The sequence below is a fragment of the Microbacterium sp. B35-04 genome (assembly GCF_010634885.1).
Lineage (GTDB): Bacteria > Actinomycetota > Actinomycetes > Actinomycetales > Microbacteriaceae > Microbacterium.
The window spans coordinates 1-43,988 of record NZ_MWLP01000017.1 but is presented as its reverse complement, the minus strand read 5'-3'; the positions used below and the strand labels follow the sequence as shown (position 1 = coordinate 43,988).

34 protein-coding genes and 1 tRNA gene are annotated in these 43,988 nt (G+C 71.3%); 15 read left to right on the top strand and 20 right to left on the bottom strand.

Going from position 1 to position 43,988, the window contains the following annotated elements; translation table 11 throughout:
- Nucleotides 1-3 precede the first annotated feature (3 nt).
- The 3 genes from B1729_RS05175 to B1729_RS05165 are packed head-to-tail and all read right to left on the bottom strand — an operon-like array spanning nucleotide 4 to nucleotide 4,326.
- Nucleotides 4-1,824, bottom strand: a complete 1,821-nt coding sequence (locus B1729_RS05175; protein WP_163631070.1) for a gamma-glutamyltransferase — start codon at nucleotides 1,822-1,824, stop codon at nucleotides 4-6.
- A gap of 5 nt (nucleotides 1,825-1,829) precedes the next feature.
- Nucleotides 1,830-3,263 carry an aminopeptidase P family protein gene (locus B1729_RS05170; protein ID WP_163620826.1) on the bottom strand — a complete coding sequence of 478 codons (1,434 nt, stop codon included), beginning with the start codon at nucleotides 3,261-3,263 and terminating at the stop codon, nucleotides 1,830-1,832.
- A 40-nt stretch (nucleotides 3,264-3,303) separates the two neighbouring features.
- Nucleotides 3,304-4,326, bottom strand: a complete 1,023-nt coding sequence (locus B1729_RS05165) for an endonuclease/exonuclease/phosphatase family protein (protein WP_163620825.1) — start codon at nucleotides 4,324-4,326, stop codon at nucleotides 3,304-3,306.
- An 83-nt stretch (nucleotides 4,327-4,409) separates the two neighbouring features.
- Between B1729_RS05165 and B1729_RS05160 the strand changes: the two genes are divergently transcribed.
- Nucleotides 4,410-5,273 (top strand): PHP domain-containing protein, encoded by an 864-nt coding sequence (locus tag B1729_RS05160; RefSeq protein WP_163620824.1) that lies wholly within the window; start codon nucleotides 4,410-4,412, stop codon nucleotides 5,271-5,273.
- Nucleotides 5,274-5,336: 63 nt separating this feature from the next.
- Here B1729_RS05160 and B1729_RS05155 read toward each other — a convergent pair whose 3' ends face one another.
- Together B1729_RS05155 and B1729_RS05150 are read right to left on the bottom strand one after the other, a co-directional pair.
- Nucleotides 5,337-5,771, bottom strand: coding sequence for an SHOCT domain-containing protein (locus B1729_RS05155; protein ID WP_239526286.1), 435 nt, complete (start codon nucleotides 5,769-5,771; stop codon nucleotides 5,337-5,339).
- A 106-nt stretch (nucleotides 5,772-5,877) separates the two neighbouring features.
- Entirely contained in the window at nucleotides 5,878-7,410 is a 1,533-nt protein-coding gene (locus B1729_RS05150) for a DEAD/DEAH box helicase (RefSeq protein ID WP_163631068.1), read from the bottom strand.
- 211 nt (nucleotides 7,411-7,621) lie between these two features.
- Between B1729_RS05150 and B1729_RS05145 the strand changes: the two genes are divergently transcribed.
- Nucleotides 7,622-8,335, top strand: coding sequence for a ferritin-like fold-containing protein (locus B1729_RS05145; protein ID WP_163620596.1), 714 nt, complete (start codon nucleotides 7,622-7,624; stop codon nucleotides 8,333-8,335).
- An 18-nt stretch (nucleotides 8,336-8,353) separates the two neighbouring features.
- On the opposite strand, the gene B1729_RS05140 is transcribed toward B1729_RS05145, so the two are convergent.
- Both B1729_RS05140 and B1729_RS05135 read right to left on the bottom strand, forming a co-directional pair.
- A complete protein-coding gene (locus tag B1729_RS05140; RefSeq protein WP_163620597.1) occupies nucleotides 8,354-8,644 on the bottom strand; it encodes a hypothetical protein in 291 nt (96 codons plus the stop codon).
- Nucleotides 8,645-8,657: 13 nt separating this feature from the next.
- Nucleotides 8,658-8,882 carry a DUF3107 domain-containing protein gene (locus tag B1729_RS05135; RefSeq protein WP_163620598.1) on the bottom strand — a complete coding sequence of 75 codons (225 nt, stop codon included), beginning with the start codon at nucleotides 8,880-8,882 and terminating at the stop codon, nucleotides 8,658-8,660.
- A 157-nt stretch (nucleotides 8,883-9,039) separates the two neighbouring features.
- Between B1729_RS05135 and B1729_RS05130 the strand changes: the two genes are divergently transcribed.
- Nucleotides 9,040-12,273, top strand: coding sequence for an ATP-dependent DNA helicase (locus B1729_RS05130; protein WP_204260190.1), 3,234 nt, complete (start codon nucleotides 9,040-9,042; stop codon nucleotides 12,271-12,273).
- A 20-nt stretch (nucleotides 12,274-12,293) separates the two neighbouring features.
- Nucleotides 12,294-15,650, top strand: coding sequence for an ATP-dependent DNA helicase (locus B1729_RS05125; RefSeq protein WP_204260191.1), 3,357 nt, complete (start codon nucleotides 12,294-12,296; stop codon nucleotides 15,648-15,650).
- Between the two features lie 56 nt (nucleotides 15,651-15,706).
- On the opposite strand, the gene B1729_RS05120 is transcribed toward B1729_RS05125, so the two are convergent.
- Nucleotides 15,707-16,981, bottom strand: a complete 1,275-nt coding sequence (locus B1729_RS05120; protein ID WP_163620599.1) for a phosphotransferase — start codon at nucleotides 16,979-16,981, stop codon at nucleotides 15,707-15,709.
- A 77-nt stretch (nucleotides 16,982-17,058) separates the two neighbouring features.
- Between B1729_RS05120 and nudC the strand changes: the two genes are divergently transcribed.
- A complete protein-coding gene (gene nudC / locus B1729_RS05115; protein WP_163631066.1) occupies nucleotides 17,059-17,973 on the top strand; it encodes an NAD(+) diphosphatase in 915 nt (304 codons plus the stop codon).
- Nucleotides 17,970-19,811: an ATP-dependent helicase gene (locus tag B1729_RS05110; protein WP_163620601.1), complete on the top strand. Its 1,842-nt coding sequence runs from the start codon at nucleotides 17,970-17,972 to the stop codon at nucleotides 19,809-19,811. The genes nudC and B1729_RS05110 overlap by 4 nt, the downstream gene beginning before the upstream one ends.
- Nucleotides 19,812-20,587: 776 nt before the next feature.
- Here B1729_RS05110 and B1729_RS05105 read toward each other — a convergent pair.
- Entirely contained in the window at nucleotides 20,588-22,021 is a 1,434-nt protein-coding gene (locus tag B1729_RS05105) for a zinc-dependent metalloprotease (RefSeq protein WP_163631064.1), read from the bottom strand.
- A gap of 145 nt (nucleotides 22,022-22,166) precedes the next feature.
- On the opposite strand from B1729_RS05105, the gene B1729_RS05100 reads away from it, so the two are divergent.
- Complete coding sequence (locus tag B1729_RS05100; protein ID WP_163620603.1) at nucleotides 22,167-23,294, top strand: S16 family serine protease; 1,128 nt, start codon at nucleotides 22,167-22,169, stop codon at nucleotides 23,292-23,294.
- A gap of 93 nt (nucleotides 23,295-23,387) precedes the next feature.
- A complete protein-coding gene (locus B1729_RS05095; RefSeq protein WP_163620604.1) occupies nucleotides 23,388-26,321 on the top strand; it encodes a UPF0182 family protein in 2,934 nt (977 codons plus the stop codon).
- A gap of 60 nt (nucleotides 26,322-26,381) precedes the next feature.
- On the opposite strand, the gene B1729_RS05090 is transcribed toward B1729_RS05095, so the two are convergent.
- The 7 genes from B1729_RS05090 to idi are packed head-to-tail and all read right to left on the bottom strand — an operon-like array spanning nucleotide 26,382 to nucleotide 31,985.
- Nucleotides 26,382-27,275, bottom strand: coding sequence for a prenyltransferase (locus tag B1729_RS05090; RefSeq protein WP_163620605.1), 894 nt, complete (start codon nucleotides 27,273-27,275; stop codon nucleotides 26,382-26,384).
- Nucleotides 27,272-27,592 (bottom strand): lycopene cyclase domain-containing protein, encoded by a 321-nt coding sequence (locus B1729_RS05085; RefSeq protein WP_163620606.1) that lies wholly within the window; start codon nucleotides 27,590-27,592, stop codon nucleotides 27,272-27,274. The genes B1729_RS05090 and B1729_RS05085 overlap by 4 nt, the downstream gene beginning before the upstream one ends.
- The gene (locus B1729_RS05080; RefSeq protein ID WP_163620607.1) at nucleotides 27,589-27,939 is read right to left on the bottom strand and encodes a lycopene cyclase domain-containing protein; all 351 of its coding nucleotides are present in this window, start codon (nucleotides 27,937-27,939) and stop codon (nucleotides 27,589-27,591) included. Before B1729_RS05080 ends, B1729_RS05085 begins: the two co-directional genes overlap by 4 nt.
- Nucleotides 27,940-27,941: 2 nt before the next feature.
- Complete coding sequence (crtI, locus tag B1729_RS05075; protein ID WP_163631062.1) at nucleotides 27,942-29,507, bottom strand: phytoene desaturase family protein; 1,566 nt, start codon at nucleotides 29,505-29,507, stop codon at nucleotides 27,942-27,944.
- Complete coding sequence (locus tag B1729_RS05070; protein WP_163620728.1) at nucleotides 29,504-30,385, bottom strand: squalene/phytoene synthase family protein; 882 nt, start codon at nucleotides 30,383-30,385, stop codon at nucleotides 29,504-29,506. Before B1729_RS05070 ends, crtI begins: the two co-directional genes overlap by 4 nt.
- Entirely contained in the window at nucleotides 30,382-31,437 is a 1,056-nt protein-coding gene (locus B1729_RS05065; RefSeq protein ID WP_163620729.1) for a polyprenyl synthetase family protein, read from the bottom strand. The genes B1729_RS05070 and B1729_RS05065 overlap by 4 nt, the downstream gene beginning before the upstream one ends.
- Nucleotides 31,434-31,985, bottom strand: coding sequence for an isopentenyl-diphosphate Delta-isomerase (idi, locus tag B1729_RS05060; RefSeq protein ID WP_163620730.1), 552 nt, complete (start codon nucleotides 31,983-31,985; stop codon nucleotides 31,434-31,436). The genes B1729_RS05065 and idi overlap by 4 nt, the downstream gene beginning before the upstream one ends.
- 79 nt (nucleotides 31,986-32,064) lie before the next feature.
- On the opposite strand from idi, the gene B1729_RS05055 reads away from it, so the two are divergent.
- Nucleotides 32,065-32,541, top strand: a complete 477-nt coding sequence (locus B1729_RS05055) for a MarR family transcriptional regulator (RefSeq protein WP_163620731.1) — start codon at nucleotides 32,065-32,067, stop codon at nucleotides 32,539-32,541.
- Nucleotides 32,542-32,619: 78 nt separating this feature from the next.
- Here the strand turns inward: B1729_RS05055 and B1729_RS05050 are convergent.
- Nucleotides 32,620-32,693 (bottom strand) — tRNA-Met (locus B1729_RS05050).
- A gap of 93 nt (nucleotides 32,694-32,786) precedes the next feature.
- On the opposite strand from B1729_RS05050, the gene B1729_RS05045 reads away from it, so the two are divergent.
- Together B1729_RS05045 and B1729_RS05040 are read left to right on the top strand one after the other, a co-directional pair.
- Complete coding sequence (locus tag B1729_RS05045) at nucleotides 32,787-33,305, top strand: DUF6328 family protein (RefSeq protein WP_163620732.1); 519 nt, start codon at nucleotides 32,787-32,789, stop codon at nucleotides 33,303-33,305.
- A complete protein-coding gene (locus tag B1729_RS05040) occupies nucleotides 33,302-34,105 on the top strand; it encodes a carbon-nitrogen hydrolase family protein (RefSeq protein ID WP_163631060.1) in 804 nt (267 codons plus the stop codon). The genes B1729_RS05045 and B1729_RS05040 overlap by 4 nt, the downstream gene beginning before the upstream one ends.
- A 27-nt stretch (nucleotides 34,106-34,132) precedes the next feature.
- On the opposite strand, the gene B1729_RS05035 is transcribed toward B1729_RS05040, so the two are convergent.
- A complete protein-coding gene (locus B1729_RS05035; protein WP_163631058.1) occupies nucleotides 34,133-35,332 on the bottom strand; it encodes an aminotransferase class I/II-fold pyridoxal phosphate-dependent enzyme in 1,200 nt (399 codons plus the stop codon).
- 115 nt (nucleotides 35,333-35,447) lie between these two features.
- Between B1729_RS05035 and B1729_RS05030 the strand changes: the two genes are divergently transcribed.
- From B1729_RS05030 to B1729_RS05020, 3 genes are all read left to right on the top strand, one after another.
- Entirely contained in the window at nucleotides 35,448-37,097 is a 1,650-nt protein-coding gene (locus B1729_RS05030; RefSeq protein WP_163620735.1) for a trypsin-like peptidase domain-containing protein, read from the top strand.
- An 81-nt stretch (nucleotides 37,098-37,178) separates the two neighbouring features.
- The gene (locus B1729_RS05025; RefSeq protein WP_163631056.1) at nucleotides 37,179-38,456 is read left to right on the top strand and encodes a CDP-glycerol glycerophosphotransferase family protein; all 1,278 of its coding nucleotides are present in this window, start codon (nucleotides 37,179-37,181) and stop codon (nucleotides 38,454-38,456) included.
- Complete coding sequence (locus tag B1729_RS05020; protein ID WP_163620737.1) at nucleotides 38,453-39,916, top strand: CDP-glycerol glycerophosphotransferase family protein; 1,464 nt, start codon at nucleotides 38,453-38,455, stop codon at nucleotides 39,914-39,916. Before B1729_RS05025 ends, B1729_RS05020 begins: the two co-directional genes overlap by 4 nt.
- A 21-nt stretch (nucleotides 39,917-39,937) precedes the next feature.
- On the opposite strand, the gene B1729_RS05015 is transcribed toward B1729_RS05020, so the two are convergent.
- A complete protein-coding gene (locus B1729_RS05015; protein ID WP_163631055.1) occupies nucleotides 39,938-40,963 on the bottom strand; it encodes a glycosyltransferase in 1,026 nt (341 codons plus the stop codon).
- A gap of 110 nt (nucleotides 40,964-41,073) precedes the next feature.
- Here B1729_RS05015 and B1729_RS05010 point away from each other — a divergent pair, with 110 nt between their 5' ends.
- On the top strand, nucleotides 41,074-42,351 hold the full coding sequence (locus tag B1729_RS05010; RefSeq protein WP_163631053.1) for a CDP-glycerol glycerophosphotransferase family protein: 1,278 nt from the start codon (nucleotides 41,074-41,076) through the stop codon (nucleotides 42,349-42,351).
- 58 nt (nucleotides 42,352-42,409) lie between these two features.
- Here B1729_RS05010 and B1729_RS05005 read toward each other — a convergent pair whose 3' ends face one another.
- Complete coding sequence (locus B1729_RS05005) at nucleotides 42,410-43,801, bottom strand: phosphotransferase (protein ID WP_163631051.1); 1,392 nt, start codon at nucleotides 43,799-43,801, stop codon at nucleotides 42,410-42,412.
- Nucleotides 43,802-43,988: the final 187 nt, after the last annotated feature.

Sequence of the window (43,988 nt, the reverse complement as noted above, 5' to 3'; positions counted from 1 at the left end):
TGCTCAGCGACCTGCGGCGTACCCCTGCATGCCGCGCGGGTTGGCCGCGCCCCAGAGGACGCCGGTGGCGGCATCCCGTCCCACGGCGGAAACCCGGCCGAGCGCCCAGTCGCCGGCCCGCGTCACGACGTGGCCGCGGCGCTCGAGGCCGGCGATCAGTGCATCGCCGAGGCGGTTCTCGACGATTGCGCCGGCCGGCGTCCAGGTGCGCGGCCAGAACGACTCGGGGAGCGACGTGGTGTGCAGTGCAGGCGCGTCGATCGCCTGCTGGGGGGAGTAGCCGCCCACGATGATGCGCAGGAGCGCCAGCAGCTGCCATTGGTCCTGCTGGTCGCCGCCGGGGGAGCCGATCGCGAACTCGGGACGCCCGTCGCGGAGCACCAGCGTCGGCGTGAGGGTGGTGCGCGGACGCCGTCCGGGCGCGAGGGATGACGGATGCCCCGGTTCGAGCCACGTCATCTGCAGGCGCGTGCCGAGGCAGAAGCCGAGGGCGGGAATCGTCGGCGAGGACTGCAGCCAGCCGCCCGACGGCGTCGCGGAGACGATGTTGCCCCAGCGGTCGATCACGTCCAGATGGCAGGTGTCGCCCCGGGTCTCGCCCGACGACGACACGCGCGGCTCTGCGGGTGCCACGGTCGGCTCGCCCGTGCCGAGCCGGGGCGCGTCGTATGCGGTGCGCAGCGGCGGACGGAACGCCGTGCGTCCGGGCAGGGAGCCCGGCCGGAACTCCCGAGAGGCGGTCTCGGCGATGAGAGCGCGGCGGGCGTCGAGATAGTCGGCCGACAGCAGCGCGTCCAGGTCGACGTCGTCGTCGCCGAACCAGCCGTCGCGGTCGGCGTAGGCCAGCTTCTGCGCCTCGAGGATGGTGTGCGCGCCGGCCTCCTGCGAGGGATCGAGGAGATCGTCGGCGAGCGGTTCGAGCAGGCCGAGGGTCTGCAGCAGCGCCGGGCCCTGCGTCCACGCCCCGGCCTTGGCGATCGTGCGGCCGCGGAACTCCCGCGTCACCGCCGGCTCGTAGCCCGCCTCGAAGGCGGCGAAGTCGTCCGGCGTAATGACCCCCGCGTGCGCGCCGCCGTCGGAGTGGCGATGCGGCTGCGCCAGGAAGGCCGACGCCTCGTGCGCCACGATTCCGGTCTTCCACTCCCGGCGTGCCGCGTCGATGCGCGCGGCGAGCCCGACCGCGCCGTCGTCGCGCACCGTGCACGAGGCGTGCACGAGCCCGTCGAGAACGGCGGCGTACGCCGGATTGCGCATGATCCGACCCGCCGCAGGCGGCTCGTTCTCCGGCATCCACAGGGCAGCGGAGGTCGGCCAGTCGTCGCGGAACAACTCGGCCACGCGCGCGATCGTCGCGGCGGCACCCGCCACCAGCGGGTGCCCGTCGCGGGCGTAGCCGATCGCGTACGCCAAGACGTCGGTGAGCTCCCACGTGCCGTGGTCGCGCAGCAGCAGGAGCCAGGCGTCGACCGCGCCCGACACCGCCGCGGCGAGTCCGCCGGCGCCGGGCACCAGGTCGAGGCCCTCGCTGCGATAGTGCTCGATCGTCGCTCGGGCGGGCGCGGGCCCCTGGCCCATGAGCACGGTCGGGGCGGCGGCATCCGTCTGCTGGAAGATCGCCACCAGGTCGCCGCCCGGGCCGTTGAGATGCGGTTCCACGACGTGGAGCACGAAGGCGGCCGCGACCGACGCGTCGAACGCGTTGCCGCCGCGTTCCAGCACCGCCTGCGCGGTGGCGGTCGCGAGCCAGTGGGTCGACGCCGACATGCCGAACGTGCCCGTCAGCGTCGGGCGCGTCGTGAACGACGGTGCAGCGGTATAGGTCACAGCGCTCAGCGGGCTCCGCCGGCGATCCAGGCCTCGACCTCGTCGGCGGTGCGCGGGATGGCGGCCGACAGGTTGACGGGACCGTCCGCCGTCATCAGGATGTCGTCCTCGATGCGCACGCCGATGCCGCGGTACTCCTCCGGAACGGTGAGATCGTCGATCTGGAAGTACAGGCCGGGCTCGATCGTGAAGACCATGCCCGGCTCCAGGAGGCCGTCGTAGTACATGTCGCGACGGGCCTGCGCACAGTCGTGCACGTCGATGCCGAGGTGGTGGCTCGTGCCGTGCACCATGTAGCGGCGGTGGTGACCGCCGCTGTCGGCATCCAGAGCCTCTTTCGCCGACACCGGCAGCAGCCCCCATTCGGCGACCCGCGCCGCGATCACCTGCATCGCGGCCTCGTGCACCGAGCGGAACTTCACTCCCGGCTTCGCGGCCGCGAAGGCGGCGTCGGCTGCTTCGCGCACCGTCTCGTAGACCTTGCGCTGCACCTCGGTGAAGCGGCCGCTCACCGGCAGCGTGCGCGTGATGTCGGCGGTGTAGAGGCTGTCGACCTCGACGCCGGCGTCGATCAGGATGAGATCGCCCGGCACGACGGCGCCGTCGTTGCGCGTCCAGTGCAGGTAGCACGCATGTGGCCCGGATGCCGCGATCGTGTCGTAGCCGACCGCGTTGCCGTCGCTGCGTGCCCGCTGATGGAACACGCCCTCGACGATTCGCTCGCCGCGGGGGTGCTCGACGATGGCGGGGAGGTGGGCGACGATGTCGTCGAACCCCGACGCGGTGACCTGGACGGCGAGCTCCATCTGGCCGATCTCGTAGGCGTCCTTCACGAGCCGCAGCTCCGAGACGAACCGCGTGAGTTCGTCGTCCTCATCGAGCACGACGTCGCCGTCGCCGGCCTCGAAGTCGTCGATCTGCGCGGTGGCGACACCGAGATCGGCGGCGACGCCGGCCAGCGCGGGGCGCGGACCGATCCAGAACTCGCCGATCGAGGCATCCGAGTAGAACTCGCTCGTCGTGCGGTCGGCGCGCTCCCGGAAGTACAGCGTGACCTCGTGTCCGCCGGCGGTGCGGGGCTCGAACACCAGGACGGCGCCGGGCTCCGAATCCGACGCCCAGCCCGTCAGGTGGGAGAACGCGGAATGCGCGCGGAACGGGTAGTCGGTGTCGTTGCTGCGCTGCTTGAGTTCGCCCGCGGGGATCACCAGGCGCTTGCCGGGGAAGGCGGCCGAGACGGCGTCGCGCCGCGCGGCGGCGAAAGGCGCCTGGGGGCGCGCAGGCGGCATCGTGTCGGGGCGCTCGGCCCACCCGGTGGAGATGGTGTCGAGGAAGCCCTGACCGAACGGCTGGCGTCGGTTGGTGCTCGTGGAGGGCGGGGTCGCGGTCTCGGTGGTGCTCGTGGCGCCGGTGGACTGCTCGCTGGCTGCGCTGCTCATGCCCTCCAGTCTCGCATGCGGCCGTGGGCGTGAGACAGGCTCAGCCGGCCGGCTCGTACTGCACGATCAGCGGGCGGTGATCGGATCCCGAGTCGTCGAGCGACCGCAGCACCAGCGACCCCGATGCGTGCCACTGAGGCGTGGCCATCACGTGGTCGATGGGTGTGCCGAGGACGGCCGGCATCTGGGCCGACCAGGTGCCCAGCGCGCCGTTGCCGGTCTCGACGGCGGCATCGGTGCAGTGGCCGAGGGTGGCGCCGTCGAGCCCGAGACCGGCCATGTGATCGACGGTCGCGTTGAAGTCGCCGGCCATGATCACGTTGCCGTCGCCGCACTGATCCGCCAGCCACTGCAGGTCGTCGCGCCAGCGCTGCATGTAGCTCGGACGCGGAGCGACGGCGTGAACGGCCACCACGATCGGGCCGTCGCCCGAGACGGGCATCGCGACGGCACTCGGCACCGTGGAGGTGTTGCTGGTGCCGTCGAGGGAGGACTCGATGACCGCGTAGTCGCCCATGTCGGGCGAGATCAGCAGCGTCGTCGACCCGGCATCCCATTCCGTGGACGGGTCGGAGGCGTGGTGCGCCCACATCCGGTGTCCGAGGTCGCGCATCGCGAGGGCGACGCTCTCGCCCGTCTCGATCGTGGTCTCGGGGAGCGCGACGATGTCGGCATCCATCGCCACGGCGATCTTGGCGATGGTCTCGGGCGGCGTCGCCGGGCCCGCCGTGTTCCAGGTCATGACGCGGATGCTCACGTCGGTCTTGGCCGGCAGCGGGTCGGTGCCGAGCCCACCGCGTGCTGACAGCACCGCGACGTTCGCCACCGTCGCGATGCCGGCGAGCAGCGCGATCGACAGGGCGAGCGCGCGCAGCGGCCGCGCGATCGCGAGGAGGAGCGCCAGCAGCGCGGCAGCGGCGAAGGCGAGCGCGAGGACGCCGCGGAACGACACGATCTGGGCGATCGGGTAGACGCGCTCGACGCGGAAGAACCCGGGGAATGTGAGCACCGCTGAGGTGATCGCGCACAGCGCGATCACCAGGATCCCGAGCAGGCGAAGCACGACGGCGACTCTATGCGAGCAGGCTGTGAGATCGGTCAGCGCCACGGGCGTGGCGCCAGTCGGGGCCGCGCTACCCTCGGAGGATGCCCGGCTCCCAGCGCTTCGAAGGACCGAGCGACCTGCACCTGCACTCGGCGAACTCCGACGGCACGCAGCCCCCGGCCGAGGTGATGGCGTCCGCCCACCGGCACGGGGTGCGGACGGCGGCGCTGACCGACCACGACACGACGTCCGGGTGGGCCGAGGCGGCGGATGCGGCGACCTCGCTCGGCATGACGTTCGTCCCCGGCATGGAGCTGTCTGCGCGCCACGAATGGCGGAGCGTCCACGTGCTGGCCTACCTGCCCGATCCGGACGAGCCGGCGCTGCGGGCCGAGACCACCCGCATCCGCTCGTCGCGGCTGGACCGCGCGCGGCTCATGGCGGACCGGATCTCCCGCGACTACGACGTCGTGTGGGACGACATCCTCGAGCAGACGACCGACGGCGCGACCGTCGGCCGCCCACACATCGCCGACGCCCTCGTGGCGCGGGGCCTCGTGCGCGATCGCGCCGAGGCCTTCGACGGAATACTGAATCCCGGCGGCGACTACTACGTCGCGCTGTACGCCCCCGATCCGGTGACCGCCGTGGGGCTCGTCGCCGGCGCCGGGGGAGTGCCCGTCATCGCCCACCCCGCGGGCCGAGCCGGGCTGCTGCCGAAGCGGCTGATGGAGCGGATGCTGGACGCCGGCCTGGCCGGCTTCGAACTGGGACACCGCGAGAACCGGGACCCCGCACTGACCACCCTGCGGGAGCTGTGCCGCGAACGCGACCTCATCGTCACCGGCTCGAGCGACTACCACGGCCTGGGCAAGCCCAATCAGCCGGGCGAGAACACCACCAGCGACGAGATGGTCGCGCGCATCATCGCGCAGGCGACCGGAAACGCCCCCGTCTACCCGTGAGGGCGGACAGGGGCGTTTCGCGGTCGCGATCAGCTCTTGATGCTGATCAGCTCTGAGTACTGATCAGCTCAGCGCCCGGGCCTTCAGCGCGTCGTACTCCGCCTGCGTGATCGTGCCGGCGTCCAGCAGACCCTTGGCCTTGGCGATCTCGTCGGCAGCGCTGGCGCCGCCGGAGCCCGCCACGGACTTGATGTAGGCGTCCTGCGCGCTCTGCAGCTCGGCGGCCTGCTTCGCGCTGCGCTGGGCCATGCCGTTGCCGCGGGCGATGAGGTAGACCAGCAGCGTCAGGAACGGGACGAAGATCAGGAAGATGATCCAGACCGCCTTCAACCACCCGTTCAGCGTGTGGTCGCGGAACAGGTCGCCGATGACGGCGAACAGCGCGAACAGGTACGCCATGAAGAAGAAGATCCAGAGGAACCACCAGATGATGTCCCAGAAGGAGCCCCAGAAGCCCTGGTATTCATATGCGGTGGTGACGGCATCGAGGATGTGCACGATTCGCCTTTCTTGACTGCGAGGTTGCGGCGCCACGTGCGCCGTTCGCGCTCACCATAGCGCGGTCGCGGTGCCGTATGACGGCACCGCGACCGGTGAAGACGAATCAGGCGCCGACGGTGGCGCCGCCCGCGGGGGCGGACCCGCCGCCGCTGCCGCCACGACGGCGCCGGCGCCGGCGGGGCGCGGGCTTTCCGTCGTGGTGCTCCTTGCCGCCGCCGTCGTGGGTGCCGCCGCCCTCGGTGGAGCGGTCGCCGTCCGTGGACGTCGCGCCGTGCTCCGATGCGACCGAATCGGTGCCGTCGACCGGCTCGAATGTCGAGCCGACCCGCTCGGCGTCACCGCCGCGGCGCCGACGACGCCGGCGCGCGGGGGCCTGTCCGTTGGTCTCGACCTCGGCTGCGGCATCCGTCGCCCTCTCGGGCTGGACCCGTACGGCCTGGGTCTTCGGGGCGGTCACGATGCGCCCCTTCGTGCCGGCCGGGATGTCGAGATCGCTGAACAGGTGCGGGCTCGAGGAGTACGTCTCGACGGGCTCCGGCTGCCCGAACTCGAGCGCACGGTTGATGAGGGCCCACTTGTGCAGGTCGTCCCAGTCCACGAACGTGACCGCGATGCCGGTCTTGCCGGCACGGCCGGTGCGACCGGCGCGGTGCAGGTATGCCTTCTCGTCGTCGGGGATGGTGTGGTTGATGACGTGCGTGACGTCGTCGACATCGATGCCGCGCGCCGCGACGTCGGTGGCGATGAGCACGTCCTTCTTGCCCGCTTTGAAGCCCGCCATCGAGCGCTCGCGCGCCTCCTGGCTCATGTCGCCGTGCACGGCGCCGGCGTTGAAGCCGCGATCGTTCAGCTCGTCGACGAGCTTCTGGGCCGCGCGCTTGGTGCGGGTGAAGATGACGGACTTGCCGCGACCGTCGGCCTGCAGGATGCGGGCGATCACCTCGTCCTTGTCGAGCGAGTGCGCGCGGTAGACGAGGTGCTTGATGTTCGCCTGCGTGAGGCCCTCGTCGGGATCCGTCGCGCGGATGTGGATGGGGTTCGACATGAACCGGCGCGCGAGGGCGACGATCGGGCCGGGCATCGTGGCGGAGAAGAGCTGCGTGTGACGGATGGCCGGCACCTTGGAGAAGATCTTCTCGATGTCGGGGAGGAAGCCGAGGTCCAGCATCTTGTCGGCCTCGTCGAGCACGACCTCGGTCGCGTGGGAGAGGTCGAGGAGCCGCTGGTTGTTGAGATCGATGAGGCGCCCCGGGGTGCCGACGACGATCTGCGCGCCGGCCTTCAGCTGGTCGATCTGGCCCTCGTAGGCCTTGCCGCCGTAGATGGCGACGACGCTCGTCGGGCGCCCCGACGTGAGCATGTCCATGTCTTCGTACACCTGGACGCACAGCTCGCGGGTCGGCACCACGATGAGCGCCTTGACGCCGGGCGCCGGGGTCGGTCCGAGACGCTGGACGACGGGGATGCCGAAGCCGAAGGTCTTGCCGGTGCCGGTCTTGGCCTGGCCGATGATGTCCTGGCCGGGGAGGCCGAGGGGGATGGTCTGCTCCTGGATGGGGAACGCGTCGACGATGCCTTTTACGGCGAGAGCCTCGACGATGTCCTGATCAACGCCGAGTTCGGCGAAGGTCGTCACGATGTGTGCCTGTCCGGCAGTGAGATGCTGCCTGGGTTCTTGCCCGGGCGCGGTTCAGCCTCGTCGAGGCCGCCGCGCGGGCGGAAGTGCGGTCCACGCCCTTTTCTCCCACAGGCGCGGGCGCCCCGATCCGACGCCGGGGACCCTACCCACGATACCCGAGGGATCCGGCGCGAACACGTAGAGGGCGGGGCCTCGTAGGCTTTCGTGCATGGTGAAGTGGTTCTGGCAGCGGCGCGAAACGGGCCGCAAGCTGCAGCTGCGCTCGCGTGACGAGCTGAGCGGCAGCGATCGTGTCGACTTCGAAGAGCTCGCTCCCGACATCGATACGTTCCTCGGTCAGGCCGCCTATCTGCAGCTCGGATTCTTCGAGACGCTGACCGAGCTGATCCAGACGACTCCCGAGCTCGGCGAGAAGGAGGCGGTGTCGCGTGCCGCGGGTGCTGCGCTCACCAAGCACGAGGCGCTGGTCGCGCTGATCCGCGAGCGCGGTGACGACCCGACCGAGATCATGCGGCCGTTCCGGGAGCCGCTCGACGGCTTCCGTGCGGCCACGCACGGCGTCCGCTCGCAGGAGACCATGCTGTCCGTGCACATCACCGCGGGGATGCTCGACGACTTCTACCTCGCCCTGTCTGCGAGCTACGGCGACACCGGTGACCGCGTGGCCCGGATCCTTCAGGCCGACGACGACCGGCAGGCCATCGTCGAGCTGATCGCCGAGACCATCGCGAGCGACCCCGAGTGGAAGTCGCTGCTCGCGCTGTGGGGGCGCCGGCTGGTGGGAGACACGCTGCTGATCGCCCGCGCAGCGCTGCGACCGGTGTCACTGGGACGCGCCGAGGAGCAGAAGGTCGAGCCCGTCTTCACCGAGCTGATGGCCGCGCACTCGCGTCGCATGGACGCGATGGGCCTCGCTGCCTGAATCGCAGCGTCGGCGTGATCAGCCGATTCCGAGGCGGGTCTTCTCGCGGGTGTCGTGCGCGACGCGGCTGCGCGAGATCAGGAGAACCGCCGGGTAGGTGACGACGATCGGCACGACCAGCGCCGCCAGCCACGGCCAGGGGGTGTCGATGCCGACGCCCAGCCAGGTGAGGATAGCCCACGCGAGGCCCGCCGAGACGGCGCCGATCATGGGAGCGAGCACGACACCGCGCGTGAGGCGCTGGTGCAGCTGGAAGTGGATGCCGATGCCGATGACCGCGCCGAGGATGAAGGCGATGAGGATCTGCACGTCACGAGTCCGTTCAGGCCACGAAGCCGACGCGGCGGGATTCCTCGGAGCCGAGCTCGATGTAGGCCAGCGCCGCGGTGGGGACGATGTACGAGTTGCCCTTGGCGTCGGCGAACGTCACGTGCGTGGCGCCGGCGTCGAGCGCTGCGGCGACGGACTTCTTCACGTCGGCCGCCGGCTCGTTCGTGTCGAAGTTGAGCTCGCGGCCGGTGTTCGCGATGCCGATGCGGATCTCCACGTGACTGACCTCCTGCGCGGGGCGACGGTGTTCTTGCCGAAAGGCTGAGGGTCCCCGGACGCATGGCAACTCTACGACACGGCGGAGGGGCATCCGCCCGCGGCCGGAACGCTCTGGGCGAACGGCCGATGTCGGCCGGCCGCGCTAGCGTCGAAGGGTGACCTCGGGGAGCCATGAACATGCGACATACGTGCCGGACGCGTCGCAGCAGGCGGTGCTGGCGCTGCCCGTAGACGCTTCGGGGGTCGTCGTCGGGGCCCCCGGAACAGGCAAGACCGAGACGCTCGTCGCGCGCGTGGCGGCGCTCGTCGAGGCCGGCGTCGATCCAGACACCGTGCTCGTGCTCACGCCGTCGCGACAGACGGCGACGGCGCTGCGCGATCGCCTCGGGCTCGCCGTGCGGGTGGCGACCACCGGTCCGCTCGCGCGGTCGGTCGCGTCGTACGCGTTCCAGATCGTGCGGGCGCACGCGGTCGCCGCCGACGCCGACCCGCCGCAGCTGCTCACCGGCGGCGACGAGGACCAGATCCTCCGCGACCTCCTCGAGGGTGACCAAGAGGACGAGGCCGCCGGGGCTCCGCGCTGGCCGGACTGGCTCGGCGCAGCGATCCGCAGCACCGCCGGCTTCCGCACCGAAGTGCGCACGTTCCTGGCCGAGTGCACGACGCTCGGCATCGGGCCCACCCGCCTGCGTGAGCTGGGCGAGCGGCACGAGCTGCCCGCCTGGGTCGCGCTGTCCTCCTTTTTGGCGGAGTACCTGCAGGTGCGCGACGGCATGCGCGGCGCGCACCGGGATGCCGCGGGACTGGTCCGCGAGGCCGTCGGGCTGCTGCGCACGGCACCTGCTGGGAGTCCGGCCGTCGACCGGGTGCGGGTGGTGCTCGTCGATGACGCGCAGGAGCTGACCCTCGGCGGTGTGGAGCTGCTCGAAGCCGTTCGCGCCCGTGGCTCGGCCGTGCTCGCATTCGGTGACCCCGATGTCGGCTCCGGCTCGTTCCGCGGGGCGACACCCGAGAACTTCGCGCGGCTGGCGGCGTCGCTCGGCGCGGTGCAGGTCCTCGCGGGCGGGCACCGCGGCACACCGTGGCAGCGCGACCTCGTCGGACGCGTGACCCAGCGGATCGGCGCGGTCGGCGTCGTCGCGCACCGCGGTGCCGCCTTCGGAGCCGAACCCGACGAGTCGGTGCGTGTGCTCAGTCTGCGGTCGACGGCGGAGGAGTACGACGCCGTCGCGCGTGTGCTGCGCGAGCGACACGTCCGCGACGGCGTGCCCTGGCGGGACTGCGCCGTGATCGCGCACGACACCCGGCAGGTGGCGGCGCTCGAGGCGGAGCTGTCGGCCAGGGAGGTGCCGGCACGCTCGGCCGGGCCTGGCCGGGCACTCGGCGCCGTGCGGCCGGTGGCAGACCTGCTGCGGCTCGTCGAACTCGCCTCCCGCGACGACTGGAGCTTCGAGGACGTGTCGGCGGCCCTCGTGGGCACGTACGGGCGGCTCGACGTGATCGAGCTGCGCCGGCTCCGTTCGGCACTGCGCCACGGCGAGCTGCGCCGCCTGCTCGAGGCCAACGCCGAGAGCGCGGAGAACACGGAGAACACGGAGACGGTCGAGCGCTCCGGCCGCGACCTGGTGCTGTCGGCCATGCGGCAGCCGCTGGAGTTCGACCTCCTCGACACACGCGAGGCGCGACGGGCGGGGTCGCTCGCGCGCACCCTCCAGGCGCTCCGCGAGGATCTCGACCGCGGTGCCACCGCGCATGAGCTGCTGTGGGCCGCGTGGGACCGCAGCGGCCTCGCGCGGACGTGGGCGGACCTCGCACGAGGCAACGGCCCTCTCGCCGAGCAGGCTCATCGCGACCTGGACGCCCTGGTGGCGCTGTTCCAGGCGGCCAAGCGCTTCGTGGAGCGATCGCTCGACGCCGATCCGCGGGTCTTCGTGCGGTCGATCCTCGACAGCGGCGTCGCCGAGGACCGGCTGGAGGCTCCGACGCGGGATGACAGCGTGCGGATCATGACGCCCGCGGGCGCCCTCGGCCTGGAGTTCGACACCGTCGTCGTCGCGGGTGTGCAGGACGGCGTGTGGCCCAACACCCGGCTGCGAGGGAGCCTCCTCGACACCTGGCGACTGGCGGATGCCGCCACCCGCGCCGACGGCGAGACGATGGGCGCCTTCGACCGCCGTCGCGCGGCGATGCACGACGAGCTGCGGCTGCTCGCGCGGGCGCTGTCCCGCGCCACCGACCGGCTGATCGTGACGGCCGTGGACGACGACGACACCGGCCCCAGCGTCTTCTTCGAGCTGCTGCCCGACCCTGAGCCGTTCGAGCTGGATCACCCGGTGTCGCTGCGGGGTCTCGTCGCACGACACCGGCGGACGCTGACCCATCAGGTCGTGCGCGCACCCTCCGTCGCCGGCCGCCCGGGGGCGGTGACCGTGGGGCCGACGGCGAGCTCCGCGGAACGCGCGGCCGAGCAGCTGGCACTCCTGGCGCATGCCGGGGTCCCCGGCGCGGCGCCGCGCGAGTGGTACGGCGTCTCGGGTCCCACCTCGACCGGCCCTCTGCGCGATCTGGCGCGAGAGGACATCCGTGTCTCGCCGTCGCGCCTGCACGCACTCGAGGAGTGCGAGCTCAACTGGGTCATCGCGGATCTCGGCGGCGACCCCGGCGGCACGACGGCGGGCCTGGGCACGATCATCCACGCCGCTCTGGAGCACGCCGCCGGGCACGACGAAGCTGCCCTCTGGGCGGAGGTTCGGTCCCGGTGGGGCGAGTTGACGTTCGAGGCCGCGTGGCGCGATCGCGCCGAGCAGACCCGGGCGCGGGACCTCGTGCGGCGCCTGCACCTCTATCTGCGTCGCTTCGACGACGCCGGCGGCACGCTGATCGGCGCCGAGCCGCATTTCGAGGTGGACATCCCGCTCGACGACGTTCCGCGCGAAGACGGACGCCCTGCCACCGCCGAGGAGCACCGCGTGATCCTGTCCGGATACATCGACCGCGTCGAGCTCACCCCGGAGGGAACCGTCGTCATCCTGGATCTCAAGACCGGCAAGCGCGAACCGCAGACCGATGCCAAGGTGCTCGACAACCCACAGCTGGGCGCGTATCAACTGGCGTTCGAGTCGGGCGCGATCCCCGAAGTCGACGGACACGCCTCCGGCGGGGCGAAGCTCCTCGTTCTGCGCCCGACCGCGACGAAGTCCGACTACGTGACGCCGTGGCAGCCTCCCTTCGACGACGAACGCCGGGACGCGTTCCTCGGCCGCATCCGCACCGCCGTGACGGTCATGCGCGGCGAGACGTTCACCGCCCCCTACGAGGAGCACTGCCGCGACGAGCACGCCTACGGACTGTGCCGTATCCACACGGTGGGCGCGGTGAGCGCCTCGTGACCGTCGTGCAGGGCCTCTCGGTGGAGCAGCCGACCCGCGGCGTCGCCACGCCAGGCCCCCTCCTGTCGGCTCGCGTCATCGCGGCTGCACTGGGCCAGTTCCCGCCGACCGACGAGCAGACCTCGGTGATCGAGGCGCCGCTGGCCCCGGCGCTCGTGGTCGCGGGTGCCGGCAGCGGCAAGACGGAGACGATGGCCGCGCGCGTCGTCTGGCTGGTGGCGAACGGCATCGTCCGCCGCGACGAGGTCCTCGGGCTCACGTTCACCCGCAAGGCCGCCGGCGAACTGGCGGAGCGCATCCAGAAGCGCCTCGCGCGCCTGGCCGAGTTCGAACGTCATGGTCTGCTCCCGGCGCTGGCCGGGCTCGCGGAGGCCGGAGTCCTCGACGCCTTCGGCGACCTCGAGCGCTCCGGCACCGATGGCGCGCGCGCGACCGCCGAGCGCCATCGACTGCTCGAGTCGCTGGCGCGCGGGGTGGACGCGATCCCTCAGGACTCGTCCGATGACGGCCTGCTGCATCGGCCGACGGTGTCCACCTACAACAGCTTCGCCGACCAGATCGTACGCGAGCACGCGCTCCGCATCGGACGGGATGCCGAGGCCGCCGTGCTCTCGGAGTCCGCGGCTTGGCTCCTCATGCGCCGCGTCGTCTTCGCCTCCGACGATCCGCGCCTCGAGGAGCGCGGCGAGGCCGTGCGCTCGATCGTCGATGCGGCGCTGCGCATCGCCCGCGACGGCGTCGACAACCTCGTCGACTTCGACGCCCTCGCGGCGTTCCCGGAGCGCTTCCGCGACGTCCGTGAGCTGCCGTCGACCAACCGGAGGACGACCGTCTACGCGGACGTCGCCGACGCGGTCGACCGGGTCGACGCGCTCGCCCTCCTGGCGGACCTCGCCCGCGAGTACGCCGCCGAGAAGCTGCGGCTCGGGGTCATCGACTTCTCCGACCAGGTCGCCGGCGCCCTTCAGGTGGTCGCGAGTCACCCCGCGGTGGCCGACGAGCTGCGCGATCGGTACCGCGTGGTGCTGCTCGACGAGTACCAGGACACCTCTGTGGCTCAGACCGACCTGCTCGCCGCGCTCTTCGCGGGCACCGGCGTGATGGCCGTCGGCGATCCGCATCAGGCGATCTACGGCTGGCGCGGCGCGAGCGCCGGCAACCTCGGCGGGTTCGCCGACGCCTTCGCCCCCGGCGCGCACTGCGCGCAGTACGCGCTCCTCACGAGCTGGCGCAACAGCGCCTCGGTGCTGACGGCGGCGAACGCCGTGCTCGCGCCGCTGGCGGCATCCGCGGGGGCGGTGTCCGTGCAGGAGCTGCGCGCGCGCCCCGGGGCGCCGGGGGGTGTCGTCGAGCTCGGGTTCGATTCCGACCTCGATACCGAGGCCGATCGTGTGGCCGAGTGGTTCGCCCGGGTGCGGGCACAGCGCGCGCAGGAGGGGCGCCCGACGACGGGGGCCATCCTCTTCCGCAGCAAGAAGCACATGGTCCGCTTCGGCGATGCGCTCGGGCGTCGCGGCATCCCGCACCGCATCCTCGGCCTCGGCGGCCTGCTCTCCACCCCCGAAGTGGTCGACGTGGTCTGTGCGCTGCGAGTCATCTGCGATCCGTCGGCGGGCTCGGCGCTCATCCGCCTGCTGTCCGGCCCGCGCTGGTCGATCGGACTGCCGGATCTGCGCGAGCTCGCGGCACTGTCCCGGCGTCTCGCGCGGCACGACGCCGCGCTCCAGCCGCTGGCGCCGGAAGTGGTCGAGCGCATCCGGGGGAGTGCCGGGGACGACGACGGCTCGCTCGTCGACGCACTCGACTTCGTGCTGCGCCAGAAGCCCGACCACGGGTGGCTGGCGGGTTTCACGCCCGAGGCGCGTGCGCGGCTGCGTGACGCGGCATCCGTCTTCGGGGGACTCCGCCAGGCGAGCGGGATGCCGATCCCGGAGCTGGTGCGGCTGATCGAGCTGGAGCTGCGGCTCGACATCGAGCTGGCGGCGAACGAGTCACGGGGCCCGGCGCGGATCGCGTCGGCACAGCTGCGGGCGTTCGTCGACGAAGTGCACGCCTTCCTCGCGGCGGACGAGACCGGCTCGCTCTCGAGCCTGCTCGCCTGGCTCGACCATGCCGAGCAGCTCGATGAGTTCGCGCCGCGCACCGAGCCGCCCGAGGACGACGTCGTGCAGCTGCTCACGATCCACGGGTCGAAGGGTCTCGAGTGGGATGCGGTCGCCGTCGTGCGCCTCGTCAAGGACGAGCTGCCGAGCGCCCCGCGCGACACCAAGGCGTGGCTCGGCTTCGGTGTGCTGCCCTACGCATTCCGCGGCGATTCGGCCTGGCTGCCCGCACTGGGCTGGCAGTCCGCACAGACGCAACAGGAGCTGAAGGATGCGATCGACGCCTTCGTCGAGGCCAACCGTAGCCGGCAGCTCGAGGAGGATCGTCGGCTGGCCTACGTCGCGGTGACGCGGGCCCGTGACCATCTGCTCCTCACCGGCGCCACCTGGTCGGGCACCAAACGGCCCCGCACCCGCAGCGTGTTCTTCACCGAGATCGCCGAGGCGCTCGGCGTGGCGCTGCCCGACGACGAGGCGGGCGACGATCCCTACCAGGGGGCCCGGCGCGTGCTGCAATGGCCGATCGACCCCCTCGGCGGCCGCCGCGAGGCCGTCGAGCGAGCGGCCGCCGCGGTGAACGAGGCCGCTGCGGCGCCCCGCGGCAAGCTCGACCCGCAGGCGGCGCTGCTGCTCGCCGAACGCGACGCGCGTCGCGCCCGTCCGGTGCACACCGCGCCGACGCGGATCGCGGCATCCCGTTACAAGGAGTACGTCGCCGACCTCGAAGGCACGCTGGCCGGCATCGCGCGACCGATGCCCGAGCGGCCGTTCCGCCAGACGCGCCTCGGCACCCTCTTCCATGCGTGGGTCGAGCAGCGCTCCGGCCGGTCGGGTCTCGGCGGCTCGCTCGACGATGCGCTGTGGGAGACTGACGAGGACGTGTCCGGTGGCGTGACATCGGGCAGCGATGCATCCGTGGAGGACGCCACGGCGCTCGCGGCGCTGCGTGAGCGGTTCCTCGCGTCGGAGTGGGCGTCGCGCCGGCCGATCGAGGTCGAGACCGAGATCGACTTCACGACGATCGGTCCCGACGGGCTGCCGCACATCGTCATCTGCAAGCTCGACGCCGTGTATCGACGCGAGGACCGCGGCGGGCGGATCGAGATCGTCGACTGGAAGACCGGCGTCGCGCCGCGGACTCCTGCGGAGAAGGACGAGCGGATGCTGCAGCTCGAGCTCTATCGCCAGGCCTACCACGTCAAGCACGGCGTGCCGCTGGAGGAGATCGACGTCACGCTCTATTACGTCGCCGAGGACGTCATCCTCCGCGGCTGACCGCGCCCGACCCGCCCGAGATCAGAGCACGGCGGGGTCAGTCGGAAACGTCGAGATCAGTCGGCCCGCCAGCGACGCAGTGCCGCCTCGGACGCGCGCTCCGCTTCGGCTGCCGCATCCCTGCCGGACTCGCCGTCGGTCGTCGTCGGCGAGCCGAACGGCGCGGCAGACCGGACGGGGAGCGCGATCGGCGCGGTGGAGACGTCATCCGACGGGTGCGGCGCGGCGTCGGGCACCACATCGGCGGTATCGCGCGTGTCGGACTGGTCATCCGCGACCCACTGCGCGAGCTCTTCGGGGTCGTACGCGTCCGTGTGCATCGAGGTGTCGACGATCTGCGCCACCGGACCCGGGGTGCGTTCCAGCAGGGCGATGGCGTCGTCGACGCCGAGGGCGGCGTCCGACACGATGTCGTCACCGGCGACACCGTTCGCCAGGGATTCCAGCAGCTCGACCGCGTCCGCGACGATGTCGTCGCGGTCGGCGTCGTGCCCGTGCACCAGCCACTTCGCGAACTCGAGCTCGGCGTACAGGCGGGCGCGCTCGCGCGTGCGGGCGTCGGGGGCACGGCCGCTGCCCGCCACGTAGGCGGTGTAGACGTCGTCGGCTGCGTCGGGCGCCGACGCGAGCCATTGCAGATCCGTGGCCGGGTCGCCGATCGACAGCCCATGCCATTCGAGCAGGCCGGTGACGGTCGGCACGCCGTCGAGATCTTCGAACAGGAAGGAGGCCGCCCCCGCGCCGCCGAGCACGACGGCCGATTCGAAGCGCCACAGGTCGTCGGAATCCACCGCGCGATGCCAGCGGTGCGCGAGACTCACCGGGAGCCGGCGGGTCGCGACGGCGCGATCGATCAGCCGCGTGACGTCGGCGCGCACCTGCGGCGGCGTCCGGGCCGGAAGCCCTTCCCCCTTGACGATCGAGTGGGGGAGGGCGTGCAGGGCGGCGAGCGCCGCGCCCAGCGAGGTCGCTGCGCCGCGCCCCGCCGGCAGGTGCGCGGCGTCGACCCGGTAGCCGGGAAGGAAATCGACGACGACGACACGCGAGTCGCCGAGGCCGGCCTCGCCGAGCAGCTCCGGCGCGCGGAAGGGGAGGAGACCGCGAACGCCCGGGGTGAGTGCGCGGAGGGCGCGTGCTTCGGCGGCGAGCTCCGGAGCGGCGGAGGCATCGGCGGGAACACGCACGACGACGCGCCGCCCGTCATCGAGGTCGGCGACCGCGGCGTCGTAACGGCCGGTCGACCCCTCGGTGAGGGCCCCGACGCCGACGACCCCGACCCGAGGCAGAGCCGACGTGACCGACGCGGCTAGAGTGAGGGGTGAGCGTGCCATGTGCCCAGGGTAGGTCGGTCGCGCTCGTCCGTCCCCGCGCCACGCCCGGCCCTGAACGACGAAGCGGAGCATGTTCGATGACGGCGCCCGACAGCATGAGCCCTCCGCCGCTGGCACGTCCAGGCTTGGACCGCGCCGCCGGGGAGCGCCTCGCTCCGGGTCTCGTCGATGCGCTGAAAGCGGATGCCGCGACCCGGGTGCTGGTGATCGCGGGCGACTCCGCCCCGCTGGCCGCACCGGACTCGCTGCTGTGGCGGGCTCCCGCCGACGTGCCCGCGGGTGCCGAATGGGCCTTCCTCGGGCGACACGATGACGGCGGCGCGCTGCTCGCCGCGGTGTTCCCGTCCTCGGACGACGAGCTGTTCTCGGCGCCGGCGGGCTGGGCGGGTCTGCGCTCGGCCGGGGCGGCACTGTCGGCGGTGGATGCCGGCGCCTTCGTCGCGGCGCTGAGCCTCGGGCGATGGCTGCTGGACGCCCGGTTCTGCCCCGCATGCGGCACGCTCACGATCCTCGGCGAGAGTGGGTGGTCGCGCCGCTGCCCGCACTGCGGACGGCAGCACTTCCCCCGCACGGATCCCGCGGTGATCGTGGCCATCACCAGCGCCCAGGACCCCGACCTCCTGCTGCTGGGGTCCAACGCGCTGTGGGGCGCCGACCGCTTCTCGTGCTTCGCGGGATTCGTCGAGGCCGGGGAGTCGCTCGAGGCGGCCGTGCGCCGGGAGGTCACCGAGGAGTCGGGTGTGACTGTCGGCGTCGTCTCCTACCGCGGCTCTCAGGCATGGCCCTATCCCCGTTCGCTCATGGTCGGCTTTCTCGCCACGGCGCTCGACGACGCGGCGGCGGAGGCCGACGGCGACGAGATCGCGGCGGTCCGCTGGTTCACGCGGGACGAGATCGGCCGGGCGCTGGCCGGCCGAGGCGAGGTCACCCTGCCCGGTCCTGCTTCCATCGCGCATCGCCTCATCGCCGACTGGCACGCGGAGCAGGCATGAGCTCCGACGTCCTCGATGGGCTCGACGAGAACCAGCGGGAAGCGGCGACGGCGCTGCGCGGCCCGGTCGTGGTGCTGGCCGGTGCCGGCACCGGCAAGACCCGCGTCATCACACACCGCATCGCACACGGTGTCGACACGGGTGCGTATTCGCCGGGGCGTGTGATGGCCGTCACCTTCACGACCAAGGCAGCCGGCGAGATGCGCGGCCGGTTGCGGGCGATGGGGGTCGCCGGCGTTGCGGCGCGCACCTTCCACGCCGCCGCGCTGGCGCAACTCAACTTCTTCTGGCCGACGCTCGCCGGCGACAGTGCGCCGGGCATCATCGACAACAAGGTGCGGCTGCTCGCTCACGCAGCCGACTCCATCGGGCTCTCGCCCGATACGGCGACGCTGCGCGATGTGGCGTCCGAGATCGAGTGGCGGAAGGTGTCGATGCTGAGCGTCGACGGCTACGTGGCGGCTCGGCCCAACGGCGTCGGGCGACTCGGCGTCGACCGGGTGGTCGCACTGCAGCACGCCTACGAGAAGCTCAAGGATGAGCGGCGCCAGCTCGACTTCGAGGACGTGCTGCTCGCCTGCGCCGGCATGCTCGAGGCCGAGCCGCAGGTGGCCAAGGCGGTGCGCGAGCAGTACCGGCATTTCACCGTGGACGAGTTCCAGGACGTCTCGCCCTTGCAGAACCGCCTGCTCGAGCTCTGGCTGGGTGACCGGCGCGATATCTGCGTCGTGGGCGATGCCAGCCAGACGATCTATTCGTTCGCGGGCGCCGACGCATCCTTCCTCCTCGACTTCCCGACGCGCTTCGAAGGAGCGCGCGTCGTCAGGCTCGAGACGAACTATCGATCGGATGCCCCGGTCCTGGCGGTCGCGAACGAGCTGATGCGCGGGCGCCCGGGCGCGCTGCACCTCACGGCCGCCGCGTCACGGGCCACCGAGACGACCGGCGACGGGCCGATCCCCGCAACGGCGACTCCGGCACCGTCCGTCCCCGCAGCGTCCATCCCCGCAGCATCCTTGCCCACGGTGACGGCGTTCGAGGATGACCGCGCCGAGGCGCGCGCCGTCGCGGTGCGGATCGGCGCGCAGATCGCCGCCGGCGCCGACCCTCGCCACATTGCGGTGCTCTATCGGGCGCACGCCCAGTCCGCCGAACTGGTCGCTGCGCTCGCCGACGCGGGCATCGCGACGACGGTGCTCGGCGGTCGACGCTTCTTCGATATGCCCGAGGTGCGCCAGGCAGTCATGGAGCTGCGGGCGGCATCCGTCGCTCCGATCGAAAGCGGATTCGTCGATACGGTGCGCGACATCCTGCGCTCACGGGGCCTCACGGACGAGCCCCCCGAAGCCGGCGGAGCCCTGCGCGACGCGTGGGAGGCCCGCGCCGCAATCCTGCGACTCGCCCACGAGGCGCCGGCCGGCACCACGCTGCGTGCGTTCACCGACGAGCTCACGGCGAGGGCGAAGGTGCACGACGAGCCGGCGATGCGCACGGTGACCCTGGCGACGCTGCACGCGGCCAAGGGGCTGGAGTGGGACCACGTGCACCTCATCGGCGTGGCCGAGGGCCTTCTGCCGATCTCGTACGCGACCACGTTCGAGCAGGTGGACGAGGAACGGCGCCTGGCGTACGTCGGCATCACGCGGGCCGGGCGAACGCTGTCGCTGACGTGGTCTCGAGGCGTACGGGAGCGGCAGCCGTCACGGTTCCTCCGAGAGATCGGCAGCGGCACTCTGCGTGCGGGCGGTGCGATCGCACGTTCCGGTGCAGGGAGCCGGCGCGCAGAGCCACCGACCGCGTCCGGGTCGCCGAGGGGTTCCGTACGCGCTCCGCGATGAGTCGTCCGGCGACGATGCCGGCCTCCCACAGCACCGCAGGCTCGCTGTCGACCGGCCGCCCGAGCAGCTGAGCCGCAACGGTCGGCCACGAGGGGTCCTCGTCGCGACGCTGTGCGGCGATGCAGGCGAGGCACGCGGTGCGTCCCGGCACCACGAACGGTCCGATCTCGGCTCCCGAGCCGGTCAGCGTCACCGGCACGTGCGGGATGTCCGCCCCCATGAGCCCGGCGACGGCGCTGGGCGCGGCCAGTCGGTGCACGACGAACACCACGGCAGCGGCATCCTGGTCCGCACTGCCGACGGGATCGAAGCGGTGCGCGGCGTCGACGTCGAAGCCCGCCGCGGAAAGCCCCGTGCCGACCGCATCGCGATGATTCTCGGGCACGTCGGACGCGCAGTGCAGCACGACGCGGCGGGTCGTCGCGGCATCCGTCGTCAGCGCACGGCGGATGCGCGCGAGGAACCGGTTGGCCGCGGCGTCGTCAGGAGCGCCGAGGGCCTGCGCGAAGGGAACGAACGCGCCGTCAGGGATGCCACGCTCGAGCTCGCGGAGGACGCGCTGCTGCCACGGCTGCGGATCCTCGAGGATGGCGACCGGCTCCGAGCCGAACTGGAGCGCGGTGTCAGTCCGCCACACCGGAGGATACGAAGGGTCGAGTCGCAGCATGCGCCCGATCCTGTCGTACGAGAGCTCGCCTTCCGGCGGTATCCACAGGCAAGAGGGCCGATCGGATGGAATCCCGATCTGGGGAGGAGGGGCGCTTCGGCCGGCCGCGTCAGACCGGTCGATGATCGCCGGGAGCGCCGCTCCCGTCGTCCTCCTCCGGCGTCTGGTCCCCTGCCCCGCTCTCGTCCTTCGGCGTGGGCGAATCCTCACCCGCGAGCAGCCGGGCGAGCGCGTCGTCCATCTCGTCGCGCACCGGCTCTTCGCCGCGTGCCCGGGCCTCGAGTCGGGCCACGAGTCCCGCAGGGTCGTCGATGTCGGAGGCGGCGGGCATGAGGTCGGGGTAGTCCCACAGTGAATCGCGTGCGGCCGGGCCCACGGCGTCCGTCACGGCACGCCACATCGCGGCGGCTTCGCGCATGCGGCGGGGGCGGATCTCGAGACCCACCAGCGAGCCCAGCGCGCGCTCCGCCGGGCCGCCGACCGCCCGACGGCGACGCACCGCCTCGGCGATCCGCTGCGCCGAGGGAAGGCGCGAGGTCGCGTCCTCCGTGACGACTTCGACCCAGCCCTCCACCGTCGCGAGCAGGTTCTCGAGTCTCGCGAGCGCGGCATCCTGCGCCTCGGAGCGCGCCGGAAGCAGCGCGCCGCTCTCGATCGCCCGGCGCAGCTCTTCGGGCTCGGACGGATCGAAGCGCGTGGCGAGGTCTTCAAGCGCATCGGTGTCGACGTGCACGCCGCGCGCGAAGTCCGTGACCTGCGAGATGACGTGCAGGCGCAGCCATCGCGCGTGGCGGAACAGCCGGGCGTGCGCGAGCTCGCGAGTGGCCGCGTAGAGGGCGAGCTGATCGTCGGGGACCTCGAGGTCGCGTCCGAAGTCGGCGAAGTTCTGGGGGAGGATCGCAGCTTCGCCGTCGGGCATCAGCGGGATGCCGACGTCGCCGCCGCTCACGACCTCTTTGGAGAGGTTGCCGACGACCTGGCCGAGCTGCGACGCGAACAGCGAGCCGCCGACCGTGCGCATGAGACGCCCGGCTCCCTGCACGAGACCCTGCATGTCCTCGGGGGCCTGCTCGCTCAGCGCCGTCGTCAATGCGTCGGCGATGCTGGTCGCGACGGGCGCGGCGAGCTCCTCCCACACGGGGAGGGTGGCCTCGACCCAGGCACCGCGCGTGAGGGTCACCGGGGGAGAGGGCAGCTCCGAGATCGTGGTCGCCTCGCTCAGCCATAGCGTCGCCAGCGCGAACGCCTGATCCAGATCGGTGCGCTGGCCGGCCGTGACGCCGAGCCCCTCCTGGTTGGCGATGTGGAGCGCCTGTCGCTGCGCCATCTCCCACGAGATGCCGCTCTCGTCGGCGTTCTCGAACGCGCCCTGGAGCTGCCGCATGACCGCCTGCATCATGGCCGGGTCGATGTTCATGCCCGACAGCCGCGAGAGCTGTTCGGGGTCGAAGTCGCCCGCGGAACCCCCGAACAGCCGGCGGATGAGCTCCTGGAAGTCGTCCTCGGGGCTGGGCCCGTCGCCAGGAGTGTCGTCGTCTGCCACTTCAGCCGCCTTTCAGCCGGTCGATGACGTTGCGCTCTACGCTAGTCGCAGCATCCGACGCACTCCCCGGCAGGGACCCCGAACGCCTTACGCCGGTCGCGAACGACCCGGCACCCATCGAGAAGGCACGGAAGAGAGGTCCCGCGTGGCCCTGTTCGACGAGAACACGACGATCGAGCCCGCCCCCCGACCGCGGATGCAGCGGCGCACGCTCGCCGGCGTGTGGGCGCTCGCCGTTGCGATGGTGGTGCTGTTGATCATCACGTTCCTGCCGACGTCGTACGTCATCCAGCGTCCGGGCCCGGTGTACAACACCCTCGGCAGCGCCGAGAACGCGGACGGCGAGGAGGTGCCGCTCATCTCCGTCGACGGTGCGGAGACCTACCCGACCGAGGGTTCGCTGGACCTCCTCACCGTGCAGGTGCAGGGCAACCGCGAGCGCACGCCCTCGTGGTTCGAGCTCGCGATGGCCTGGTTCGATCCGAGCAAGGCGGTGCTCCCGATCGACGCGATCTTCCCCCCCGGGCAGACCACCGAGCAGCGCAATGAAGACAGCGCCACGATGATGGTGGACTCGCAGCACGAGGCCACCGCCGCCGCGCTCACCGAGCTCGGCTATGACGTGGGTGCGACGCTCGCGGTTCACTCGCTCCTCGACGGCGCCGCCGCCGAGGGTGTGCTGCAGGAGGGCGACCTCATCCTCGAGGCGAACGGCGAGGCGGTTGCGGATGTGTCGGCACTGCGCGCCGTCATCAACGAGGGCGAGGGCGACCCGGTCGAGCTGCTGATCGAGCGCGACGGCGAGCAGCAGACGGTCGAGGTGACGCCGAAGGAGGGCACCGACGAAGAGGGCGAGACGGTCTGGCTCATCGGCGTCAACCTCACCACCGACTACGAGTTCCCGATCGACGTCACGATCCAGCTCAACAATGTGGGCGGTCCGAGCGCGGGGATGATGTTCGCACTCGGGATCATCGACACGCTCAGTCCGGACGAGCTCAACGGCGGCGAGCAGGTCGCGGGCACGGGCACCATCACCGCGGACGGCGAGGTCGGCCCGATCGGCGGCATCCGTCAGAAGATGTGGGGAGCGGTGGATGCCGGAGCCGAATGGTTCCTCGCGCCCGAGGCGAACTGCGACGAAGTGGTCGGCCACATCCCCGGCGATCTGCGGGTCTTCTCGGTCGAGGACCTCGACGACGCGCTCGCCGTGCTGGACGGGGTGCGCGAGGGCGGCGACCTCGACGCGCTGCCCACCTGCACGGCGGGGTGACGCGGGGATCGTGCCCCAAACGTTGCGCGATTCCGAGAGTTCGCCCAGGGAGGACAAGGCGGCCGCCCTGAATCCGCCGCCTAGGATGGGACGGTGACCACGACCTCGTCGCCGCCCCCGGCCACACCCTCCCGCACTCGACGCGTCATCGCCATCACGCTCGCGATCATCGCCGCCCTCGTGGTGGCGTTCTTCGTCTTCGCGAGCCTGTACGCCGACTGGCTCTGGTTCGACCAGCTCGGGTTCACCGAGGTGCTGCTGACCCAGTGGATCGCCCGTGTGGTCATGTTCGTGGTCGGCTTCCTCGGCATGGCCGTGCCCGTGTGGCTGTCGATCCAGCTCGCCTACCGCCTGCGGCCGGTGTACGCGCGGCTGAGCTCTCAGCTCGACCGCTACCAGGAGGTCGTCGAGCCGCTCCGACGGCTGGCGATGTGGGGCATCCCGGTCTTCTTCGGCTTCTTCGCCGGCTTCGCCGCCTCGGCGCAGTGGGAGACGACGTGGCTGTGGTTCAACGGCGTCGCCACCGACACCACCGACCCCGAGTTCCACCTCGACACCGGCTTCTACATGTTCGCGATGCCGTTCTGGAGCTCCCTGATCGGATTCGCGTCGGCGGTGCTGCTGATCTGCCTGCTCGTGACCGCGCTCGTGTCGTACCTGTACGGCTCGGTGCGCGTCGGCCAGCGCGAGCTGCGCATCTCGAAGTCCGCGCGCATCCAGCTCGCGGTGATCGCCGGCCTCTACCTGCTGGTGCAGGCGGCGAGCCTCTGGCTCGACCGCTACAAGACGCTCGTCGAGTCCGGCGCGGACGACCGCATCACCGGCCCCGGCTACACCGGAGTCAACGCGATCATCCCCGGCCAGACGATCCTGGCCATCGTGGCGGTCATCGTCGCGATCCTGTTCTTCGTCACCGCCATCATCGGCCGCTGGCGCTACCCGCTCATCGCCACCGCGCTGCTGGTGGTGTCGGCGATCGTCGTCGGCGTCGGCTATCCGTGGGTCGTCAACACCTTCCAGGTGCAGCCGAACCGCTTCTCGCTCGAAGAGGAGTTCTACCAGCGCAACGTCGATATGACGCACCAGGCATACGGCGTCTCCGGCCTCGCACAGGAGGACTTCGCCGCGGTGACGGATGCCGAGCCCGGCCAGCTGCGCGACGACGCCGCCACGACCGCGCAGGTGCGCATCATGGACCCGGCGATCATCTCGCCCAACGTGCGCCAGCTCGAGCAGTACCGGTCGTACTACCAGTTCGCCGACCCGCTCGACGTCGACCGCTACGAGCGGGACGGCGTCTCACAGGACACCGTGGTGTCGGTCCGCGAGCTCAACCTCGCCCAGCTCGGCAACGCGGCGGACTGGCAGAACTCCGCCGTCGTCTACACGCACGGCTACGGGATCGTGGTGGCGAAGGGCAACGACCGCACCGGCGACGGCGATCCGGTCTTCTTGGAACGCGGCATCCCTGCCAGCGGCTTCCTCACGGACCAGGACGACTTCCAGCCGCGCGTCTACTTCGGCGAGTCCTCGCCGCCGTACTCGATCGTCGGCGCGCCCGCAGACACCCCGCCGGCGGAGCTGGACTATCCCGAGGGCGGCGACGCCGCCTCGGGCGAGCAGAAGACCACCTTCGAAGGTGACGGCGGTCCGAGCCTCGGCAACGTCTTCAACCGCCTGGTGTACGCACTCAAGTTCCAGGCCGAGCAGATCCTCTTCTCGGACTACGTCAACTCCGAATCGCAGATCCTCTACGACCGCAACCCGCGCGAGCGCGTGCAGAAGGTCGCCCCGTACCTGACGCTCGACAACGACGCGTACCCGAGCGTCGTCGACGGCCGGATCGTGTGGATCATCGACGGCTACACCCTCAGCGCGAACTACCCCTACTCGTCGACGGTCAGCCTCACCTCGGCGATCTCGGACTCCAGCAACCCCGCGCCGCGCTTCGCGCTCGACGACATCAACTACATCCGCAACTCGGTGAAGGCGACCGTCGACGCGTATGACGGCTCGGTGACGCTGTACGCATGGGATGAGGAGGACCCGCTCCTGCAGGCGTGGCAGAAGGTGTACCCCTCGACGATCGAGCCGATCAGCGAGATGTCGGCGGACCTGATGAGCCACGTGCGGTACCCGACGGACCTCTTCAAGGTGCAGCGCACGATCCTGGGCGTGTACCACGTCGACGACGCACGGTCGTTCTACCAGAGCGACAACCGCTGGCAGACGCCGAACGACCCGCAGGACGACAGCGCATTGCAGCCTCCCTACTACCTCACGATGCAGATGCCCGGTGAAGAGGCGCCGACCTACTCGATGTTCACGTCGTTCATCCCGTCCTCGACGGGCGGCAACGCGCGCAACGTGCTGATGGGCTACCTCGCCGTCAACTCGAACGCCGGGGCCGAAGCCGGTGTGAAGAACGAGGACTACGGCAAGCTCCGCATGCTGGTGATCGACGCCGATACCCCGGTCTCGGGGCCCGGTCAGGTGCAGAACGACTTCGACTCGCAACCCGAGGTGTCGTCGTTCGTCAACATCCTGAAGCAGGGCGACTCGGACGTGCTGAAGGGCAACCTGCTGACGCTTCCCGTCGGCGGCGGCCTGCTCTACGTGCAGCCCGTGTTCGTACAGTCCTCGGGTGCGACGAAGCTGCCCAAACTGCAGAAGGTGCTGGTGTCGTTCGGCACGGACATCGCCTTCGAGGACACGCTGACCGAAGCGCTCGACACGCTGTTCGGCGGCGACTCGGGTGCCGATGCCGGTGACACCGACGTCGAGCCCACGCCGGGCACGACCGCGGCGCCGCAGCCGACGCCCGGGCCGACCGAGTCGGCGGAGCCGACCGAGCCGACCGAGCCGGCCGAGCCCACCGACGAGTACCAGGCCGCGCTCCAGGAGGCGCAGCAGGCGCTGGTCGACCGGCAGACCGCGCTCGAGCAGGGGGACTGGGCCGCGTACGGCGAGGCCGATGCCCGGCTCACCACCGCCATCGAGCGGCTCATCGAGCTCGGCGAGCAGTAGACCGGAAACAGCGAAGGGCCGTCCATCGGAAGAGATGGGCGGCCCTTCGCCGTCGACGTCCTACGCGGTGAGGATCGCGTACCAGATGAGCAGCAGCGTCACCACGAACCCCGACAGCTGGTTGAGCCACAGGAAGCGCCGCCATCCCCTCGTGGCTGTCGCCGCGTCGGCATCGAGGACCGAGCGGTAGGGCCAGACCGTCACGAGATAGGGCACGACCAGGACCGCGGCCAGCGGGCCTGGCCAGCTCGTCGCGAGCATGGCGACGCCCGCCGCGGCGTAGCAGCCGAGCGCGAAGCGGACGGTCCATCGCGCTCCTTGCGCCGTCGCGATCGACGCGATGCCGGCTTCCCGGTCGGCCACGACATCCTGCACCGCTCCGAACGCGTGGGACGCGACACCCCACAGCGCGAACGCGACGATGAGCGCGACGAGCGGCAGCGTCCACGTCGCCTCGGCGAGCACCAGCGCGTAGACGGCAGGGGAGAAGAAGTGGATGCTGCTGGTCACCGAGTCTGCGAACGGCCGCTCCTTGAGGCGCAGCGGCGGCGCGCTGTAGAAGACCACGAAGAACAGGCTCGCCGCGAGCACGAGCCACGACGCGGGGGAGCCGACGACGACGAGGTAGGCCACAAACGGCAGGCACAGCAGCCCCGCGGTCCACAGCGTCGCCCGGTGCAGGCGCCGGTCGAGCACCGCGCCGTGCGCGCCGCCCTTGCGGGGGTTGCGCAGGTCGGACTCGTAGTCGAACACGTCGTTGATGCCGTACATCGCGAGGTTGTAGGGCACGAGGAAGAACAGGGTGCCGATGACGAGGGTCGCGTCGACCTGGCGTGTGGTCAGCAGATACGCGGCGGCGAAGGGGTATGCGGTGTTGATCCAGCTCACCGGCCGCGAGGAGATGAACAGCTGTCGCACGATTGCGCCGGCGCCCAGCGGCGGCGCGGCGGTCATGAGCGCACCTCTGCTCGCCGAGGGCGAGCGCGGAGCAGCGTGAACACCGCGGGAACGAGGAACGCCGCACACAGCGGGTACGCGAAGTCCTCGATCGGGGCCAGGCCGATCCGCACTCCGGAGATGAGCGACTCCGGATAGGTGAAGAGGCCGGCGGCGATCATCAGGTTGTCGAACACGGCGGTGAGGATCACCAGGATGCCGGCGGCAAGGGCGGAGGCCGTCATCCGCTGGGAGAAGCGCGGGCGTCGCGCGGTGAGCAGCACGAGGACGACGGTGATCACCACGAACGGGACGACGATGAGCGGGTACGTCATCGGGACGCCTCCGACGAGGTCGCGGCATCCGTCCATCGACGGTCGAGCACGCGCTGCACCCCCGCCCAGGCGACCAGCGCAAGGTAGCTCAGGAAGGCCAGGAAGACCGGCTCCTCGAGGGGGAGGTGCGGCGCGAGGTCGATCCCCAGCAGCAGCGGGCTGTCTCCCTTGACGAACACGCCCGTGGCGATGCCGACCGCGTCCCACGCGAGGAAGAACACCATGCCGATGCCCACCGCGGCGAGCGTCCGACCGGGCGCAGCCCACGCGGCGAGCCGCCACCGCCGATCGATCAGCAGCACGCCGACGGCGGAGGCGAGGATCGCGGTGAGGTACACACCCGGCATGCCTACACTCTCGCAGGTTCGGCAAGAGGACCGGGCGACCGGTCGCCGCGGAGCCGCTTGACGACGAGTTCGGCGGAGATGAGGCACATCGGCAGGCCGATCCCCGGCAGCGTGGACGCGCCGACGTACGAGAGGCCGTCGACGCGCCGCGATGCATTGCGCGGCCGGAAGACCGCGCTCTGCCCGAGGGTGTGCGCGAGGCCGAGCGCGTTGCCGCGCCAGGCGCCGAGATCGTCCGCGAAATCGCCCGGGGCGACTGTACGGCGCACGACGATGCGGCTCGCCAGATCCGGGATGCCGCACCAGTCGGCGATCTGCGCGATGACGCGGTCGGCGGCGGCCTCGATCTGCGGGTCTCCTTGACCGCCGAGGCCCCCGTGCCCGAGGCTGGGGTCCGCGGGCACGGGGACGAGCACGAACAGATTCTCGTGCTCCGGAGGCGCCACGGTGGGGTCCGTGGCGCTGGGACGGCAGACGTAGAGCGAGGCGGGATCGGGGATGCGGGGACGCGAGCCGAAGATGTCGTCGAAGCCGGCGCGCCAGTCGCGCGCGAACAGCAGCGTGTGATGGGCGAGCTGGGGCAGCGCCCCCTCGACACCGAGCATCACCAGCAGCGCGCCCGGGCTCGGCGTGCGCGAACGCCACCAGTCCTCGGGGTAGCTCTGCTCGGCGCGCGGGACGAGCTGCGTCTCGGTGTGGTGCAGGTCCGCGCCCGACACGACGAGATCGGCGCTCACGCGGCGTCCGTCGGCGAGCTCGACGCCGGTCGCCGCGCCGGCATCCGTCGTGATCGACGTGACGCGCGCTCCCGTCTCGATGACGACTCCGGATGCCTCCGCAAGACGTGCGATCGCGCCGATGAGCTCGGTGAATCCGCCACGCGGATACAGCACGCGGTCGTCGAGGTCGAGGTGGCTCATCAGGTGGTACAGGCTCGGCACGCCGTACGGCGAGCCGCCCAGGAACACCGCCGGATACTCGAGGATCTGGCGCAGCCGCGGATCCTGGAAGCGGCTCTCGACGTGGCGGGCGAGGCTGCGCGTGAGAAGCGGCGCGAGGCGCGGCATCCGTCGTAGTAGGGCGGGGTCTCGCAGCCCGGCCGTCGTCTCGTACGTGTCGTAGAGGAAGCGATTGACGGCGAGCTCGTACGCGTCGGCGGCGGAGTCGAGGTACGCGTCCAGCTTTGCGCCCGCGCCCCGCTCGACGCTCTCGAACAGGGCGGTCGCCTCGGCGCGTCCGGACCGGATGTCGAGCGGCTCGAGACCGGTGGACGGATCGGAGTACACGCGGTACGCCGGATCCAGCGGAACCAGGTCGAGCTCGCGCTCGGCGGTCGTGCCGAGGAGACGGAAGTAGTGGTCGAACACCTCGGGCATGAGATACCAGCTGGGGCCGGTGTCGAAGCGGAAGCTGTCGTGCTCCCACGATCCCGCTCGGCCGCCCAGCTCGTCGCGTGCCTCGAACAGCGTGACGTCCCAGCCCTCGGTGGCCAGCAGCGCCGCCGCGGCCAGCCCGGCGATGCCGCCGCCGATGACGACGGCGCACCGGGATCCTTCGGTCGCGGTCATGCGCGGGCCTCCCGTGGTGCGAATCCCAGCAGGGCCCGTGCCGCGAGACGCGCTTTGACGGCGTCGGGCACACGCACTCTGGCGTCTTCGTCGGCGCAGGCGCGCAGGCGGACGGCGAGCTCGGCGAACAGGTCGTGCGCCGCAGTCACGGCGCGACGGCAGTCGGCCGGAAGGGCCGGGATGGTGCGGGCGGCCGCGGCGAGGTCGGCGTCTATGCGATCGAGGATCGCCGAGCGCCCGACCTCGTTCCCCCCCAGTCCGAGGTAGTCCCGCCCGAGCACTGCATCGTCGTGATTCCGATCCCGCAGGAAGTTGACGTCCTGGAACGCCGCGCCGAGACGTCGCGCTCCGTCGGTCAGCTCGGGAGAGGGAGTGATCGGATGCGGCGCCCCGGCGTTCACGAACACCTGCAGGCACATGAGGCCGATGACCTCGGCAGAGCCGTAGACGTAGGTGTCGTGCGACGCGGCATCGTGTCGGTGCGTGTGGAGGTCGGTCCGCATCGAGGCGAAGAACGGAGCGACGAGCTCGGGACCGATCCCGCACTCGCGGGCCGTGCCGGCGAACGCGTGCACGACGAGGTTCGCGCTGAACCCGCGGTTCGTGGCATCGAGGACCTCCTGCTCGAGCTGATCCAGCACCTCGTTCATGGCCTCTGGGGTGAGCCCGGCCTCGGCAGCCGGCCCATCGACGATCTCGTCGGCGATGCGCGCGAGCGCGTAGATGTTGCGGACGTGGGGACGTGGACGCGGCCCGAGCAGGCGGCACGCCAGCCCGAACGAGGTCGAGTAGCGCGCGATCACCGTGGCGGCGGCATCCGCGGCCGCCCGGTCGTACAGCGCGAGTCCGGTCGAGGTGCGCCGGTGTGCGTCGCTCACGGAATCCTCGCTTCTATGCCGTCGGCGAGGGCGCGCAGCAGGACGCCTGCGCGATCCGGCAGGGCTGGATCGTCGGACGCCGCGCGCACGGACGCGAGAGTCTCGGTCACGAGTGCGACCATACGCTCGCGCGCACCGCTCGATTCGAGCACGGACTGCGCCTCGCGGACCGCCACAGGACCGGTGCGGGCCAGCGCCAGCGCTTCGTCGACGCGGCCGGCGGAGGCGGATTCGCGAGCGAGCGCGACCAGCGGCGTCCGCTTGTTCTCTCGGAGGTCGGGGCCGGTGTCCCTTCCCGTCTGCTGCGTCGTGCCGAACGCTCCGATGAGGTCGTCGACGAGCTGGAAGGCGAGTCCGAGGCCTCCTGCGGCCTCTCCGAGCACGCGCAGCGCTTCGGCGTCCGCACCTCCGAGAACCGCCCCTGCCTGCAGGGGAGCGCGGAACGAGTACACCGCGGTCTTGTTGAAGGCGGTATCGAGGGTCGCCCCACGCGAGGGATGCCGCATCGCGACGCTGTTCTCGACATCGGCGAGCTCGCCGGCCGCGGAGACCACGATGGCGTCGTCGAGGAGTGTGAGAAGGCGGTCGCGGGTCGCATCGTCGGTGTGTGCCATGGCCACGAGCCGGAACGCCTCGTGGAGCAGGATGTCGCCCGCGAGGATGGCGGCGGCGTCGCCCAGCAGTGCAGCGCCGTCGGCGTCGGCGCCGCCGTCCTGCGCGCGCAGCCGGAACTCGCCGCCGATGTTCGGCACGCCGCGGCGCATCGTGTCGTGGTCGATCACGTCGTCGTGCACGACGAATGCAGTGTGCAGCAGTTCGAACGCGGCCGCGACCGACAGGGCGGCAGAGGCGTTCGCATCGTCGGTGCGGAATGCGTCGAAGGATGCCGTGACCAGTGCGGGGCGCAGCCGCTTGCCGCCGTGCGCGGCCCGCGTGATCGCATCGGCCAGGGCTCCGAACGCGGGACCCAGCTCCGCGGCGCGGTCCCGGATCCGCGCCAGCGCCCCGTCGATCGCGATCTGCAGACGCGGATCGGTCGCTCCCGGGATCATGATGCGCGGCGCTGACGGGCGGGTGTGTCGAACAGGTGAAGCTGCTCGGCCTGCAGCACCAGCCACGGGCTGAACGCCCACGGCGTCGCCTCGAGCGAGGTCGCGATCGCTTCGGGCTCGACCCAGCGTGAGTCGACCACCTCGAGCGGGTTCAGCACCGGCTCGTCGTCGGTGTACGCGATGTACACGGGGCATACCTCGTGCTCGACGATGCCGTTCGCATCGGTGGCGCGGTAGCGGAACAGGGGGAGTGCGACGCGGATGTCGCTCAGCGTGAGGCCCAGCTCGAAGTCGGCGTGCCGGCGCACGGCGGAGAGCACCGGTTCCGCGGGGCGCGGGTGGCCGCAGAAGGAGTTGGTCCAGACGCCCGGCCAGGTGCGCTTGCTCAGCGCCCTGCGGGTGAGGAGCACCTGTCCTTCGCTGTTGAGGACGTGGCAGGAGAACGCCAGATGCAGGGCGGTGTCAGGACCGTGCACGCTGGACTTCGGCGCCGTGCCGATGGGGTTGCCGTCGTCGTCCAGCAGCACCACGTGGTCGGTGTCGGGCATCCGATCACTCCTCTCGTAATTGCTAGCCAAACTAGCAATTCCTCCTATGCGATGCTACAACGGGTCGGAGGGAACGTCCATGAAGTCCGAGCGCTGGCAACCGCAGACGAATCATGAGCACGCGGTGATGCGTGTGCTCACGTCGATCCGCGCCGTCAGCGACGCCATGGAGCGCATGCACAGTGGCATGAAGGACGACATGGACATGAACGCCACCGATGTGGCGGCGTTGCGGCTGCTGGTCATCCGGGAGCGGCAGGAGCAGTCGGTGAGCCCGCGCGACATCGCACGACACCTGCGGATCTCCACCGCGTCGACCACGAAGCTCCTGGATCGGCTGGTCGATTCCGGACACGTCGAGCGCCGTCCGCACCCGACCGATCGCCGCGGTCGCGTCGTCGTGCTGACGGAGGCGGCCCGGCAGGCGTTCTTCCGCGTCTTCGGCGAGCGCCTGCGAGCTATGCGCACGATCGCCATGCGCTACGACGAATCCGAACTCCTGGTCATCGAGCGTTTCCTCGACGACCTCAGCGGTGCGATGGACCCGCCGGACTGACACCCGGTCGCTGGCGCGGGACCCCGGATAACGAAGAAGAGGGCATCCCTGGCGGGACGCCCTCTTCTTCATCTTCTGTTGCGGGGACAGGATTTGAACCTGCGACCTCTGGGTTATGAGCCCAGCGAGCTACCGAGCTGCTCCACCCCGCGGCACAAGGAATAGCCTAACACGGCTTTGGAGTGCTCATGAACACGGGGTGGACGGGTTGCTGTGCTCACGTCTCGCGCGACAGGATTGGGCGCATGTCCGGCGACCGCGATGCCCTCCCTCAGGATGCCCGCGCCGATGGCCGTGACGAGACGCCCGACGAGCGGGCCGACCGCAACTGGAGCGAGGTGCTGCAGGAACTGCGCGTGCTCCAGACGGGCACCCAGATCCTCACGGGCTTCCTGCTCGCCCTCGCCTTCCAGCCGGCGTTCGCCGACCTCTCCGACACCCAGCGCGCGGTCTACCTCGGGCTCGTTGTCCTCTCGGCGATCAGCTCGATCGTGGCTCTCGCGCCGGTGGCGCTGCATCGCGTGCTCTTCCAGCAGCGCGCGAAGCCGGCTGTCGTCCGCTACGGCCACGCCGCGCTGATCACCGCGCTGCTGACGGTGTCGGTGCTCGTCGTCGGCGTTGTGGCGTTCGTGTTCGACGTCGTCTTGGGTGGCGCGGCCGCCTGGTGGGCGCTGATCCCGCTGGCGCTGCTGATCCTCGTGCTCTGGCTGGTGGTGCCCGCCATCATGCGCCTCCGCATCCGGGCGAACGGAGATCCACGATGACCGACACCCTGCCGATCGCGGTCGCGCAGTTCGCCCCGACGGCCGACGCCGCGGCGAATCTCGAGGCCGTCGCTCAGCTCGTGGCGACGGCATCCGCTCGCGGTGCCCGCGTGATCGTCTTCCCGGAGTATTCCAGCTACTTCGTCGACCCGTTCGACGAGTCGCTCGCAGCCCACGCGCAGCCGCTGGACGGCCCGTTCGTGCAGGCCCTCACCGAGATAGCCCACGCGCACGAAGCGGTGATCGTCGCTGGTCTGCTGGAGCGGGGGAGCGACGAGCAACGCGTCCGCAACACCGCGGTGGCGGTCGACGGGACCGGACTGATCGCGCACTACCGCAAGCTGCACCTGTACGACGCGTTCGGGCAGCGCGAGTCGGACTGGGTCGAGCCGGGGGAGTCCGCCCCACCGCAGACCTTCGAGCTCGCCGGACTCCGGTTCGGGCTCATGACCTGTTACGACCTGCGGTTTCCCGAGGTCGGGCGGCTCCTCGTCGACGCGGGCGCCGACGTGTTCCTCGTGCCGGCCGAGTGGGTGCGCGGGCCGCTCAAGGAGCATCACTGGCGCACGCTGCTGCACGCGCGGGCGATCGAGAACACGGTGTTCGTCGCCGCCGCGGATCATCCGCCGCCCTTGGGCGTGGGCAACTCCCTCATCGTCGATCCGCTCGGGGTCGAGCTCGCCGCCGTCGGCACCGCGACCGATGTCGCGGTGGCGCACCTCGACGTCGGGGCGATCGAGCGGGTGCGGCGGGTCAACCCCTCGTTGGAACTCCGCCGCTTCGGCATCCGGCCGCGCTGAGCGCGGAGTCCGACGAACCCCCGGAGTTCAGACGAGCCGGGCGAGACGGGATGCCGCCTCCTCCAGCACGTCGACGCGCTTGCACGCCGCGAACCGCACCAGCGTCGCGTACTCGGCGCGCCGCGCCGGAGTGGCGAAGGCGGTCAGCGGAATGGCGACGACCCCGCCGCGCGCGGGCAGTGCGCGGCAGAAGGCCCCGGCATCCGTTGCTCCCAGCGGGCCGGCGTCGGCCACCGTGAAATAGGAACCGGCCGGTTCCGTCACGTCGAAGCCCGCCGCGCGAAGACCCGCGCCGAGGAGGTCGCGCTTGGTTCGCAGGGTCTCGGCGATGCCGCGGAAGAAGTCATCGCCGAGGCGGAGTCCGGTCGCGATCGCGGGCTGGAACGGGCTGCCGTTCACGTAGGTGAGGAACTGCTTGACGGCGAGCACCGCGTCCACGAGCGGCGCGGGGCCTGAGATCCAGCCGATCTTCCAGCCGGTGGTCGAGAAGGTCTTGCCGCCGGACGAGATCGTCAGCGTGCGCTCCCACGCTCCCGGCAGCGTCGCGAGGGGCACATGGGGCTCATTGAAGACGAGATGCTCGTACACCTCGTCCGTGACGATGACGGCGTCATGGCGCTCGGCGAGACGCACGATCTCGTCGCGCACGTCGGCGCCGAACACGGCACCGGTGGGATTGTGCGGGTCGTTCACCAGGATGATGCGGGTGCGATCGCCGACAGCGGCGCGCAGCTCATCGAGGTCGGGCTGAAAGTCCGGCCACCGCAGCGGCACCGTCACCAGCCGTGCACCCGCCAGCGCCGCGATCGCGGCGTACGAGTCGTAGTACGGCTCGAAGACGACGACCTCGTCGTCGGGGTCGTCGAGCAGTGCCAGCAGTGCCGCGGCGAGCGCCTCGGTGGCACCGGCGGTCACCAGCACATTCCGGGTGGGGTCCAGCCGGAGGCCGTAGAACCGCTCCTGGTGCTCCGCGATGGCGGAGAGCAGATCCGGGATGCCGCGGCCCGGCGGGTACTGGTTGACACCGTTCGCGATGGCCTCGCGTGCCACCTCGAGCACTGATGAAGGTCCATCCTCGTCGGGGAAGCCCTGACCGAGATTGATCGCACCGGTTTGCGCCGCTAGCGCCGACATCTCAGCGAAGATGGTGGGGTGGATCGACCCGTCGTCGCCGACGAGTCCGGCACCTGCGGCTGTGCGGTGCCAGGCTCCGGAGATCTGTCGCATCGCTTCACCGTACCGGGCGGGCTCATCCCTCTTGCATAGGCGAGTCCCATTCGCGACATAAGAAACGCACAGCATCGGTGGGCACAGTGGTGAGTGCTTGGCAGAAGGAGCAATCATGAGCGACATCCAGGGCGATCGCCCGGAAGACCAGACCCCCGCCGTCCCGACTCAGCCGGCCGCGGAGGCCGCCGCGCAGACGCCCGCCGAGCCGGAGGCGGCCGCGCCGTCCGCCGCGCCCGCGCCGTCCGCCGCTCCCGCTGCTCCGCCGGTGCCGCCCACGCCGGCTGCCGACGCCGCGACCGCCGCGCCGACCCAGCCGGCCGCGCCGACCCCTCCCACGCCGCCCGCCGGGTACCCGGCCGGTGCTCAGGCATACGCGCGCCCCCAGGGCTACGCGGGCCAGCCTGCCGCGTACCCCCATTCGTACGCCGGACAGCAGCAGCCCGCCGCTCCCGCACCGGGTGCGTCCTTCGGCGTGAACCCGGCGGACACGCAACCCACGCTTCCGATCGGCGGCGCCACGGGCGCGATGCCGACCTCGACCGCGGCGCGCACCACGAAGGACAAGAAGCCGTCGGCCGCCGGCAAGATCGTAGGTCTGATGGTTGCAGCCGCGATCGTCGGCGGTGCGGCAGGCCTCGGCGGCGCGTACGCGGGTGTCTCGTGGTTCGCGCCGGTGAGCGCCTCTCCGGTCGCCGGACCGGCGACGGTCACCGTCAACGACACCGACGAGGTCAACGAGACCACCGGGATCGCCGCCAAGGTGCTGCCGAGCGTCGTGACCATCGCCGCGACGAGTTCGTCGGGAGCGGGAACCGGCTCGGGCGTCGTCCTCACCGAGGACGGCTACGTCGTCACCAACACGCACGTCGTGACCCTCGACGGTGCCACGGGCGACGCGACGGTCCGCGTCACCACCTCCGACGGCCGCGTGTACGACGCCGAGGTCGTCGGCACCGACCCGACGTACGACCTGGCGGTCATCAAGCTGCAGGATGCCGAGGGCCTGACCCCGATCGAGTTCGCCGACTCGAGCAAGCTCAACGTCGGCGACACGACCGTGGCGGTCGGCGCACCCCTGGGGCTGGCGAACTCGGTGACCGAGGGCATCGTCAGCGCCCTCAACCGCTCCATCCAGATCGCATCGTCGGCTGCGCCCGACAGTGGCGACGAGAACGAGCAGCAGCCGGAGGAGAACGGACAGGAAGGCCCGTTCCGCTTCGACTTCGGTCAGGGCGACCAGCAGTCCTCCGCAACCGAGACCATCTCGATCGCGGTCATCCAGACCGACGCGGCGATCAACCCCGGCAACTCCGGCGGCGCGCTCGTCGACTCCGACGGCAAGCTCATCGGCATCAACGTCGCGATCGCGAGCGCGGGTGGCTCGTCCGCCGACGGCTCGGGCTCGATCGGCGTCGGCTTCTCGATCCCCTCCGACATCGTCGAGCGCATCACCGATGAGCTCATCGAGAACGGCGAGGCGACCCACGGCCTGCTCGGCGCCACGGTGCAGCCCGCAGCATCCGTCGAGGGCTCGACGACCACCGGCGCCTACATCAAGTCGCTCACCGACGGCGGCGCGGCGGCCAACGCCGGCCTCCAGGCGGGCGATGTCGTCGTCGCCTTCAACGGCGTTCCCGTGACCGACTCGACCGATCTCACGGCGCAGGTGCGCGGTGCGGCGGCCGGCAGCCAGGCGGAGGTCACCTACGTCCGCGACGGCAAGACGCAGACGGCGGAAGTGACGCTGGGCTCGCTCCAGTAGCCGCACGACCGGTTGCACACCACAGGACGCCATCTCGCGAGTCAGCGGTGCCCCATGCGGGCCCGCAGGTAGGCTCGCGGGATGGCGTCTTTCTCTTTCGGCGCGGGCAACGCGCGAAAGCTCGCGACGGTGCCGCTGTATGCCGCAGGACGCATCTTCACGATCCTCGTGCCGCGCACGCGGGACGAATGGGTCTTCGGCTGTGCGGTCGGCATCGGAGACGGCGCCCTCGCCCTATGGGACGTCGCGGCCGCGCACGGTCGCACTGCGGTCTGGCTCGTCGGCTCGAAGCAGGAGGCGACGGATGCCGCGGCCCGCGGCATCCGTGCTCTTCCGAAGCGTTCGCTGCGGGGCCTCTGGCGCACCGCCCGCGCCCGGGTGATCGTGGTCACGCACGGCTTCGGCGACGTGAACCGGTACGCCGTGTCGGGGGCGTTCGTGGTGCAGCTGTGGCACGGGATCCCCCTCAAGCGCATCGGCGTCGATTCTCCCGAGACGCTGCGGGTACCCGGCCTGATCGAACGCACGCCGGCTGCCGGCGCGGTCGGACGTCTGCTGCGCGCGATGTACCGCGGCGCGGCGCGGCGCATCCGGGTGGTGCCGGCCGCGTCGCACACCGTGCGAGGTCGCCTGGAGTCCGCCTTCGCGCTGCCGGATGCCCGGGTGCCGGTGACCGGCGAACCACGCGTCGACGTGCTCTCTCGCGGCACGGCCGCCGACCGCCGGACCGAGGCTCGGTCGGTCATCGGCCGCGCCGTTCCGCGGGCGACGCCTGAGGCGCGATTCGTGCTGTACGCGCCGACGTGGCGCGACGGCGCGCCCGACCCCGCCGTGCCGACCGGCGACGAGTGGACGCGGATCGTCGAGGTGCTGGACCGCCACGACGCGACGCTGCTGGTGCGCTCGCATCCGCTCGGTGCCGGCGACTACCGGCCCCCGTTCCCGACCGATCGCGTGCAGCCGCTCGGCAGCGAGCGGGTGAGCGACGTCACGCCGCTGCTGCCGGGTCTCGACGCGCTGGTGACGGATTACTCGTCGCTCGCATTCGACGCGTCGCTGGTGCCGCTTCCCACGATCTTCCTCGCACCCGACGTCGAGGAGTACGCGCGGAGCCGCGGGTTCTACGGCCGCTATTCCGACGTCGCGGGCGACGATTGGGCGGTCGACTGGGCCCAGACGACCACGCAGCTCGACGCTGTCCTGGGGGACTCCGCCGAGCGGGCGCATCGGATCGATCGCGCCGCCGCGCTGAGCGCGCGCGTGCATGCGTTCCACGACGGACGCAATGCCGAGAGGGTGTACCGTGCGATTCTGGCCGGAACGGCCGACGATGTGCGTGCCGAGGAAGGAACCGGATGACCGAGGCGAGCTTCACGACGGACGGCGTTCCTGCGCTCGTGCTCGCGGGCGAGGGGGAGCGGCCCGACACCGTCGAGATCGTGGGCTCCCGGGCCCGCGTCGCCGCCCGTGTGACGGGCCGTGGCAAGACCTGGAAGGCGACGCTGCCGTTGCGCGCGGCGCGCTGGGGCGGTCCCGAACTGCCGCTGCCGTCGGGGACGTACGAGGTGCAGATCGCCGGTGCTGCGACCGGCGGCATCCACCCGCCCGAGGCGCTGCCCGTCACTCAGCTCGGCACGCTGCGGGCGACGCTCGACGGCTGGACGCTACGCGTCGGTCCGCCCATGGACCCCGCGTACGACTCCGGCGAGGGACAGGACGCCCTCGAACGCCGGTATGCCACACGCCCGGCATCAGGGTTCGAGAACGCGGTGTTCTTCGAGAGCTTCTACGGGCGCAATGCCAGCTGCAACCCGCTCGCGATCGATCGCGAGCTCGCCCGGCGTGCGCCCGAGGTCACGCGGTACTGGAGTGTGGTGGACCTGTCGGTGTCGGTGCCGGACGGCGCGATCCCGGTCGTCGAGGGCAGCCCCGAGTGGTGGCGCGCGCGGGGAGCTGCCCGGCTGCTCGTGGTGAACGACTGGCTGCGCCGGCGCTTCGCACGCCGCAAGGGTCAGGTGGTGCTGCAGACCTGGCACGGCACACCGCTCAAGCGCCTCGCGCTGCATCGCCCCGGCTTCGACCCCCGGCGCATGGCCGCCGTGGTGCGGGAGTCGCGCCGTTGGAACATCCTGCTCGCGCAGAACCCGTATGCCGCCCGCATCCTCGGCAAGGCGTACGCGTTCCTCAGCCGCCCGGTCTGGGTCGAGGGCTATCCGCGCAACGACGTGCTCACCACCGGCGACGGTGCGGCGACGCGCCGGGCACTCGGCATCCGTCCCGGTGAGCGGGTGATTCTGTACGCGCCGACGTGGCGCGACGACCGCGACCAGATCGTGGATTTCGTCGACCCGGTGACGCTCGCCGCCGCGGCCGATGCCGTCGTGCTGGTGCGCGGGCACTCGCGCACGCTGCTGCCGGGGCGGGATGCCGAGGGGCCCCGTGTGATCGACGTGACGGGCTTCCCCGACACCGCGCTGCTGCTGCTCGTCGCCGATGCCCTCGTCACCGACTACTCGTCGGTGATGTTCGACTTCTCGGTGACCGGCAAGCCGATGTACTTCCTCGTTCCCGACATCGAGCACTACCGCGGCGAGCTGCGCGGGTTCTACTTCGACCTCGCCGCCCACGCCCCGGGACCGATGGTGCGAACGCAGGACGAACTGGTCGCGGCGCTCGCCGCCGGCGGGGATGCCGGCGGGGATGCCGCCTACGCCGATCGCTACCGGCGCTGGCGCGACAAGTTCAACGCGCGCGACGACGGGCACGCCGCCGAGCGGGTCGTGACGCGGATTCTCGATCAGGGCTTCATCGACGTCTGACGCATGTCGGTCCGACCGACCTCACGGCAGCGGCGTGTTGCGGCTGCCCAGTCGGGAGGTGTCGACCGTATCGTGGGCGCCGCCGACGACGCCGAGGACGAACCCCCAGCCCCACGCCAGGTGCATGCTGGGCAGCACCGCGGTGGTCCACAGCTTGTCGCGCCAGCCGCGCCCGCCGCCGGGCCCGACGGCGACGCCGACGATGAGGATGGCGTAGGCGATCACCGGCAGATAGACGACGGATGCCGCGACCGCCCACCATCCCTCCAGCACGCCCGTCAGCTGCAGCACGCCGACGACGAGCGCGAGCAGGATCGTCAGGACGAGCGCCGGGGGTGCGAAGAAGCGCAGCGAGTTGCCCCGCCCGAACCGGCGGACGAGCTCCCCGCGCCAGCGCCCGGTGGCCGAGAACTGGCGCACCAGGCGCGTCCAGCTCTCGCGCGGCCAGTACGTGACCGCGAGCGTCGGATCGAACCACACGCGGAAGCCGGCGCGGCGGATGCGGAGATTGAGCTCCCAGTCCTCGCCGCGGCGTATGGTCTCGTCGAAAAGGCCCACCTCGTCGAGCACCGCGCGCCGCATCACACCCAGGTACGCCGATTCGGCCTCACCCTCCTGCGTGCCGCCGTGATAGGCGCCGCCGCCGAGGCCGATGGGCGAGTTGTAGGCGCGCGCCACGGCACGCTGGAAGGGTGTGCGTCCGTCCGCGCGCATCACTCCGCCCACGTTCGCCGCGCGCACCCTCTCAAGGGTAGCGAGAGCGCTGCGAGCGTAGCTGGGATCGAGTTCGGAGTGCGCGTCGACACGGACGACCGTCGGGTACCGGCCGGCGCCGATCGCGAGATTGAGGCCGATCGGGATGTCGGCGGCGGGGTTGTCGATCAGCACGATGCGGTCGTCGCGGTGGGCGAGCTCGCGGGCGAGCTCGGTCGTGCCGTCGGTGGACGGGCCGAGCGCCAGGACCAGTTCGGTCGGGCCCGCGACATCCTGCGCAAGCACGGTCTCGACCGCGTGTCGGAGGTAGTCGCGCTCGTTGAGCACGGGCATCACGAAACTCACGCCGGCGTCGGGGGGAGGGACCGGAGCGTCCCTGCGCCCGTGTTGCTCGACATGCACGCGTCGATCATGTCACGGGTGCCGCTGGGTAGGCTGGAGGCGTGGGTCTGGTCTCAGATGGAAAGAAGGCGGTCGCCCTCGTCCGCAAGGCGGTGCGCAACCGCTCGGCCGTCATCGACGTGCGGCGGGCGCTCGCGGCCCGGCCGCAGCATCCGCCGTTCCACTACCGCGTAGCCGTCTACTTCGCCGACGGCGCGGTCAACATGTACCAGATGCGGCAGTGGTACAAGCCTCTCGCCGCTCTCGCGAAGACGTGGCCCGTCGTCGTGCTCAGCCGGGCGGCGACCGGTGCCGAGGCGCTGCTGGACGACGCTGCGCTGCCCATCGCCTTCGTGCCGACGGTGCGCGACCTGGAGCGCTTCATCGCCAAGCAGGACATCCGTGTCGTGCTGTACGTGAACCAGAACACGCGCAACTTCCAGATGTTCCGGTACGGGCGCCGGTGGCACGTGTTCATCAACCACGGCGAGTCCGACAAGATGTACATGACCACCAACCAGTACAAGGCGTACGACTACGCGATGATCGCGGGCGACGCCGCGCGCGAGCGGCTCTCGCGGGTGCTGTGGGATTACGACATCGATCGGCGCACCATCGAGATCGGCCGTCCCCAGGCTGACCACTACTCCGGCACGCTGCCGTACACGCCGGACGAGCGCACCGTCGTGCTGTACGCGCCCACCTGGGAGGGCGACCGGCCCTCAGCGCACTACGGGTCCATCGCCACGCACGGCGAAGCGCTGGTCCGTGCGCTGCTCGCCACCGGGCGGCACCGCGTGATCTATCGTCCGCACCCGCGATCCGGGGTGGTGGACCACGAGTACGGCGCCGCCAACAGGCGCATCATCGCGGCACTCGCCGCGGCGAATGCCGCGGACTCGGGCGCTCACCACTACTTCGACGACGGACCGGAGCTCGGCTGGCAGCTGTCGGCCGCCGACGTGGCGATCGTCGACATCTCCGCCATGGTCTACGACCGGCTGGCGGCCGACAAGCCGCTCCTCATCACCCGTCCTGCGGATCCGGCGGCGGCGATCGACATGCACGGCTACCTGTCGGCGTGCGAGTGGCTGGACGCCGCCGCCGCGCCCGACATCGTCGCCCAGACGGAGCGGGTGCTCGGCGACCAGGAGGCGGTCGCGCGCCTCGAGGAGTGGGTCACGCGCTACTTCGGCGACACGACGCCCGGTGCGGCATCGGCGCGGTTCCATGCGGCGGTGCAGGGGCTCATGGACGACTGGGAGACGTGGTACGCGCGCTCGGCGGTCGAGGACGACGACGAGACCGACGACGAGGCCGAGCTCGACGACGAGGGGTGAGCGACGGGACGGCCGCAGAGGTGTGATCCTCGGCATGTGCTCCTGATGCGACGCGCTCTCAGGTGACGGGTGCCGGGCGTTCGACCAACCGCGCGATCGCTCGCAGGGGGATGGCGACCCAGGTCGGGCGGTTGCGGGCTTCGTAGATCGCCTCGTAGACGGCCTTGTCGAGCTCGAGTGCCCCCAGCAGCGGATGCCGGGGGTCCAGGCCGCTGCCGGAGGTCTCTGCGTATCCCTCGACGAAAGCTGCACGCGCGTCGAGCGCCCAAGCCCGTACCGCATCGGCCGAGCGGTCCGGGTCGTCCAGCCGCAGCGACCCCGCCACGTAGTCGAACGAGCGGAGCATGCCCGCCACGTCGCGCAAGGCGAAGTCCGGCTGCCTGCGCTCGGCCATCGGGCGGAGCGGTTCGCCTTCGAAGTCGACGAGAAGCCAGCCGCGCTCGGGGGAGTGGAGCACCTGCCCGAGGTGATAGTCGCCGTGGATCCGCTGCAGCGGCGGCCAGGGCACCTCGAGTGCGCGGCGATACACGGCGACTGCGGCATCCCGCTGTCCCGCGACCTCCGGCACCTCGGCGATCGCGATCGCGAACCGTCGTTCCCAAGTGGCAGCCGCAGCGTCGCGGTCGGCCGCAGTCGGGTTGCGGGTGGGGAAGCAGCGGGTCAGGGCGACATGCACGTGAGCGGTCGCGGCGCCGAGCGCGCCCGCCTGGACACGGAAGTCCTCGCCCCGCGCGGCGGCCAGGAGGGCGACGCGCCACGCGTCCTCGACGCCCGGCAGGTACTCCTGGGCGAACGCGAGCGACCCGCGGACGCTGCCGTGCGCGGTGGCCAGGTCGGGCCAGGTCCCCTCGATCGAGCCGATCGGCCGCGGCACGTGCGTCGATCCGGCTCGTGCCAGTGCTTCCTGCAGCTCGATGTCGGGATTGAGGCCCGCGTGGAGCTGGCGATAGACCTTGCAGATCACCGGAGTGCCGACGCCCTCGTAGATGAGAGAGGTATTCGACTGCTCTCCGCTGACCACCCGCGCTGTGGCGAGGGCCGGGACGCTGTCGGCTGCCACCGCGCGTGCGATCGCGGTCGTCTGCGGGCCGCGGGCTGTGCCGCCGCGGGCGATGAGACGCAGCAGCGCCTGCGCGTACGCCGGGTCGTGGGGTCCGTCGATGAACGTCGTGCCCGGGGTCGGGCTGCCGATCGTGTGGAGGGGATCGGCTCTCACCGTCTCCGTCGCCCGCTCGACGACGGGGATCTGGTAGAGCACGGCAGGAAGCGCGCCTTCGTCGGCGACCAGGAACGTCCGGACGCGCACGCCGCCGTCGGACTCACCGAGGTCATCGGAGTCGACCGCCATGTCCCACCACGACACCAGGCGGAGGCTGGGTGGGCGGCCCTTCGCGGCGTACCACCGCTGCCTCGGCATCCACGCCGCCAGGCACGCCAACGTGCTGTCCATACCTGTGAGCGTATGCCCGCGACGGTGGACATGTCGAGGTCGGGTGTAAGCGCTTGCAGTCCGCGGACATCTGCAGCAGTCGGTCCGCGGCGATCGCTGGGCTAGAACCGTGGTGCGCTTGGCGAACCGGGTGGGTTGTGGTCGGTGGACAGCCAGGGTTCGCGCATGATCTGTCGTCGGCGTTGCG

Excerpts from the sequence above, each read along its gene's own strand:
- B1729_RS05170 (WP_163620826.1), bottom strand. The coding sequence starts at position 3,263 with ATGAGCAGCGCAGCCAGCGAGCAGTCCACCGGCGCCACGAGCACCACC.
- B1729_RS05160 (WP_163620824.1), top strand. The coding sequence starts at position 4,410 with ATGCCCGGCTCCCAGCGCTTCGAAGGACCGAGCGACCTGCACCTGCAC.
- B1729_RS05145 (WP_163620596.1), top strand. The coding sequence starts at position 7,622 with ATGGTGAAGTGGTTCTGGCAGCGGCGCGAAACGGGCCGCAAGCTGCAG.
- B1729_RS05120 (WP_163620599.1), bottom strand. The coding sequence starts at position 16,981 with ATGGCACGCTCACCCCTCACTCTAGCCGCGTCGGTCACGTCGGCTCTG.
- nudC (WP_163631066.1), top strand. The coding sequence starts at position 17,059 with ATGACGGCGCCCGACAGCATGAGCCCTCCGCCGCTGGCACGTCCAGGC.
- B1729_RS05110 (WP_163620601.1), top strand. The coding sequence starts at position 17,970 with ATGAGCTCCGACGTCCTCGATGGGCTCGACGAGAACCAGCGGGAAGCG.
- B1729_RS05090 (WP_163620605.1), bottom strand. The coding sequence starts at position 27,275 with ATGACCGCCGCGCCGCCGCTGGGCGCCGGCGCAATCGTGCGACAGCTG.
- B1729_RS05085 (WP_163620606.1), bottom strand. The coding sequence starts at position 27,592 with ATGACGTACCCGCTCATCGTCGTCCCGTTCGTGGTGATCACCGTCGTC.
- B1729_RS05080 (WP_163620607.1), bottom strand. The coding sequence starts at position 27,939 with ATGCCGGGTGTGTACCTCACCGCGATCCTCGCCTCCGCCGTCGGCGTG.
- crtI (WP_163631062.1), bottom strand. The coding sequence starts at position 29,507 with ATGACCGCGACCGAAGGATCCCGGTGCGCCGTCGTCATCGGCGGCGGC.
- B1729_RS05065 (WP_163620729.1), bottom strand. The coding sequence starts at position 31,437 with ATGATCCCGGGAGCGACCGATCCGCGTCTGCAGATCGCGATCGACGGG.
- idi (WP_163620730.1), bottom strand. The coding sequence starts at position 31,985 with ATGCCCGACACCGACCACGTGGTGCTGCTGGACGACGACGGCAACCCC.
- B1729_RS05055 (WP_163620731.1), top strand. The coding sequence starts at position 32,065 with ATGAAGTCCGAGCGCTGGCAACCGCAGACGAATCATGAGCACGCGGTG.
- B1729_RS05045 (WP_163620732.1), top strand. The coding sequence starts at position 32,787 with ATGTCCGGCGACCGCGATGCCCTCCCTCAGGATGCCCGCGCCGATGGC.
- B1729_RS05040 (WP_163631060.1), top strand. The coding sequence starts at position 33,302 with ATGACCGACACCCTGCCGATCGCGGTCGCGCAGTTCGCCCCGACGGCC.
- B1729_RS05035 (WP_163631058.1), bottom strand. The coding sequence starts at position 35,332 with ATGCGACAGATCTCCGGAGCCTGGCACCGCACAGCCGCAGGTGCCGGA.
- B1729_RS05030 (WP_163620735.1), top strand. The coding sequence starts at position 35,448 with ATGAGCGACATCCAGGGCGATCGCCCGGAAGACCAGACCCCCGCCGTC.
- B1729_RS05025 (WP_163631056.1), top strand. The coding sequence starts at position 37,179 with ATGGCGTCTTTCTCTTTCGGCGCGGGCAACGCGCGAAAGCTCGCGACG.
- B1729_RS05020 (WP_163620737.1), top strand. The coding sequence starts at position 38,453 with ATGACCGAGGCGAGCTTCACGACGGACGGCGTTCCTGCGCTCGTGCTC.
- B1729_RS05015 (WP_163631055.1), bottom strand. The coding sequence starts at position 40,963 with ATGCCCGTGCTCAACGAGCGCGACTACCTCCGACACGCGGTCGAGACC.
- B1729_RS05005 (WP_163631051.1), bottom strand. The coding sequence starts at position 43,801 with ATGGACAGCACGTTGGCGTGCCTGGCGGCGTGGATGCCGAGGCAGCGG.